Here is a 53,874-nt window from a genome sequence, read left to right on the forward strand (position 1 = left end):
AGATTGCATTAAGGAAGTTGGTTCTAAGCTCCAAAAAATTACAAAAAGTGACGTTGTAATCACTCAAGGCAAGGAAGGGATGAGCGTGTTTGAAAAAAACAATTTTTTCCATATTCCTACAAAAGCAAAAGAGGTCTTTGACGTTAGTGGTGCGGGAGACACAGTTTCTGCATTTATTGCTCTAGGCCTCACATGTAACTTGCCTTTAAGAGATGCTGCTGAGTTAGCTTCGTGCGCCGCATCTGTTGTTATTCGAAAAAGCGGCACTGCAGTTTGTAGCAAACGAGAATTGTTAGAAGAAATAAAAAAAGAGAATCACATTTTAAATTAAATGAAAAAGCTTAAAAATCATAAGAGATTGCCTCCGCTCGGACGGCCAAAGTGGCCAGGTTCCACCCGTTCCCATTTCGAACACGGAAGTTAAACTGGCCGACGTATCGGGGTGTACTGCGTTTTTGCGCGGGAAACCCGATTCGCTGTCCACCTTTTTTTCTTGTTGAGTGTTTGCTTGAGAAGGTGTTGGTTGAGTTGAAAAAAAGAAAGAAAAGAGAGCGGGGTGCTTTTTTGTTGTTCTTGTCTTTTTTTTAGGTGAGGAGGTCTGTTCCTGGTTGGATGTTGATGTCGTCGATGTCGAGAGTTTCTTGGTTGTCGAGGATGGCTTGGTAGTACGTGATGGGGCGTATGTGTGTGATGCTTGTTCTGTGGATGAGGTACTTGCCGTCCTTTGATTTGCGTAGTTGTGTTTCTATGAGGGGCATTTTTCGTAGTTGGTTTTCTTTTTTCTTAGTTAAGGCCATTGTGTTTTCACCTCGGTTGGTTGTAGAACGAGTGGGGGTTGTTTGCTAGATAGGTGTTTTGCCTTTTTTTGCGGAAAGCTTTCGGGTGAGTTTGGAAAGGTGGCGTGGAGGGGGTATGTTGCTCATGTTGGTGTAGTGCTTTGCGGCTTGGTTGATTTCGTATCGGATGGTTTGTGGGGGCCACCCTGCTGCGAGGAGGTGTGATGCTATGGCGTCGAGGGGTGCTCCGCGTGCGAGTTCTCGGGCGATATATGCTTGGAGTGGTGTTGGCTTGGTTTCTTCTTTGTTTTCGTTGTTGTCGTGTAGTGTTGTGAGGAGTTCTTGTCCTGGTTGGGGGATGAGTTCTATGTCGTGTTTGTGGGGGAGGGTGAGGTAAATGATGACGAGGAGGGTGAGGATGAGCAGGGTTATTGCGCCCGTGTAGAGGAGGAATGTTGGTTGTTGGGCGGGCGTGGTGGCTGGTTGGGGTGGTGCGGTGGCGAGTCCTGTGTCTTTGCCGAGGGTGATGAGGACAGTTGTTGCGAGTATGATGATGAAGAGGGAGACGAAGGCGGTGCTGTTTTGGGTTGCTTTTGGCGTGTTTTTTTCTTGGTTGTTCATCGTTGTGTGTTTTATGGTTTTGTGGGTTTTTTTATTTTTGCGTAGAAGAATCCTTCGGTTCCGGTTTTGTCTGGCCAGAGGCGTTTGGTTCGGGCGAGGAGGGGGTTGAGCGTGTGGCCGAAGATCGTTGTGAGGCCGTGGTCGCCTATTGGTGTGTTGATGGGTTCGAGGGTGGCTGTTGGGTATTTGTTGAGGAACCAGTTGATGACGAGTTCGTTTTCTTCTGGTTCAAGGCTGCAGGTGCTGTAGAGCAGGGTGCCTCCGGGTTTGAGGCAGTGCCATGCTGCTTTGAGGAGTTCGCGTTGGGTTTTTGCGAGGTGTTTGAAGGTGTCGATGGTTTTGTTTTCCGGCCAGGTTTTGTCTGCTGGCCAGTTCCCACTGCAGGGAGCGTCGAGGAGGATGGAGTGGTAGGTTTTTCCTAGGTCTGTTGCGAATCGGGCGTCTTTTCTGTAGGTGATGGCGTTGGTGACGCCACAGCGTTCGAGATTGTTGCGGAGGGTGGTGAGGCGTTTGGTTTTGATGTCAAGGCAGGTGAGGACACCCGTGTTTTGCATGATTTGGGCGAGGTGGGTGCTCTTGCTTCCGGGTGCTGCTGCCATGTCGATGACGGAGGTGTTGGGTGCGGGGTTGAGGATTTCTGCTGCGAGTTGGGAGGCGGCTCCTTGGAGGTAGTAGTAGCCTTGGAGGTATTCGGGTGTCGCTCCGAGGGAGAACGGGGCAGAATACCAGTAGCCATGTTTGAGCCAGGGTATGCGTGTTAGGCGTGCACCTTTGCGTTTGAGGCGGGTTGTGAGTTGTTGGGGCGTTGTTTTGAGGGTGTTGATGCGAATGGCTGGTCGGGGTGTTGTTGTTTCTGGGTTGAAGGCGTGGCCGAGTTGTTCGTATCGTTTGAGGAAGAGTGCTTTATGCATTGGGGAGGTCGATGGTGAGTGTGCCTTTGTGCTCGTCTATGACGATGATGCGGGGGTGTTTTTTGGCGTAGTTCTTGGCGGCTTCCCATCCTTTGGTGTTTTTGAGGTTGTTAATAGTGTCAAGGATGGTTTGGAGTTCTTGGTAGTGTTGGTAGATGAGTTCTCCTTTTTTTTGGTTTTGTTCTGCACTTTTTTCTAGGCCGCGGAGGTGTTTTTCTTGTTCGGTGATGATGCGGTTGATTTTTGTTTGTTTGTGGTTGTGTTCTTCGTGTTTTTTGTTGGCTTCGTTTTGGAGGATGGTTGGCATGAGGGTCTTTTCGATTGCTTCGCTGAACGTTGTTGTTGCGGTTTGGTTGGTGTGTGTTGTGAAGGGGATGGGTGTTGGGCCTTGGTCGCTGATGTGTGGTTGTGGTTTTTCTGTGGCGATGGTGCTGAGTTGTTCGTGGATTTTTTTGGCGTCGGCTTCGGTGATGGTTGTTTTGTTCTTGTCTATGTTTGCTCGTTGGCAGAGTTCTTCGGCCCACTTGCCGCCCAGAGAGAGTTTGGTCGCGAGTATTTTGACGATGCTCTCGTTCTTAGTTGTTGTGATGATGTTGGAGAGTTCTTGAAGAGTGAGGGTGAGGGGGTTGGTTGCTTGCGGGGGCGGGGTGTAGGGGCTTCCTCCGCGTATGGTTCTGTCTTTGAAGGTGTGCGTGTGGAGGGGGCTGATGATGGTGCCGTCTGCTCTGGTGTGGATGAGGTTGCCGGGGGGGATGAGTTCGATGTGGAGGTGTTTGGTTTCTCCTGTTCGTTGGAGCGTTATGGTGAGGATGCGTTCGAATCCTTCTTGTTGTATTGCGGTGATGCGTGCTTGGCGGAGGTGTTTGCGCAGGAAGATGCAGTAGCCCGGGGGTGTTTGTGGAAAGGCGGGTTTTTGGTGGGTGAGGAAGAGGGCGTGGGGGAGGTCGAGGTAGAGGTTGTGTCTTCCTTTGTTGGGGACGTGGATGGTGAAGTAGAAAATTGTTGTTCCTTTTTGGTAGATTTTGTCGATTTTTCCTCCGGTGAGTGTCGTGTTGAGTTCTTTGGCGAGAAAGAAGAGGTCCATAGCGGTGAGTGTGAGTGGCGTGCTTGTTGTTGGGTTGTCTGGCTTTGTGTTTTTTTTGTTCATCGTTGGTTTTTTGGTGAGTGTTGGGTTATTGTGAGTTATAAATGCTGTGTTTGGTTCTTGAGTGTTTTAATGGGTTTTTAATGAGGTTCGGGGTTGGTTGTGTGTTTGCAAAAAGAAGGAAATATTTAAAAAACAGAGGTTTTCTTTCTTTGCAAAAAATGTTTTCATTGTCGTTCAGGGGTGGTTTTCTTGTCTCGTAGTGGTCTCGTTGTTTGGGTTGTCGCGGTGGTTGTTGGGTTGTTGGCGGTGGTGTTTTTTCCTGAGGGCGGTTTGTTGAAGCAGGACAACAGTCCTGTCGTTGGGAGCAGCGATGTTGTTGAGGCGCAGGTCGGAACCCGTGTTGCAGGAGGGAGTGGTGTTGGTGGGGAGGTGCTCTCTGCAGAGGTTGTTTCTCTTCATGATTCGCAGGAGGATTGCTGGATGATCATTGATGGTAGCGTGTATGACGTGACAGGCTTTATTTCGGAGCATCCTGGGGGTGCGGGGGAGATCGTGACTCGTTGTGGTGAGGACGCGTCTGATGCCTTTGTGACAAAGGGTGGTAAAGGAAAGGATCATTCTGCCTTTGCGTACGAGCTTCTTGCGAAGTACTTTATAGGGCGTGTCGGGGATGTTGCGAGTGATGGTCAGAGTGAACGTGGCGCTGCGAGTGGGGGCGGCAGTTCTAAAGCAGGAGAAGCGGGAGGGAGTGGTTTGAACGTCGCGGTTCCTGACAGGCAGGATGAGGAAGTGAAAGAGGTTGAGAACGTAAAAGCGCCTTCTGCTGATGTTTCAAGCGGGGGCGTTTCTGGTAGTGTTGCGAGTGATGTTTCGTGTACTGAGGAGGAGGTTTCGTTGCATGCTTCCAAGGACGATTGTTGGATGATCATTGACGGTAAGGTGTATGACATTACGGCGTTTTTTAGGAAGCATCCTGGAGGGGATAAGAACCTTTTGAAGGGGTGTGGCTTGGACGCGTCTCGTTTGTATGATGGAAGTGCTGGTCCGCATAAGCATAGCGCCGCTGCGAGGGCGTTGCTCGATGATTTTTTCTTATGTACTGTTGGCGGGTCGGCGCCAGTTGGGGGTGCTGCTGGCTCGTCTTCTCGCTCCTCTTCCAGCTCGGCTCCTAGTTCGTCATCTCAGGAGTCGCCAAGCGGGGGCGATGATTGCGGGAGTGTTGAGGATTGCGTCGTAGAGGATGCGCTTCGTCGGTTTCCTTCTTGTAATTTCAAGAAAGTGGAGCGCGAGGACTGGGGGTTTAACGTTGTTTTGAAATGTGGTGAAGAGGTGAAGGTGAAATACGATCGTTCAGGACGGTTTTTAGAGGTTGATGATTGAACGGAGAAGGTGATTGTTGTGGGAGTTGTTGCTTGGGTGGGGCGTTTTGGTGTGCTGGTTGAGTCTTGGCTGAATCGTTTTCGTTGGCTTGGCTTGACGCTCGTGAGGGGCGGTGTCTCGTTGGTTTTTTTGTATTTTAGCTTGGTGCAGTTAAAGTCGCCGCAGGTGTACGCGGGTTTCCTGCCTGGTTTTGCCGCGTTTTTGCCGTTGAGGCCTGTCGCGTTGGTGTACTTGAATGGTTTGTTTGAAGTGTTCTTTGGTTTGCTTTTGTTGGTTGGGTGGCGGACGAGGTTGGCTGCGTTCTTGCTCGGGGTTCACTTGTTGGGTATTACGGTAAGTATTGGGTTGACGGATATTGGTGTGCGGGATTTTGGTTTGGCGGTGGCAACGCTTTCTGTGGTCTTGAGCGGTCCTGACAGGTTGTGTTTGGAGTTTGAAGCGCCTAAGCGAGACTAGTGGGAAGGGCGCGTTGCTCGTTCATGTTCTTGTTTATTTTTCGTATTGTTGGTTTTTGAGGTTTGTTGGACAGCCCTTGAGAAGCACCCGCCCTCCCACGAAATATGTTGCCATATAGAAAATAATTTTATTTAAATACTTAGGTAGTTCTTCCCCTTGCTTGGTGTGATGCTGCAGTCCACCGTCGGTTCCCTTCCTTCACAAGGGAGGGTGCTGAGGAAAGTCCGCCCACCGACAAAACGTGACCGTGCGAAAGCGCGGGCGTCGAGAGGCGCGGCAACCGCTCAGAAACGAAACCCCCTGTGCTTAAGGGAATGATGCGTGCGAAGGCATCGGTGACGATGCTGAGCTAACCCGCTGACGTCGGCACAGGAACGGTTGAAACGGCGAGCCCTCACGGGTGCAAGTCCTTCGAGACGCTTAGTTGAATGTGGACAACGGCCATCGCCGCACGGCATCAAGGCGCGCGGTTTGGGCCGTACAAAAGGCGGCTTACCAGCATCACACCACTTCACCTACTTCACGAAGACTTGGCAAGGAAGAGGTCGTACAGAGGAAACAAGCTTGTGCTTCCGAAGAAGAGGAACAAACCGCCATGATCTCGAGAGTTATTTTCAAGGACGATCACCGCGGCCTGGAGTTTGAGGTTGGGACATTCAAGAAAACGTTCTCAATAGGAGAGAAGGTCCCGCCAGAGAGCATTAATTACCACCCCCTCACTAATCACGCTAATCATTCTTCCGGCGCCTATCAAAAAAGCAGTGTTGAGAGAAGCGAAAAGCCACCGTTTTTGGAAGTGTGGGGTAAGGAGCGAGTAATGCGTGCGGGCGATGAAGGCAAGGAGGAGCTCATCTATATTCGAGAGCCGTACTTCTTCGTGGCATTTATCATGGAAGAAGAGAGCGAGCAGGGAGGTGGAAGATTAGAAACAATCGTCGCGACAGAAACCTTACTTTGGAAGGACGTCCCCCAACCCGGTGAAAAAGTCGCCACGATTTCTCTCGCTTCGCCAGCTTCGAAAGAGAGTTCGCTTGGCCGCGTTGAGAGGTATGAAGTAACGCGCCAAGAGCTTCGACCGCACGCGAGGAGTCTGCAGCCTGACATCCTTTGCTACGTCAAGCCCGAGCGCGATGAACCTTAGACGTCGAGATTGCCCCCGCGCAGGACGCGGGAGGTGCACGACCCCTTCGAACGGTGAAAAACACTATTTCTCCTTCCCCCGTGAAGAGAACTTTTTTAAATAACGCTTGCTTTCTTTGAAGGCATGGCGAGAAAGGATAAAATTGCGATGCCCAGTTCCGGGGCTGGCATTACGCGGTATTTTGATGAGATTAAATCACGCTACGAGCTCAAGCCGGAACACGTGATGGTTTTGTGCATCATTGTCGTGCTTATTGTGATCAGTCTGCACGTGCTCTGGCCAATCGGTGCTGGGCCGTGAGCGTGCCAACCCTCCCCCTTTACGTTCGCAATTGCCAGCATTCTCGCCTGGAGCTTTGAGTTGCTATGATGCCTGGAATGGATCCTCGGATGATGCGCCAAGCGATGAAACGCATGGGCATCCAACAAGAAGTGGTTGAAGACGCTGAGGAAGTGCTTATTCGTTGTTCTGATCGCGAGATTGTTATTACGAACCCTCAGGTCTCAAAAGTTGTGATGATGGGGCAGGTCACCTACCAGGTCGTGGGGGAGGTTGTTGAGCGTTCCCTTGATACGACACCAGACATTTCTGATGAGGATATTGCGACGGTTGTTGAACAGACTGGTTGCAGCGAGGAAACAGCGAAGCGGGTTCTTGAAGAAACGAAAGGGGACTTGGCGGAGAGCATCCTAAAGCTCAAAGAAGACAAAAAAGGCTGAGAGGAGGCCGGTCGAGAACGCTTTTTTCCCTTTCACAAGCCGGTTTCCCAAATTCCCAATAGTTTTTTATACACTTCTGTCTTTGCAGCAGGAAAAGAAGAGGTGGGACTTACGGGTCATAATGGTACTATCGCCTTGTTTGTAGCCCTGGCCGTTGTCGCTGGGACTGTCTTCTCGATTGCTGCCGGGAACGGAGCGGGCGGGAGTTATGTGGACAGCGATTTTGACGGCGTGAGCGATGCTGTTGACAAATGTCCCTTCACGTTTGGAACATTTTGTGCAGGGTGCCCTCCCCTCCCGTGCAATCCTACGTGCCAAGAACTGCTGTGTACCGAGAGCGGTCCGGCGTGTGTAAACCTTCCTGAAGGCGTCGAGTGTGGCTTTGAAGATTGCAGCGTGCTTGACAACGGGTGCCGCTCGTATGAGAACGCGGAGCGGTGGTGTTCGAACGGGGTGTGTGGTAAGGGCGTGTGTAATGCGTACGTGAAGGCGCCGGTGGGTACGCCATGCGTCACGAGGAAAGGGTTTGCGGGGGCTTGCGACGAGTTCGGGGTGTGCAGTTCTGAGGAGGACCGCTACCTTCCTATTTTTGATAGGGATAAGGACACGATACTGGATGAGGAGGATAATTGTGTCGTCTTGTTCAATCCGCGCCAGCAAGATTTTGACGAGGATGGCGTTGGGGACGTGTGCGACGAGGATGCCGACGGGGACGGCGTTCTTGACCGTGAGGATCGTTGTTGGGAGACTCGGTCAGGGCAGGTTGTTGATGCGTTCGGGTGTAGTTGTGAGCAGAAGACGTGTTCTGACCGTGGCCCGTGCACGGATGTTGTTTGCGATGCTTCTTCAGCGGCTTGCGTCGCTTCTATTGCTGCTGGGAGAGCGTGCTTCCTTGGTCAAGGTGCTGGTTGGGGGATTTGTGGGCTTGATGGTGTTTGTCACGAGGCAGACGTGGAAATCGAGAGCAATGAATCAAGCAATGGCAGCACAGGTTCTTGTGTGGAAGGAGAGGTTGTTCCTTGTGGCTTGAGTGTTGGGGAGTGCAGGCAGGGAACGAGGGTTTGCTTGGGAGGCAGTTTTAGTGCTTGTCGGGGCGAGAAGAAGCCTGCCTTGGTGGATGTTTGCTTTGATGGGTTGGATAATGATTGTGATGGAGTTGTTGATGAGGGGTGTGGCGAGTCTTTGCAGTGTGCCGCTTCCGAAACATGCGGAAACCTTGTTGATGATGATTGTAACGGCGTTATTGATGACGGGTGTGGGTGTCTTGAGTACGAGTTCTGCGCCGATAATTTCGATAATGATTGCGACGGCTTGGCTGACTGCAAAGACCCTGATTGCGCCAGTGATGCCGATTGCGGGGCGCCTTGTCCTCAAGGGCTTCGGAGATGTGGCGATGCGTGTGTTAACATCCAGGAAGACGGAAGAAACTGCGGGGGTTGCGGGGTCGTGTGTGATCCTGGTTCGTTCTGCCAGGACGGTTTTTGTGTTCAGGAACGCGCGTGTTCGGTCGCGTGTAGGAGGGATAGTGACTGCGGCGCTGGCGAGTACTGCTTGCGGAAAGGTTCGTGCGCCGCCACGTGCGAAGCTCGCGTCCCTATCAATGAAGATTTGCACGAGGAGCTTGCTTCCTTGTTTCGTGAAGTTGTTGCTGCAGCAGAGTTGAAGACGTGGGTGGAAGAGGCAGGAAGCCAGTTCGTCGGCGTGGTGAAGTCTCGCTTTGCGTTTCCCTTGTACAACGTGACTGTCGTGATTGACGGGCCTGAAGAGCTCGTTCCGGGTCCGCAGGCCATTCATGGAGGCGTCCTCACGAGGAGGGAGCGGCCTTTTGAAGTGGTGTTGCCTTTCTTTGAGGGGTATGGTGAAGTTCGTGTCGATCCTTTGCTCTTGGATCCGAGAAGAGTTAACCATGTCGTTTTTTTTGTGAAGGAGAATAAACAGGTTCAAGAGGAAGTCCTTGCAAGCCGTGCTGTCGCGTTGCTGGGCGAGTATCGCTTGTTCTTGGCGCGAGAAGAGGAGCGAAGAGGGACGAGGGGGACGAGGTTGGTGTTTTCCCTCATCCCGCAAAAGGGAAGAAAACTCTTGGACACGTACGCGCTTGTCCGGCTTCCTCCTTGTGTTACGCAGGGCTTGCCCGGCATCGTCTTTGAGGAAGGGAATGTCCAGGCTGTCCGCCAACCCAGCTTGCATAGCATTTCTTTTGGGGACGTGAGTGGAAGAGAATCAGCTTCGTTATACGTTCCGTTCTTGGTGAGCCAGTCTTGTATTGAGCAGGTGCAAGGAGTCGTTGTTGCAAGGCGAGTGGTTCGGCGTCCTTGGCTGTTCTGGGTTCCGCCGCTAGCGTTTGCCGTCTTTCTTGTAGGCTTGGGCGTTTTAGAAACGATTCGGAGGAGGAGGCAGCCGCCGATGCTGAGCGAAGAAGAGTTTAAGCGCTTGGCAAGGAGAAAGGGGAAGCGTGGCGAGGACGTTGAGCGCGCGTGGAGAAAGTATAGGAATGCGTATAGGAATGCGAGATGAAGCGCGCTCGTGACTTGCCGATGATGCTGGCCCGGATGTAATTTGTTCTCGTCGAGTAAGGCTCGCGCCGACCATAAGATATTTATATTCGCTCCTGCATCCTCTTAGTAATGGAGGACTTCCAGGAAGAGCTCGCGTCTGCAAAAAAGCAGCTGCGCTTGGCGGATCACATGCTTGCCGTCACCTTCCCTTTGTTAAAGGAAACAAAGCTCCTCCTCGCTGTTGTTGACAATTTGTTCAGGGCAGTTGACCACGCCGTTTCTGCACTACTCCGGTTTGAGCGCTACTACAAGCGAATCCCTGCCGTCCCGAGTAGTTTTGAGGGTCGGCTGGCGGTGCTCCGGCTGCGCGTTGGCAAGAGAGTGGGCCTGGAAAGCGAACATTTGCGATTCATCCAGTCGCTGAAGAGCTTGGTGGAGGAGCGAAAGAAGAGCCCTGTCGAGTTTGCGAGGAAGGGGAAAGTGGTTATTTGCTCTTCGACGTATGCTTTGAGGACGTTGAGTGTTGGCGAGTTAAAGAAGCACTTGTCGTCCGCGAAGGGTTTCATAAAGGAAGTTGAGAGGGTTGTAGAAGAACATGATGGAGTCCTTAGTTGATGCGAAAGAAGAGCTCAAGCGCGTTGATCATCAAATCTTTGTGAGTTTGAAGCACACGAGGACGTGCGATGTCCTCATGAATATTATTAATAGAATGGTTGATGCGTACGAGTGTATGATTCGTGCTTTGTTGCGGTACGCCATTGAGTGTAAGTTGCTTGATCAAGAGCCTGTCGGGAAGTTGGAGCGCGCCGAGAAAGTGAAGGCGCTCTTTCCTGAAGAAGTGGTTAAGGATAATATTGGCTTGTATTTTTTGCTCAGAAAGATTCGGAAAGATGAAAACCCGAAGCGAGAGCGCGAGTACCGTCGGCACGTGACGATGACGTGTATTGTGGACCAGCACGAGGAAATTATTAATATTGATATTATCACAAATTATTATTATTTGCAGAGAAAGTTGTTTGATTTTGTGGAAAAGCTCGTTCTTGAGAAGTGGAATGAAGGGAAGAAGATTGATGAATAGGTTATGAGTGGTTGAGAGGGTTCTTCTTGCTCCTTGCTGTCTTTTGGTTTTTGTTTTGTGCTTCCCATGCTTAGTCCGGGAGGGTGATTTGGTTCTTGCGGAAAACAATAATGCCGTCGTTGTGTAGGCTTTCAAGAGCGGCTGCTACGCGTTCTGGAGCGATTTGGAGTTGCTTGGCGAGTTCTTTGCTTGTTGTTTCAAATCCTTCCCTGGAGAGTTTAACGGCGCCTTTGCTGAGGAGGTGTCTGATGATCGCTCCGCGTGCTTGGCGGGTGGATCCTTCAAAAGAGGGTTGCTTCGTTGTGGGGGGTATGTTTGTTGTCTTGCTGGTGAGGACGGTTGCGCCATAGTCCATGAGCGCATTATGCCAGTCGCGTGATCGTCCTTTCGGGATGAGTTGCTTGGCAACGGTTGCGAGGTCTTGGGCTGAGATGGTGTGTGGAAGACTGCATTCGTGGATGAGTACGCGCCTGATGTTCGTGTCTATTACCGGTTCTGGCTTGTTGTATGCGAAGGCAAGGATTGCACTGGCAGTGTAGGCGCCTATCCCTGGGAGGCGTTGGAGGTCTTCTTTGTTGTGGGGTATTTTGTTATTGTGTTCTTGAACGATTCGCTTTGCCGTTTGGAGGAGGCGCAGGGCACGCGCGTTGTATCCGAGACCGGACCAGGCTCGAAGAACGTTTGCGGGGCGTTCTCGAGAAAGGCAGGTGATGGTGGGCCATTGCGAGAGCCATGCGAGATAATACGGTTTGACGCGTTCGACTTGTGTTTGTTGGAGCATGAATTCTGATACAAGAATCGCGTAGGGGTCTTTCGTCTTGCGCCAAGGCAGGTCTCGGGCGTTGCGGGCGTACCACGTGAGGATTTTTTTGTGGAGTTGGCGCCTCGTTTTGAGCGGGATGTGAGGCAGGGCTTCCTTTTTTTCCGGTTTTGGTTTTTTTTGCATGGGCCGTTGGAAGAGAGAAAAAACCTGGGCATTTATAAATTCCTTGCGGATTCTTTCGTTGTATGGATGCTTGTGTTGTTACGGACCCTGGCCTGGAACGCCTTGCTTGTCAAGAGGTTGAGCGCCTCGTGGGAGGCGACCCTGTTGTGAAGAAAGGCATGGTTTTTTTCCGTGTTCAGTCCGCTGAGGAGGCGGTCTTGTTTGCATATCGTTCACTCCTCGCGAGGAGGGTGCTCCTTGTCGTTGGAAGAGGAAGTGTGCGCGAAGGCGTTCATAGCGTGGTGAAGAATATTGAGTGGAAGGTGTTGAAAGCGTTGGTGAAGGATGGCGAAACGTTTGCTGTGCGATGCGAGCGCTTTGGGTTGTACCGTTTTGGGACGATGGAGGCGCAGGAGATCGTTGGGGGCGCGGTGAAGAAGGAACTCCGGGGCGTGAACGTTTCGTTGTCAAACCCTGACGTCCTTCTTTTCTTGTGGATTTGTGATGGTGAGGCAGTGCTTGGTGTTGACGTCGTCAAGGTTGATTTGTCCAAGCGGGCGTACCGCGTTTTTTTGGGTAGTGATTGGTTGAAAGGGTCTTTAGCTTCGGGGGTTTTAGAGCTCGCTGAAGTGAAGGAGGGCGAGGTCTTCCTCGACCCCTTTTGCGGTGCTGGAACGTTATGCATTGAAGCAGCGTTGCGCCTGAGTGGAAGGTCGCCGAGGAGGTATCAAAAAGACTTGTTTGTGAAGGGTTGCAGGCGAGCTTCCAAGGAGGTGGTGCAATCCTTGTTGGACGCTGTTGACAAGAAGGAGGAGGATGCCAAAGATCCTTGCATCTTCGGGTTCGATAGCCGGCTCTCCAGTGTTTCTGCTGCGAGAAAGAACGCGAAGATTGCTGGTGTGCAAAAGCGCATTGCCATTTCTAAAGTGGATGTTGAGTGGATTGACTTGAAGTTCGACGAGGGCGGTGTTGATGTTATTGCCACGTGCCCTCCTCGTGCGAGTAGACTGCTGCCGGAAAGTAAAATTGAAGTGTTGTACAATGAGTTGTTTCATCAGGCGCGCTACGCACTCTCATCGAAAGGCAGGGTGTGTGTTGTGACCAGCGCTCCTGATCACTTAAAAAAACATGCTCAGGCGAGAGGTTTTGCTTTGAGAGCGGAAGTTCAGGTGTGGTCAGGGAAGCAGGAGCTTTGGTTGTTGTTGTGGGAAAAGCGGCCGTGAAACGCGGTCAGGCACGGATCTTTCTTTGTTTTTCTTTGTTTATTTCTTCTCGCTCAGGAGCTGGCTCGCCCAGCGGGCCACTCTTTTGAGGGGCGTTCTTGAAAATGCAAAACATATAAATACTTGTTGAGACTATTCTGGTTTATATGCGAGAGGTGGTCGCGCTTGTGCTTGCCTTGCTTCTTCTCTTGCTGGCAGGCGCTTGTGAAAAACAGGTGACGCACAGAGAAATTGCACCGGTCCCTGCCGATGAGCCGTTGGTTGTGAAAAATGATTCTTCATTGGAGCGTTTATTCCAACAAGACGCCTCGGCTAATAGTGTTGCTGCAAAGGAGAGTTTGCTCAAGCGCTTGTACGATGAGCGGTTGCGGGTGCTCAGGGAGCTTAACAGCATTTATTACGGGCCGCTCTTGAATGCCTCTATCTCGCAAGCTGAGAAGAACATGTTGTATAGGCGAATGGATGAGCTTCGCAAGAAAAAAGAGGAGTACACGAGCGAGATTGTTCAGCTTGAGCAGGAGGTGTCGTTGCTGAAGGCTAAGGAAGAGCGTGAGGAGCGACTGCGTTCGTTGAGAGAGGAGGAAGTCGAATTGGAAGAAGCGTTGGCGTCTTCTAGAAAAACGTTGCTTGCGATTGGCAAGGATATTGTTGACTTGCAAAAACAGGTTGCGAAAACGAGCGATCCGCAGGAGGCAGCATACCTGGCCGAGCAGATTGCTCAATTAAGAACTCAGGAGGTTAAGGAGTTGGAGGAGTTGCAGTCTACGCTTCAGTTGTTGGAGAAGACTCGTTCTGATATTGCTCGTTGGGAAAACCAAGAGGAGGGGATCTCATGAATTGCGACTTGTGTGGTGCCGATAAGGCGTTGGTTAGGGCTGTTGTTGAGGGTGTTGAGCTGAGCGTGTGTGACGCTTGCAGTTCGTTGGGGGAGGTTGTTGCCACCGTCGTATCTAAAGAAGTTGGGAAAGAGAGGGGTGGAGAGGCTCCGCAGAGTACGAGGCCTATAAGGAGAAGGGCGACTGCTTCCTATGTGGAACATCCGGATTCGGGTGAGAGCGAGGAGGTCGTTGTATCTGGAGCAGGGTTGCTTGTGAAGCAGGCGAGGGAACGTTTGGGGTTGAAGCAAGAAGAGTTGGCAAGGCGCTTGGCCATAAAGGAGAGTTTGCTTCACAAAATTGAGAACGGTAGTTTTGAGCCGAGCATTGTTCTGGCACGAAAGCTTGAGCGTTTCTTGAAAATTCGGCTTGTGGAGACGTCGAGCGACATCACCGCTTTCAACGCGGCTGCGACGAGTAGCGAGCCCTTGACGTTGGGAGATGTTCTCTCTGTGAAGAAGCGCTAAATACTTTTTTCTCTTTTTAATTGCTTTGACACAGAGAGGGCTAGTGCCGTTTCGTGTCGGGCGAGGCTGGCTCGGGTGTGGGGTCGTCAAACGTGGTTTGGCGCGGGTACGAATCTGCAAGGAGTTTTCCGTACGGGTAAGGGTACGTGTGAAACAAGATAAGTTTGTGCCTCGGGTTCTCGTCAAGCCACGCGACGAGGGGGGCGTAGTCGCTTTGGTGGAAGATTCTTCCTGCTATTGAACTGGCATTGTATTTTTTTGCTGCGAGAACGAGCTTGCTTGTCTGGCCCGGCGCAGTGATGGTTACATACTGTGTTTTGAGGGGAAAGCTTTTTTCTAATGTGGTGAAGTACTTTGTTGGCGTGTCGTAGTAGAAGGTTGTTGCGTTCATGACAATGATTGTTTCATTTTGGTGCAGGGTAAGCGGTCTTGAGCCGAGGAGTGCTCCTGCCGGTGTTGCAGTGATAGGCGGGTTTCCTATGATTTTGGTTTTGTGGCCCAAGAGGAGATACGTGAATCGGTCTACGGTGCAGGCTACGCGAATGCCTGCTTTTTCGAGATAGTTTGCAGCAGCTATTTTTCCTGGGTGGTCGCAGTCGGCGTAAACGAGGCTCGCGTTGTTCCTGAACGCTTCCGAAACGAGCATGTTGATGCCGTGCGTGTCTACAATGACTGCCAGGTCTTGAGTGAGAAACCTGACTGTGGGGTAGGTAAGTTTGTCTTCAGGTATGGGGAAGGAGAACCTGCCTTTCTCATCTGAAGCGTACCACGTGCCGTTTTTGCGGGCGGCGAGAGCTGTGAGGGCGGGGATGAACGTTGCATCAGAGAGGTGGATTATTTCCTTGATTCGTGCGCCTTCGTGCCAGCCGATGTCTGGCCGGAGGTCTGTTGTGTTGTACACAAGCCGTTCTGAAAAGGTGGTGAGGGGCTCTGCCCATCGTGACGTGTTGAATGGATTGTAGACGCGATAGCTCAGCCAGTCGCGGACGGTCCTGTCTGCTTGGCTCATGATTCGGTCGTTTTTCGTGACAAGGATGCTGTCATCGCCGATAAGTATGCTCGTTGCTCCAGCAAGTTGCTGTGCTAGCGCAGTTGTGTCTGGGTTGATCGTTGCAGGTTTGAATGTGAGATTGGGAGGGGTGTTGTTTGCAAGCGCTTTGATTATGTCTGCCCTCCACTGAACGCCTAGTTGTTGCCAGGAAGCTGCTGCTCGAAGCAGGTGGGTGTTTCGCTGGTTGTCGCAGTTGAGCTCTGCGAGGGTTTCTTGGATGAAAGCGTTTTCAAGGGGGGTTTGAGGGGTTCTTTGTTCGTATTGCCTCGCTGCTTTGCAAAGCAAGGTTGGGCTGTTGAGTATTTTTCCTGCCACGTAGTACCGCTCGGCAGGGTCTATGCCTGGTTCATCGGCAAGTCCTTTCAAGTAGGTTGATTTGTTTGTTTGGAGGTTGTAGAGGAATGTGGTGTAGGTATAGGGCCTGGGCGCGGTTGGGCGGGGCGGCGGGTGAGGATTGTTTTTTTCGGTGATTTCCTCAAGAAGTATTGGAACAACGGTGTTTGTAAACGTGTTTGTTGCTGTGAATCTGCTTGCTTGGTTTGTTCTTGCCGCTTGTTGTGTTGGGAGCACACCTTCTTGGAGTGCTTGGGCGTGTATTGCTGTGGCAAGCGCGGAGAGCATTAGCAGGGCGGTGAGGGCTTTTAGTGTCGGGTTGCTTTTTTTTGACATGTGATTTTTCATGGTTGCGTCGTTGTTATTTTGCGTCGTTGTTATTGTTTCGTATCGTGAGGGAGCGTCGCTGGCGGCGTTGTAGTGGTTAGTGTTACTTGGCTTTGATGTATAGTGTGTGTTTGCACTCGTGCAAATTGAGTGTTCGAACCCCCTGATATTCGTTTTGATATCCATTTTCCTCGCTCGGCCAGTGCGGAACCACTTCTTCGCAGTGTGCATGCCAGCGGGATGCGTTGTGTTGGAGGGCGTTCTTATCACATGTGCTTTCTATGAGCCATGTCGCGTTGGCACATTGTTGTTTTGCATGTGGCGTGGAAGCGGGGAGAAACAGAGGTATCATTTTATTATTGGTAAAGCTTGCAGGGTAAGGCGTTGTTGTTATGCCCAAGCCGTTGGGAAGGTTGGCGAACCATTCCTTGGCAAAAACGCCTTGCGTGTTTGGTTGTGAGGCATAGAGCGTGGCGTTCAAAAAAAGTAATATCCAGCAAAGTTGGAGCGTGGCGAGGAGCATCCACGCTACATCCGTTGGTTTTTTTGTTCGCTCAAGAAAGAGTGCCACGAGTTTCCACCCTTCGAGGTGAAAGAAAATGAAAAAGGGAAGGAGAAGGGCTGTGTTTTCTATGTGTTGGCAGGTGAACAGGAGTGTTGCGGCGCCCGCCGCGGTCATGGTAAGGGCTAAGGTTGAGGCGCTGGTTCTCTTCTTTGGTGCGATCGCGATGCCGATAAGAAGGAACGCTGCGAGGGGGATTTGGAGGAAGAGGGTTGAAGTGAAGAAGGCGAGGTTGGAGAAGGGGTCTGTTTGGCATGTTGTTCCTGAGCTTGTTTGAAAGGTGGTTGTGAAGAGGGTTTGGAGAGGGTTTTGCGCGTAATTGATGGTTGTGATGAGAGGCGGGGCGATGGCAAGGGTGCTGAGGGTTATGAGGATGAGAAGATGTTTCGCAGCGTCGCGTTTTTCTTTTTTGGTCGTGTGCATCGCAACGAGAGGATATCCTTGCCAGAGGGCTGCTGCAAGGAAGAAGGGGGCTGTTTTGAGTGTTGTTGCGAGGGAGAGCGCTATGGCGAGGGCAAGGAGGAGTTTTTGCTTGTTGCTCGCTGCGTAGAGGGCGAGGATGAGAAAGCTGGTTGCTACTGCTTCAGGCAGTCCGAAATTCGTATGAGCGAGGGTTGCTGGAGCAGTTGCTAAGATGAGCGCGCCTATGTTGGCTGCTGTGCTTCGATGGAATTTGCGCAAGAAAAGGTAGAAGAGCAGAGTTGATGTGCCGACGGCGGTTGCAGTAAGCAGGTTGGTGGCGGTGACCGGGTCGACGTGAAGTTTCCAGAGAAGGCCGATGGCGAGGGGGAGGAGGAGTGGCTGGGTCCATACGCCAAATCCTGCTGTGCCGTTGCTGAGGATGTATTTGCCGTAGGCGATGGTGAGTGCTTCGCTCCATTGGGGGAGCTGCATTGTGCTTGCTATGGCGACTCGAAGGGTTACTACGCCAAGAAAAAGGAAAACAAGAAGGGTGTTTCTTGAAAGCGTGTGCCAGCAAAAGGCGGTTTCAGTTCGGGCTTGGCGGGTGCTGGTTTTGGTTTGAGCGAGTTTGATTGGTTTGGGTGAGTTGCGGTTTTGCATTGTTGTTAGGATTTGTTTTGTTCTGCTCGAGTGCGTTTTTTTGTTTGAGTTTTTGGGCGAGAATAGATTCTATTTCTGTTGTGGTGAGGAAGTGCGGGTAGACTTCGCCGTCGATGATGACCGTGGGGGCCGTGGTAACGTGGTAGATTTGCTTGATGGCCCTGGTTACCGGGTTTTCCATGTTTATGTCGTAAGGGTAGGTTCTCACGAAGGGGTATTTTCTTCTGATGTAGGTGAGGATGACTCCTTGTTGTTCGCAGGAGGGGCAGTCTCCCTTGTTGCTGTAAAAGTAGATTATGAGGGTGAGGTTATTGTTGCATTGTCTTTGTGAGCGTTGCATTAAGAGCCAGTGGCGGGCTTGGAGGAGGGAGTAGTAGTTTTTGAGGCTGACAACTTCTTTGTTGTCTTTTCCGAGTTGGTTTTCCATAAAGGTCAGTTTTTGGGAAACGTCGTAGAGTTCGTCCGTGAGCTCCCCGGTTTCTATGGCTTGGCAGGGATCTTCTGCAAAGATTGCGTATTGGATTTCTATGCCGAGGACGTCGAGGCGCAAGTCTCGTTCAAGCTCTTCTACGTGGGATAGTTTTTGTTCGGCGAAGGTATTACCGATGAAAATGCCAATAACAAATATGGCGATGGTAAGAAGGAGGGAGACGAGGTATTTGCTCTTATTAATACGCCTTCGTTGCATACTGCTTGAACGGGTTTGTTAAAAGTTTAAAAAATATTGGGTGTGAGCTGGGTGTGAGATCAGGCCTCGTGCCTGGTTGTTTTTTCGTCGTTCCCGTTCGTTCCCGTTGTTTTCTCCCCCCCCCCAACCCCCTTTGCCGTGTGTTGAATTGAAATCAACAGGGAAAAATTTATAAATGATGAGCGCATTCCTTGGTTGTTGATTTAAAGTCAACGAAATGACTTGAGTTGTTTCGTGACAGGTTTCAGCAAGAAGGGTTTTCGGCAAGCTCACAAAAAAGCACGGAGGGAGAGAGCAATGAAGTTTAAGCCATTAGGAGAACGAGTTTTACTCAAACCCGAAAAAGAAGAAGAAAAAACCAAGGGCGGCATCTACATTCCTGACACAGCAAAGGAGAAGAAGAAGCAGGGAGAAGTCCTTGCTGTCGGCACGTACACAAAGGGGCCGAACGCAGGAAAGCCCCTGCCGCTCTCCAAAGGCGATAAGGTGCTCTATGGCGGGTACAGCGCTGATGAAATTGAAGTTGACGGAGAAGAGTTCGTCTTCGTTGACTTCAAGGATGTTTTAGCAAAAATAGAATAAGGAGGGGTAGCAATCCTCCCCGCTGCAAGTTCGCATTGGGAACGAAAAGAGGGAAAAAAAACAGAAAAAAGAATTGGATGGGGTGAAGAGAAAATGGCCAGTAAACAAATCATGTTTGACGAGAGTGCCAGGCAGGCGCTGCTTCGAGGTATTGACAAGGTTGCCAACACGGTGAAAGTTACGCTCGGCCCAAAAGGGCGCAACGTCGTTCTTGACAAGACAACCGCGCCAGTCATCACGAATGACGGCGTCACCATTGCCAAGGAAATCGAGTTGAAGGACAAGTTCGAGAACATAGGAGCGAAGCTCGTCAAAGAAGTTGCGACACAAACGCAAGACAACGCGGGAGATGGGACTACGACTGCGACGCTGCTCGCGCAAGCCATGGTTCGAGCAGGCCTCAAAAACATCACCGCAGGTGCAAACCCTATCGAGATTAAGCGAGGAATTGACGCCGCGGTAGAGCATGTTGTTGCGTACTTGAAAAAGAAGAGCGTCCCGGTCAAAGACAAGGAGAAAATCACGCAGGTCGCGACGATTTCCGCAAATAACGACGAGAAGATGGGCAAGCTCATCGCTGATGCTATGGAGAAAGTAGGCAATAATGGCGTCATTACGGTCGAGGAGGCAAAGTCGATGGAGACGTCTCTTGAGGTCGTTGAGGGAATGCAGTTCGACAGAGGCTTCGTCTCGCCGTACATGGCCACCGATCAGGAGAAGATGGAGTGTTTCTTGGAGAACCCCTATATTCTTATCACCGACAAGAAGATTAGCAGTATGAAAGACTTGGTGCCCGTCTTGGAAACCGTTGCGCAGGCGGGAAAGCCGTTGCTCATCATTGCTGATGACGTCGAAGGCGAAGCGCTCGCGACGTTGGTCATTAACATTTTGCGGGGGGCACTGAAAGTTTGTGCGGTGAAGGCTCCCGGGTTTGGCGATGACCAGAAGGCGATGTTGGAAGACATTGCCATCTTAACCGGTGGAAAGGTCGTTTCTGAAGACACGGGCATGAAGCTTGAGCACGTGACGCTCGACACGCTCGGCTCGGCAGGGAAGGTTCGGGTTGACAAGGAAAAAACCGTTATTATTGAAGGAAAAGGAGACCAAAAGGCCATCCAGCTCCGTATCAAGCAGCTTGAGAACCAGATTGCAACAGAAGAGAGCAAGTATACAAAAGAAGAGCTTCAAAAGCGTCTGGGAAAGCTCTCTGGAGGCGTGGCGGTGATCAACGTTGGCGCGGCGACTGAGACTGAGATGAAGGAGAAGAAGCTGCGCATTGACGACGCGCTTCAGGCTACCAAGGCAGCCGTTGAGGAAGGCGTCGTGACTGGCGGAGGGTTGATGCTCTACCACGCGATAAAAGAGTTGGACGCGCTCAAGCTCGACAATGATCAGCGCGTCGGGAAGGATATTGTGAAACGCGCTCTTGAAGAGCCGATCCGTCAGATTGCAAGAAACGCAGGGCGAGACGGGGCCGAAGTGCTCGCCAGGCTCGCGACGGAGAAAGATGAGCACGTCGGGTACAACGCAAAAAAGGACACGTTTGAAAACTTGTTCAAAGCGGGCGTTATTGACCCGGCAAAGGTGGTGCGTTCCGCTTTGCAAAATGCTGCAAGCATTGCAGGCATGGTCTTAACGACCGAGTCGGTCGTGACGGAGTTTGACGAGGAGAAGGACGAGAAGACGCCTGCAATCATCATATAAGCATTCAGGAATGAACACGTGTGGTACGAACTCGTGTGGTTCGTGTCGTGACCGCCTTGCTACACCCTAACTTTTTTTGTTTTTTTCTTCTCTTTGATTCTTTAGAACGATGTCCTTTATGCGCCGGGAGGCCCGGGGGGGCGTTGCGTGGAGGGCTGCGCGTTCTTGCTTTGATCGCTAATGCGTTCGCCGTCTTCAAAGACTTGCTCGCGAACAACTTTCCAGTTTTGGAAGGTTAGCTTGACCGTGAACGTGCTCATTTCCTGCTTTGTTTCCGTGTTCGTTTCTGTGTTGTTCGTATCATCTTGCGAGCCGGGTGCTGGTGCTTTGTAGTTGAGTGTGACATCGTAGCACCCGTTGCATTCCCTTGGTTCAACGCTGGTAACAACAAGTCCTTCCCCTCCTGCACGGTATTGCTCTGAGGCTTTAACGTGGGCTTTTGCTAGGGCCTTGGCGCGTGCGTCAGCTTCGGGATAGACGCGTTCTTGCACCGTGTTTTGTGCACAGCTGGAAAGCACGAACAATGCAACGATGGCAATGAGGAAGATAGTCTGCATGTTTTTTGCTTTTTGCATGGTGTTTTGCACCTCTCGCGTAGTTGTTCTTGCGGGAAGGGATGTGCGTGAAGTATTTAAAACCTCTGAGGGACGAGCCTTGGGTGTGACGAGAGCGCATGGACAAGAGCGCATGCGCCAACAGCACTACAGCACACCGCCCTGGCAGGAGAAAAAAAGCAAAAGAGAAGGAAGAGGAGCGCTTGAGAAGAAGGTTATAAAAAAAAGAGAAAATAAAAAAGAGAAAAAAAGCCCTGTGCGTGCTGGTATGGCCTGCACAAGCCAGTTTGTTTCTTTACTGCTTCGACTTGTGTTTGTGAAGCAAGGTTAGGCCCACCAGGATTAAAAATACAGGCCACCAAGGCAGCGCCGTAAACACCCAGGCGAACGCTCGTGGCACCCATGTTGCCAGAGCGTAGAGGACTCCTACGATAATCCAGACGTATGCTATCCACGAACAATCTTTCTGTTTCATTCACTCACCCCCTTTTTTTAAGAGGCGCTTCTTTCGCGCGCCGTAGTTGTTATAACTCTTGGTTATGACGTTAAACGCCACTTATTGGCTTTACAAAACACTGCCATTTAAAAATATTGTGGAAAGAACGGGCTGGGAAGAGCAGGTTTGGAAGAATTTGCGGGGGCGGCACTTATTGTTTCGTGACGGTGAGGCCGAGTTCGTCGAGTTGTGCTTTGCTCACCTTGGAGGGTGCCTGAAGCATCATGTCTTCTGCATCTTTGTTCTTAGGAAAGGCGATGACTTCGCGGATGCTCTCTTCCCCTACGAGGAGCATGGCGAAGCGGTCAAGACCGAACGCGATGCCGCCGAGTGGGGGGTTGCCGTATTGCATTGCATCGAGGAGGAAGCCGAATTTTTCTTTTGCTTCATCTTCGTTGATGCCGAGGAGCTTGAAAACACGCATTTGGGTGTTGTAATCAAAGATTCTGAGACTTCCTCCTGCTATTTCGTTGCCGTTCAGGACGAGGTCATACGCGCGTGCTAGGATTTTTGCAGGGTCTTTCTCCTCAAGGTTCTGGGGGAGGGTGAACGGGTGGTGCATGGCTTTGTAGCGTCCTTCTTCTTCGCTGTACTCGAACATGGGAAAGTTAATAATCCAGCTGAAGTGGAAGTCTTCACCAGGGGCGCGCAGATCTGGGCGGTCCGTGCCGTGTTGTTTCATAACGTCTGCGTAGTTGAGACGTTCAAAAGGGATGGCGATGTCGACGCCGAGGACGTGTTTGAAGACGTGTTGTATCATGCGTTCGATGACGTCGAAGAGGTCGTCTTCTTCAATGAAGCTCATTTCCATGTCAATTTGGGTGAATTCTGGCTGGCGGTCTGCTCTGAGGTCTTCGTCCCGAAAGCACCGGACGATTTGGAAATATTTGTCGTACCCTGCGATCATGAGCAGTTGCTTGAAGAGTTGGGGGCTTTGTGGAAGGGCGTAGAATGTTCCTTTGTGTATTCTACTGGGTACGAGGTAGTCCCTGGCGCCTTCGGGTGTGCTTTTGGCAAGGAACGGCGTTTCTATTTCGAGGAATCCTTCCTTGTCGAGGAAGGTTCTGACGGCTGTTGTGAGCTTATGCCTGAGGGCGAGGTTGCGTTGGAGACGGGGTTTTCTGAGGTCGAGGTAGCGATACGTGAGGCGGGTTTCTTCTGTTGAAGTTATGTTTTCGTCAAGTTCCATGGGGAGTGCTTTTGCTTGGCTGAGGACGGTTAGTTTTGTCGCGGCAACTTCCACTGCTCCCGTGGCGAGTTTGGGGTTCGGGCTTGGCTTCTCCTTGACCGTGCCTTCAACGGTTATGACGCTCTCCCTCTTGAGATTTTTGAGATCTGGCAGGAAGGTTTCGTCAAAGAATACTTGGGTGGTTCCGTAGCGGTCGCGGAGGTTGAGAAAGGCGAATTTTTTCATGATTTTGAGGGTGTCAACCCAGCCGGAGAGGATTACTTGCTTGCCTGCATCCCCTTTGCGCAGCTCGCCGCACGTATGTGTTCGGTACGCCATCGTTCTGTTGGGTGGCGAAAGAAAAAGAGTTATTTAAATCTTGTGTGCGTTGAGATGCTTGGGCGGGTTGGCCGTTGTAGCGTGTGCTGAGCGGGGTTGGGACTGAGAGACGGAAGGATGAAGGGCGCTTCTGCGCCTGCCGGGACTTTCGCCTCTGGGAGCTTTGCACTGGGTTTTCGGGACGAGGTCCGCTTTGGCGTTCCGCCGTCCTTTCGCTTCGTACAAAATCCCTTCGATTCGAACCCGGGTAGCGAGCTTGGGAAGCTCGAATCATAGCCACTAGATCACAGGCGCGAACCCCTCTCCTTCCTGGCCTCTCTTTGTCATCGTCGTGTTTGCTCTGTGCGGGGGCTGCTCTGGTTGAGTGGCGTTGTATTTATGAATTTTTTGCAAAGGCAATGCCTTCTTGAGTGATGGTGAATGATCCTGTCTTGGGGGGGAGGGCTCTGCTCTTGCGCAGGTGAAAGAGCGTTTTTTCTTTGGTTTTTTCTAGTTCTATGAGACATTTGCAGCTGTACTTGACGATTTCTCCTCCGACGATTTTGGTGGTTTCTTTGTTATTGAAGTCGGGGTAGACTTGGGTTGTGATTATCACCGGTATTTGGTCTCTTCTTGCTATTTCTACAAGGTAGCTGAGCTGGAGGCCGAGGGCCCTGCTGGGGAGGTAGGGGTCTTTTGCCTTGCTGAGTTCGAGGCGGTAGAGGGCGCCTATGGAGTCTACGACGATGAGGGCGGTGTTCTTGCTTGCCATGAGTCGTATGGCATCGATGGCTTTTCGCTGGTCTGCGAAGGTTGTTGGCTTGAAGAAGGTGATGCGGTTGAGGGAGTCTTCAAAGTCTGGGTTGACTTGTTTGAATCGTTCAAGGCTGAAGCCGCCCTCTGTGTCAAGCCAGAGTATGGTTCCTGTTTTTTGTGCTGCGGCGCAGATGAGGAGGAGGTTTGTCTTGCCGCTCCCGGCGGGACCGTAGATGGCGGTGACAATGTCTTTTTCGTAGCCTCCCCCAAGGAAGTCATCAAGGTCCTTATTTCCAGAGGTGATGCGCATTATTGCTTTTGGAAGAAGGCGATGTTTCTTTAAATGAGTTATGGGGTTGCTTCCGGAACAGTGTGAAAAAGCGTGTTCAGGCCTTGTTTGAGTGTTTTCTTGTCTGCGATGGTGTTGTGATGATACGGACTGATTGCCCAATATTGATTGTGGCGGGGGTTGACAAAGAAGATTTTGAGCGAGGCGTGAGTGGTGAAGTCGTTCCAGTGTTTTATGAGGAATTGAAGGTTTTCTTTGGTGTTGCGTGTTACGATGGTTTGGTTTTGGGCAGTATCGAGTTCTTTTATTACTTCTTGGTTGAGCCGCTCTCTGATGAGATAGGTGGTGGTGCGGTCTGTGAAGGTGAAGGTTATTTTGTTTTTTTCTTCCCTGATGTCGCGCAGGGTTCTGAAGATGAGGTCGCGAGCTTGAACATAGGTTACTGTCCATTCTTGCAGGTTCATGGTTCGTCCTCGTGTAAGTGTGCTGCATAGAGAGTGGGCACTAGTGTGGCGGTAAAGAACAGCGCTGCAACGATGATGAGGGGGGGCTGCGAGAAGAGCATGAACGTGCGTAGTTTGTGGAGAAGCAGTGCGAGCATTGCGCTGCTTGCAAGGGTGATTGCTGTGATGGTGATTGTTGTTTTGGCGTTGTTGTCTTTGAAGTGGAGGATGGTGCCGGTGATGAAGAGGCCTGCCATGAAGCCCAGTATTGCTGTGAAGAAGAGGGAGGGCGGGGGAGGGAGGAGGAAGTGAACGATGAGGACGAGGATGATTGCGTTTACGTGTGCCGCTGCTGCAATGAGGAGTTGAGCATAGGGGAATGTTTTTTCTATACCCTTGAGTACAGCGTGTTTTTTTCGTTCGGCTTTTTGGATGATTCGTTTGGCATGGCGAATTTCGTGGGGGCGCCATCCTTTCCTGGCCAGTTTGTGCTCATCGATGTGCATGGAGCAATACTCCCTCTCACGTTTGTTTAAATAGGTTGTGTTGGTGGGCGAATTCTGTGAGTGTCGAGAGCAGGTCTTGGTATACAAGGATTCCTGATTGGTTTTTGAGTGTGATGATGGGGGATTCTCCGTAGACCTGCATTGCTTTTTCGTACGTGGCGACGAAACGGAGATGGCTGAGGGTGAAGAGGTGTCGGAGAGGGGTTTGGAGGGTCATGAGTATGGCGTGGACAGCGTGAAGTCCGATGTCGTAGGAAGCAGTGTGGGAGACTTCTTTCCACCTGGCGAGGCGGTTGATGAATGCTTTTTGGTTTGCTTGGACGTCTCCTGCCTTGATTCCAGCGTTGAGTTCGTATGTTCGTTGTCGGAGAAGAGCGTTTAGTTCGTCGCGTACTTGCTTTGCTTTTTCTTCTGCGAGGAGGTAGAGGTATGAGAAATCTGCGTGGGTGAATGCGATTTTTCCCGATTCTTCTCTGTCGATGAACCTCGCAAGCCCTTCTGCAAAGATGTTGATGAAGAAGTGGGTGATAAGCATTCTAAGCTGGTCGATGCCGTGTTCTCTCCACTTGGCGGGATCGTTTGGGATATGTTCTTGCACATGCCGGGTCAGGCGGGGAAGTATGTTTTTGAGGCTACCTAGTATTCCGTGAAAGTAATGGGCGAGGTGGGTGCACTCGTGGATTACTTTTTGTTTCGTGAGAAGGGTGACGTCGTGGAGGTACGCGTTCGTGTTGTCAGGGTTTGAGAAGAATTTTTGTTTGAATTGTTTTTTTGTTAGTTCTTCTCGTGGAACGTTTATGGTGTGTGTTCTGAGGATGTTGGCGATGGCGCGTTCTTCGATATCTCGTGCTGCAATGTGAATGGCGAGGAGTCCTTGTTCGACTTCTTTTTGATAGACGCAGGCAACGCCCTTTGATTGGAAGTGGCTGCGAAGGTAGTCTTCCAAGATGAACGTGAGCGCGGGGAGGGTTGTTGCGATCTTGGAGGTTGCTGCTGCGCTTCTCGCCGCGTTGGTTATGGCTTGGATGGTTATGGCTTGTGCTGAGCTTTTGTTGATAAAAGTGATGGTGCGTCCGTCTCGGAGCGTGTGGTGTGTTTTTGAGCTGAAAAACCCCATTGATTAGTTTGACGGGTCGGGTGCATTTAAACTTTTTGAAAAGAAGATGGTGAAGAAAGGGATTGTTGGTTGTTTTCGCGTTGGAGTTACTTGTCGGTTGTCGGTAGCTCGCCGTTGTCTTCTTTGACGATTTTTGCTGCGGTGATGAGTTTGTCTCCTTCCCGAAGGTTCATGACTCGTACGCCTTGTGTGTTTCTGCCTATCCTTGAGATGTCCTTGGCCCGTGTTCTGATGATCGTTCCTTGCCGGGAGATGAGCATGACTTCATCTTCAGCAGTGACGCTGAGGATTGCTGTTGCTTTGCCGTTGCGATTGTTGCAGATGATGTTTCGAACGCCTTTGCCGCCTCGGTTGGTGAGTCGGTATGCTGAGATGGGCGTACGCTTGCCGTAGCCGTTTTCCGTGACGGTGAGTATATCATTGTGGTCATAGGCAATGATCATTCCGATTATACTTTCGCCTTTTGCAAGGGTTGCTCCTCGAACGCCCATGCTTGATCTGCCTGCCGGCCTGACGTCTTTTTCGTGGAACTTGACCGCTCTCCCGTTGGCTGTGGCGAGGATGACTTGCTTGGTGCCGTCGGTGAGGAGGACGTTGACGAGTTCATCTCCCGGCTTGAGTGTTATTGCAACGATGCCTCCCGAGCGGGGTCTGGAGTATGCTTCGAGCTTTGTTTTTTTGACCGTCCCCTTCTTGGTTGCCATGAGGAGGTAGTGTCCTTGCTTGAATTCCTTGATAGGTATAACTGAGGTGACACGCTCGCCGGGGGAAAGCTTTACGAGGTTGATAAGTGCTCTTCCTTTGGAATAGCGGGAACCTTCAGGGAGGTTGTAGACTTTGAGCCAGTGAACGCGTCCTTTGTCAGTGAAGATGAGGAGGTGCGCGTGGGTGTTGGCTACGAAGAGGTGTTCGACAAAGTCTTCTTCTTTCGTGTTAGTGGCGCGGATGCCAACGCCTCCTCTTCGTTGTATTTTGTATATGTCGATGGGTGTGCGCTTGGCATAGCCTGCGTGGGTGATGGTGACAACCACGTCTTCTTCTGCGACGAGGTCTTCGATGTCAAGATCTCCTTCTTCCTCTGTTATGGTTGTTCGGCGGTCATCTCCGTATTTTTCTGCTATGGTGGTGAGTTCTTTTTTGATGACGTCTTTGATTTTTTCTTCAGATGACAGGAGGTCTTTGAGTTTGGCAATGAGTTCTTTGAGTTGTTTGAGTTCTTCCCGTACTTTTTGTTGTTCCAGGTTTGTGAGCCGCTGGAGGCGCATTTCGAGTATTGCGTTTGCTTGTTCTTTGGTGAGGCGGTACGTGCTGATGAGGTCGGCGCTTGCTTTGGTTGCGTCTTTTGCTGCTTTGATGATTTTTATGACGTTGTCGATGTGTTGGAGTGCGATGACGAGACCTTCGAGGAGGTGGGCTCGTTGTTCTGCTTTGTTGAGGTCGTAGCGGGTGCGTCGTTTGACAACGAGGATGCGGTGGTCTATGAATTTTTCAAGGATTTCCTTTATTGTGCACACTCGTGGTTGTCCTTTGTCGATGACGAGGAGGTTGATGCCGAAGGTTGTTTGGAGACGGGTATTTTTGAAGAGCTTGTTTTTGATAACGTCTGCGTTAGCGCCTTTCTTGAGTTCTATGACGACGCGCATTCCTGTTCGGTCGCTCTCGTCTCGCAGGTCGCTGATGCCGTCGACGATTTTGTCGTTGACGAGGCGTGCTATTTGTTCGATGAGCTCTGCCTTGTTGACTTGGTAGGGGATTTCTTTGATGATGATGTTTTCCTTTTCTCCGCGGGTTTCTGTTGTGAGGACTGCTTTAACCCTGATTTTTCCTCTTCCTGTTGCGTAGGCGTGGGCGATACCTGCTCTTCCGGCTATAACGCCGCCGGTGGGGAAGTCCGGGCCGGGCAGGATTTCCATGATTGCTTTGGGGTCAAGGTCTGGGTTGTCGATGAGTTTGCAGGTTGCATGGCAGACTTCTTTGAGGTTGTGCGGGGGTATGTTGGTTGCCATTCCGACGGCGATGCCGCTTGAGCCATTGACGAGGAGGTTGGGGAATGCTGCGGGGAGGATGACGGGTTCTTTGAGGGAGCCGTCAAAGTTGTCGGTCATGTCGACTGTGTCTTTTTCTATGTCGCGGAGGAGTTCTTCAGCAATTTTTGCAAGGCGCGCTTCGGTGTAGCGCATTGCAGCAGGGTTGTCACCGTCGATGCTGCCGAAGTTTCCTTGGCCGTCGATGAGGGGGTGGCGCATGCTGAAGTCTTGGGCCATGCGAACGAGGGCTTCGTAGACGGCGCTGTCGCCGTGGGGGTGGTATTTGCCGAGGACTTCTCCAACGATGCGTGCGCATTTTTTGTAGGAAGAAGTGGGTTTGATGCCCATGTCATGCATGGCGTAGAGAATTCTTCGATGAACGGGTTTCAGCCCGTCGCGCACATCAGGGAGGGCTCTGCCGACAATGACGGACATGGCGTATCCGAGGTAGGAGGTTTTCATTTCCTCCTCGATGACGCGAGGCACGATGCGTTCGGAAGAAGCTTGTGACGTGGTCGCGGTGTTTTGTGGCTCAGGTTCTGCTTCTTTTTTTGTCATGGAAGGTCTCCGCTTCGTCACGTGCGTATTTTTGGTTGCGTGCGTGATTGAAACAGCGTTTTATTTAAATAGGTTGTGTTTTTGAATTTGCTAAAATTTATTGGTTTTAGACCCTTAAACACTCAAAACTAAGAATAAATTACTTGATAGTGGTTAAAAAGGAAAAATTTATAAAAAGGGGAGGGTTGCAAAGTTACGATGCAGCTATAAAAAAAATAAAAAAACATGGTTGCAGAGGGGAAGAAGACAACGTTATTGAAGCACAAACACACGATGAACACAGAAGTGAAGAAAGAAAAAAAAAGCGTGTGGAAGCGAGCGTTGTATGCTGCAACAACAATCGCCCTTGCCAGTTCGCTCTACGCTTGTAGCACGGTTGGCGCGTTCTACGTTGGAAGAGTTTCTGGGGCGCTGCGCGCAAAGGAACGTGTTGTTTCGGTGCTCAGCGAGGAAGAGCAAAAAATAAGAAGTAATCGTGTCTTGCGTGAAGACGCGCGTGATCTGTTGGCAGATGGCATCGAAATGAGCGGAGAAGTCGTTAAGAAGTTAAGTCTTGGTGATTTACTATCCGAAAATCGAGAGGTTGAAAAGCGCTCGATTCGCAAACAAGAAAGGGAACGCAAGCCAGGCGTATGGAGGGACGGCGAGGAACAAGACGCGTATTTAGGCACCCGTCCTGGCCTTGAAGAGGATGTTCAAGCTGAGACAGCGTATTGGCAGAGGCAGTAGAGGAGGAGTTTTGCAACAATGAAGTACGAACTCTTGTCAAACCAAGGATCTGGTAAAGACGACAGCGCTGACGAGTATGTTCCTTTTGAGAAGGAGTCTGCGCACGCCTTTTGGAGAGGAATGGTAGTTGCGGCTGCGCTCTACACCGTCGCCACGGGGTTTTATGCGTGCAAGGAGTTCTCGTCGGGAAAGATGCACTGGGGAAGCAGGAATAGTGCAAGCCAAAATAGTGCAAGTCCTGTAGGGCAAACAAGAGGAGGGGATGCTTGCTCGACAACACGGCATTTTCAAGGCAGAATTTCCTTGGAATCTCTCACGAATGAAAAGTGTGAAAGCCCGCGCGACGATTTGGCAAAGGAGATGGTGGTGCTCGACCCCGCTCACGCTTCAAGAGATCAGTGATTTTTTTAAGAGCGAGTCAAGGATAACCGCAGTCAAGGCCGGCTCTGTGCCCGCTATGCGCCGTGCTCGTGTCTGCCTGCCAGTTGCCAAGACTTTTGCACAGTTCACTTGACGGCACGAATGCGTGAGGCGTCGGGCGAGGGGCGGATGTTAAAGGTTCTGCCGCAGTAAACACAGCGTTTGCGCTTCTTCGTAATGTCCCCCTTTCTTGGCTGACAGCGTTGGCTTTTTCCGCAGCGAGGGCAGATAACAACGAGCATGGTGCAGGGAACGAGCCATAATGCTTTTAAATCTTCCTTCTTCCCGTCCAGTGTTCCCATCCGGTGCATGTGCTGGTCGCGGAAGAGGCGTTTGTTCGTTGGGGCTGTAGTGTAGCTTGGTATCACTGGCGGTTCGGGGCCGCCCAACCGGGGTTCGAATCCTCGCAGCCCCATGTGTTTTTTTCGCTAGCGTATGATGCTGAACGGGTGCGAGAGGGATCGCGTGTTGGATGTTTGGATGTTGTTTGATGGATGGCGCGTGGGGAGGTAGTAATGCGAAAGGAGCGTATTGTTTCGTGGTCGTTGCGGGTGTTGTGTGCAGTCATTTTGCTGCAAACGCTATTTTTTAAATTCGGCGGTGCAGAAGAGTCGCGAAGGATTTTTTCTGCGCTGGGAGTTGAACCGTGGGGGAGGATTGTAGTGGGGTTGTTCGAATTGGTTGCTGCCGTGCTTCTTTTCTTGCCTTCGATGACTTGGCTCGGTGCGCTGTTTTCAGCGGTTCTTATGGCCGGTGCAATCTTCGCGCACGTGACGGTACTGGGTGTAGCGTTGCAAAACGTTGTGAAGGGAGGGGACGGCGGCCTTCTCTTCTCGCTCGCGGTGGTTGTTTTTTTCGCCAGCCTCGCCTTATTTGTTCTTGAGTGGAAGGAGGGGAGGCCGAAGGTTTTCGTCGAAGAACACTTGCTAAAAAGATAATTTTTTATTGGGACCTGGCCTTCGGTGGTTGCCGGTGATGTCTCTCTATTGCAAGCGGATCGTCAACATTAACGTGAACATTGTTCTTGCTAGCGCGCTCGCGGCTGTTTTGACTGCGCCGATCATTGAGGTGCTCGAGGAGCACTTGAGAAGCATTGCGCTGGTTGTGCTCTCCTCTTTGGTCATTGATGCGATTTTTGATTTCAGCATTTTTTCGCTGTTGCATTGGTTCGCAAACAAATCCTTGCAGGGAACACGATTTTTGAGGGACGTGCTTACGCTGCAAAAACAAAGGGTGTTTTTGACTCCGCTTTTCTATGGCGTGGCCACGGGAACTCAGACAGCGTTGTTGGTATTGGGCAGGGGTGCTGGATTTTCAGTGGTTGTCGCGTATTTTCTTGCCATTCTCGTTACAAGGTGCGTTCACACGCTCTACGGCTTGAAATGCGGCCTTTTTGTAGGAGAATAGAGAAATTGTAAGGCGAATAAAGGCGAATAGGTGGGAGAATAGGCGAAAATACTGCTGGGTGCCGCCCAGCCGGCTGTATTTCGACGAGAAAAGAGCAAGGTTTATAAAGGTGGAATGCTTTAACTCCCCGATGCGCAACCAGTCTGCATCACGCGAAGAGGAAGCTATGTTTTCTTACTCGCTTTCCTTGAGCGACTTAGAAGAGGAAAATAAGATTCTAAAAGAGACAGTAAACCAGCTCCGATCAGAGCTTAACCGCCTTAAGTCTCCGGCGCTTTTGATTGCAGAGTTCGTCAAGTATGTGAACGAGCACGCCATCATCAAAGTTTCCAACGGCAATCAGTTCTATGTTGAAATTGCTTCCAATGTGAAAAACCTCTCGCCTGGAGATTCTGTGCTTGTTGAACAGAAGAACTTGACCATTGTTGACAAGATTCGTTCTCCTAAGAAGTTTAATGTTGAGAGCTTCGTCATTGTTGAAAAGCCAAAACTGAGTTGGAAGGATATTGGCGGGCTTGCTGCGCAAAGCGAAGAGCTCAAAGAAGTTATTGAGCTTCCCTTGCTCAAGCCAGAATTGTTTCGCAAGGTAGGCATTGTCCCGCCAAAAGGCGTGCTCCTGCACGGCCCGCCCGGGACGGGGAAGACGTTGCTTGCTAAAGCTGTTGCTGCTTCTACGAAGTCTACGTTTATTGAAGTGGTTGGTTCGGAGCTGGTGCAGAAGTTCATTGGTGAAGGCGCGAAGCTGGTGAAGGAGATTTTTCAGCTGGCGCGTGAGAAGGCGCCGAGCATCGTATTCATTGATGAGATTGACGCGTTGGCTGCGAAGCGCGTTGATGTGGGTACGTCAGGGGAGCGCGAGGTGCAACGGACGTTCATGCAACTCTTGGCAGAGATTGATGGCTTCAAGAACTTGGGGAATGTGAAGGTCATTGGGTGTACAAACCGGCTTGACATCCTCGACCCTGCTATCACCCGTCCTGGAAGGCTTGATCGGCTCATCGAGGTTGGCACGCCGGACTTGGAGGGTGTGAAAGAGATTTTCAAGATTCACGCTAAAAACATGCGTTTCAAGAAAAACATTGATTTCAAGAAGGTGTTTTCTAGGTTGAAAGGGCATTCGGGCGCCGAAATTAAAGCAGTGGTGACAGAAGCTGGTTACTTCGCAATCAGGAACAGGCGCACGGTTATTGCTGAAAGTGACTTGCTGAAAGCCATCCAAAAAGTGAAGCGAGAAGAGAGTGCTGAAAGCAGCGATTATCGACGCATGTTTGGATGAGGACAAAAAAATTGTTCAGGGCAGGTTCTGTGCGTTGTTGCTGCACGATCTTAATGCAAGCTCGGTGTTCTAGCTGCGTGCGTGGAATGCTTAGCGCTTAGACTATTTGTATGTCGTAGCAGACGCGAAAGGTTCCTGGTGCGTGTTGGCCGCAGAGTTCGGCAGAAAGAAGGCTTGCATCAAATCCTTCTTTTTTGATTGCTTGTTTGAGCTCTTCACCTCGAGAGTGAAGCATTTCTTCTTTGACGAATTGGTAGAGGTGAATGATGCCTCCTTGAACGATTTTGGGAAGTGCGACGTCGAGGTACGTTTCTGCCGCTTTAGGCAGGGGCATGACTATTCTGTCAAAGCACCCTTCAAGAAGGGGGGCTTTGTCTCTGACATCGCCTTGGATGAGGTGGACGTGTTGGAGTTTGTTGAGCGAGACGTTTTCGAGTCCGAATTGGTGGCCTTGGGGGTTGAGTTCGATGCCGATGACTTCGCTAGGTTTTGCGAGCTTGGCTATGACGCAAGGATAAGGAGCGCATCCGGAAAACATGACAAGAACTCGTTCGCCGGGCTCTACTTGTTCTGCGATGCGTTTGCGTTCAGTCGCGAGGCGGGGTGAGAAGTAGACGGTTTCGACGTTGAGTTTGAGGAGGACGCCGTTTTCCTTGTGGATTGTTTCTTTTCGTTTTTCTCCTGCGAGGTGTTTGAGGGTTTGCGTTCGGTATGGGCCTTCGTGTTTTCCTTTTTGATAGACTGCTTTGATGTTGGGAAAGAGTGTTAACAGTGTTTGCGCGATGAGGGTTGCTTTTTTTTGGAGCTTGGCATCAACTTCAATGATCGCGATGTCGCCGATGAGGTCATAGGCGGTTTTGAGGCTTGCTTGTTCCTCCGGTGATAGTTTTTTGGCTAGTGCTTCTTTGAGGTTGGTTTGTGGTTGTTTTTTCAGCCCGTCGCGCTCGATAAGCGGGTAGTCGAGGTCATCCACTGCTGCGCCTTCTTTGATGGGGAAGTAGACGTAGGATTCGTCGCTCTGTGCCTTCGTCGCGTAGTCTAAAGCGCCGTGGCTGACGAGCATGCTCTTCGTCACTTCAGCATCTGTTTTGGGGACGCGTAAAAATTTCATGGTTTGTTTGTTAGTACTTTTTGATTGACGGAAGCGGTCTTGATTAAAAAAGGTTGGTGTGAATGGCGCTCTTGAATAAGTGGTTGTTTGTTTTTCAGTTGTTGATTTCTGTTGTCGATACTGTTTTGTTGCTTGTCACAAGGGCGTGCTTGCTAGAGTATGATGAGGACGCTTCCCAAAATCATTAGCGTTGATGCGAGGAGTTTTCTTGGGATGTTGTCTTCTTTGAAGAGTTTTCCTCCGATGAGAACGACAAAGAACGCGCTGGTCCTCCGAACGGGTATGAACAGGCTTATTTTCGTTGACGGCTGGCTTATCGCGGCCAGGGAGATGGTGACACTGACGATGTTGATGGCCGCGATGGTGAGGAACCACTTCCAATCTTTTTCAATGTCGGGGAGGATGTCTTTGATGCCGAAGCGGAAGTATTCCAGTATGAGAAAGTTGATGGTGATGAAGAGCCAGAGGAGGAAGAGGTAGAGGAGAATGGATGTTCCTACAAACGTGTTGAAGAAGAATTTTTCGACTGCTTGGGCTAGGCTGAGGACGATCATGGCGAAGACGATGTAGTGGACGTGTTTGCTGGTGAGGAAGAGTTGAATCGGTTTGAGTGGTGATTGGTGGGGGGTGGTTTGGAGGAGGTATGCGCCGGCGAGCATGGTGAAGACGCCAATGAGTTGAAGGGGGGTTGTTGTTTCGTGCAAGAAGAAAAAGCTGATGACGAGAAGGAAGAGGGGGCTGAAGTTTTGGAGTGGAGTGGTGAAGCTGACTTGTAGGTGCCGTTGGGCTTTCGTGCGGTAGAGGATGCCTGCGGCAGTCATTACTGCGATGAAGTAGAGAAGAAGGACTGATTGCCACGTGAGGGTTTGCCAAGGGAGGAAGGGGACGAGGGGAAGGAGAAGGGCTGTATTGAAGAGTGCTCTGACGGAGCTGAACTCGAGGGCGTGCTCGTGGCCGAGGACGTGCTTGGTGAGGATGGTTGCTGCTGCGATGAGCACTGCCGAGGTAAGCGCGAGAAGATACCAAGGAAGGCTCGCGATTGTTGTTAGGAGATTGGCGAGTACTGTCATGGTGTCGTCGTCCTTTCAATACTGGTTCATTATAAATGCTTTGGTTGCGTGCAGGGTTTGGCGGAGGGGCTGCGGGGGTGTGGCGGGCGAGGCGCGGTGGTGGTTGGCGTTAAAAGTAGTCTGCGAGGCCTTTTTGGTTGAGAATGCGGGAGTTTTCTAGTTTTTTGATCGTGTGTTCGACGCGTTCCGGTGAGAAGTCGTGTTCTTGCACGAGAAGATTTCGAATGCGGACCGGGTTCGGCTTTTCTCTCTTGATGGTGTACTGGGTTGTGATGGCGGGTTGTTTGAAGAGCTTGAATATTTCTTTCCAGGGGATGTTTGTTTGTTCTTCCCATTTGGCTTCTTTGAAGGCGGCTTCAAAGTTGGTGCCGTGTTTGCGGAGGAGGGCGAGTGCTTTTTTGGGGCCGATGCCTTTTGCGCCTCCCGGGCAGTAGTCTGTTCCGACGAGGATGCCAAGGGCGATGAGTTGATCTTGGGTGATTTGTAAGTGGTTCAGCGTCTGAGTTAATGTCACGAGTTCAGGGTGGGTGGTTTGATAGATGTGTTTGCCGACTTGTTTTCGTTTTCCTGCGATGTTAAGGTTTTTGATGAGGCGGGGCGCTCCAAAGAGGAGTGCGTCTGCATCTTGGGAAACGACTGCGTAGGCGTCTCCGTTCTTGACGAGGTAGGCCGCTTGAGCTTCTCCTTCGCTTGGTGCATCAATGGATGGAACGCCCATGCTTGAGAGGAGTTTTTTGGCTTCTGAGATAAGGTCTGGCGTGAGTTTCGTCGTTCTGCCTGCATACTTGGCCATGGCTTCAACGTCTTCGCTTGCTTTCGCTTCTTCAAAGGCGGCGGCGGCTGCTTCCTTGAGCGCTCTTCTTCTTCTGATTTCCTCTTGTTTGAGCTCTGGCGGTTTTCCGTCAAAAACGAAGACGGGGAGTATGTTTTTTTCGATGAGTGTCGCGGTGCGGTTGAAAAGGCCGATGAGATGGCTGGTGATATTGCCCTTGCTGTCGCGCAGAGGTGTCCCGTCGCGCATGCGTATGGTCGTGAGGAATTGGTAGATGATGTTGTGGGCGTCGATAGCGAGTTGCTTGCCTGCTAGTTCTTCGAGGGTTATTGGTGTAGGGGTGAGGAGAGGTGTGATGTTTGTTCCCATTGTGCGTTTGATTTGTTATTTTTCTCTTGTTTTTCCTGTGTTTATGTTTTGGTGCTTGATTGCGTGTTGGTGTTTCAGGGCGGGGTTGTTTTAGGGGAGGTGTTTGACGGTGATTCCTTTGAGTTCATGACTTATTTTTTCCAAGGCTTTCTTCGTGACATCTCCAGTGGTGAGGTAGATGACAGGTAGCTTGCGGAGCTGGCCTTGGAGAAGTGCTGCTGAGAGGTCTCCTTCGTTGCTGCGTTTTTTATTTTTTGCTTTACAAAAAAATTCTTGTCTTCCTATCGTCGTTGGTATGGTGATGACGAGTTCAATGTCTGTGTTTTTTCTGATGATTTTTTGTTCTTTTATTTTGATTTTTTTCTCTTCGAAAAACTTCTTGATTTTTTTGTAGAATTTGTCGTTATAGTTGAATGTGTCCTTAGGCGTTATTGTTTGTTGTTCTTGCGTGGCTTGTTTTTCTGGGGCCCTGCGCGGTCTTTGTAGAGAAGGCGTGGGTGGTGGGGCTTTGGGGTGTAGCGTTTCTTGACGGGTTTGTTTGTTGTCTGGTGTGTTGGGGCTTGTTTTATGCTCGCTTGCGGGTGTTATCGCTGGAGGCGCTCGTTGATGTTCTGAATAGCGTGCAGGTTGGTTTTTCTGTTCGTGGAGCGTTGTGCTTCTGTGTTTTTGCTCGGGGCGCGGCGGGGCAGGGGCTGGCGTGTTTTTCTGATGTTTTTGTGCAAGGAGTGCTTGGATTTGGGCGTCGCTGGCGAGGTAGTATTTCCAGTAGAGTTCTTCTCCTTGGGAGGTCTTGACTATGAGGGGTTTTGCATAGTCCTTGATGGTTCTGAGCGACACTCGTTCGAGGGGTGTTTGTTCTTTGTCTTTGAGGAGCTTTGCTCGTTTGAGTTTTTCAAGTGTCTTCCTGTCCTTTTCGTTGAGGTAGGTTGCTAGGCTCTCCAGTCTTGGTTCTTGGCCGGGGAGGTAGTAGAAGGGGCTTGAGCCTATCTTGATGTTGGTTACTTTAACGGCTCCTGAAGCTGCTAGTTCTGAGAGGATGGCTCCGATGAAGGTCGTGTCTCCGCCGAGTTCTTTTTTTATGCGTGCGGGGTAGAGGGGGCCTTTTTGGCGCAGGAGGGTTGTGATGTTTTCTTTGGTGAGGAGCATGGGCTGTCTTGTTTATTGTTTTTTGAGGGTTGGGTTGAGGCTGAGGCGGGGAGGGGGTGTTATGGGCGCATCCAGCGCACTTCCCAGTAGCTTACATCTCCTTCGTCGTCGACGACGCCGAGCATGAGGCGTTTTTTGGTGCTGTGGGCTACGCGGTTTTTGGCGGCGAATTCGTGCCAGGTGAGGGTTTCTCCTTCGTGGACGGGGAAGACGACCCATCTGGCGTGGTCCTCGCCTGGCTTGACGCCGCGGTCGTAGATGCGAAAATCAGCGCCGAATTTGAGGGCGGTCTTGATGATGTAGCCTCTATTGCGAATGTCTTTGTAGACCATGTAGCGTACCCAAAAGTCGGGTTCTTCTTTGATGGCGCGTTTGAGGTAGCGTTCGGTGGTGAATGGTTGGTTTCTGCCATCGAGAATGATGAGTTTTCCTTTCTCGAGGAGGTAGAGTGCTTCAAGGAGGCTGAGTTGCACTTTTCCGTCTTCGAGGAGGGAGCCGAACCTGTTTTGGTGGTAGAGGTCTCTTGCGGCGTCTGAGTTCTCAGTGATGACTCTGTGAACGGCCCAGTGTGCCTTGGCAGGTTCTTTTTTCTTCGTGGTTTGTTTGCTTGTTTCTTTGTTTTCTTTTTTCTCGGAGGACTTGCTTGTTTTCTTCTTGGTTGTTGCTTTCTTTTTTGCTGCTGGCATGGGTTGATTGTGCTCTGATGATGTTTATATATCTATCTTGTGAGGGGGGTTGTCGTCCCCAACAACAATTTTTTTCCATATGGACGATAATTGGCTGTTTGGATTGGCGGTGCACTGATCTTGAGCGGCGCCGATTCGCCCAGCTCAAACAACGCAAACAAAGATAGTTTAAAAAACAGACAGTGTTTTTCTTGCTGTATGGAGTTGCACATTTTAGGAACCTCAGGCATGGTGCCCACGAAAGAGCGAAACGTCCAAGGTCTTGCCCTCGTTTACAAGGGAGAAGTGCTTTTGTTTGATTGCGGAGAGGGAACCCAGCGGCAGATGAACATTGCCGGGCTGAACAGAACGAAGGTGCGCAAGATCTTGATATCTCATTGGCATGGCGATCACGTAGCGGGGCTTATTGGTTTGCTGCAAACTATTGGTAATAGCGACAACCCACAGCCCGTTTCGTTGTGGGGGCCTCCGGGGACGAAGAAGCACATGGATCACTTGGTTCGATCGGTGATTTGGGATGTTAAAGTCGACCTTGCCGTGCATGAAATCAGGCCGCGCTGCGTGTCTGTCTTCTTTGAAAATGAAGACTATGCTCTTTCTTCTGCCCGTCTAGACCACAGCGCGCCATGTCTTGGCTTTCGTTTTGAAGAAAAAGCAAAGCGGCGTATGTTGCCTGAGAAGCTGAAAAAGGCGGGCGTGAGGGGTCGCTTGATTGGCGAATTGCAAAGGGGAAAATCGGTGAAGATTGGCGGCAAGGATGTTCATCCTGATGATGTTTCGCTTGTAAAAAAAGGCCGTTCCTTTGCCCTTGTTGCCGATACGCGTTTGTGCCAGTCTGCTGTTGACCTTGCAGGAGGAGCGGACGTGTTAGTGTGCGAGTCTAGTTTTGATTCGTCAATGCAGGACAAAGCTGATGAGCGCAAGCACTTAACGGTGAGAGACGCGTGTCAGATTGCGCAGATGAGCGGGGTGAAACGGTTGGTGCTCACGCATTTCAGTCAGCGGTATAAGTCGCTCAAGGCGTTGGAGGAGGAAGCAAAAACGTTGTTTCCGAACGTGGCGATGGCCCACGATTTTATGGTTGTTCGATTTTAAGGGCTTGTGTAGGGGTGGTTGTTGCGTCCGATCTTAGTTGGTTTTCTGAGCGAGTTTTATGTCAGTTGCTCGCACGGTTTTCCTGCCAGCGTGTTTGGCTAGCTTAATTGCTTCCTCTCCGAGGACTTGCGAGTATTCTTCCAGAATGTCACGGAGTGCTGATTTCGCATCTTCTGAGACCCTGTAGGCTCCTGCGTTTTTGAGGAGTCGTTCCATCGCTGCGAGAGGAAGCAGGTGTCGTTTCGTCATGGTTTTTTTCACCTCTGCGTTTTAGCTCTTCTCATCTTTCTCGCTTAAATAAATATCGGTTAATAACGATCAAGGTAACGTTAACCCCCAGGTCGCGTCTCAAGAAAAGTCTCACGACGCGGGGCGAGTATTGCAGTCAAGAAAGAACCGTTCTTCCCCTCTTTCTTCCCCTCCATTAATGCGGAGTGGATGATTGTTAACGAGAGGCAACAGGCGGTGCGGACGTGGCTCGACGTGACAAGGAAGGACTGGGGGGAACTAGAAGGAAGAGTTTTAAACAAGAAGGCGTTTTTCACGTCTCATGTCGCAAAAGTCCAGAGGCATTGCCGCTGAGCGGGCGCTCATTCACGCCTTTAACAGTGCAGGGTGGGTTGCGTTTCGCGCCGCGGGTTCTGGATCGATACGGTATCCTTGTCCTGACATTATTGCAGGGAACAATATGCGTAAGCTCGCCATTGAAGTGAAGCGGACCACTGCGAAGGCACAGTATTTTTCAAAACAAGAAATTAAGGATTTGCAGTTTTTTAGTGAGCGGTTCGGAGCAGAAGCATGGGTGGCGATTAAGTTTTTTCGCAAGGAGTGGGTTTTCTTAGTTCCTGCCGATCTAGAAGAGCGAGAGAAGTCGTTTGTTGCCTCTCAGCGCATTGCTTCTTTGAGAGGTTTGTCTTTTCGTGAACTGCTGGGTCAGGAGCAAGGGACGTGAGGTTCAGCTACGCAGAACGACAGCGTCGAGAAAAAAAGAAGCAGTTTGTTGAGAAAAAAAAGAACTTAAAAAAAAAGAAAAAGAATTTCTTGTGTCTTTCTCGCCCGTTTTATCTTGTGGCGTACCTGCCGCTTGCGAGGGCTTGCTGCCACCAGGCAAGAGCTTGCTGCTGGACTGCAGGGTCGTTCATATCAACAGGTCCCTGGCCAGGTACTGCGACACCACCAATAGTGCTCCCGTCGCCGCGAGGTTGTCGTGACGCTGGTTCTTGCTGGACGACGCCGACTTGGCCTCGCTGGTACATATCCCATAGCTGCTGCGCGTTCGGGCCGTACTGCGTCCCTGGCGGGAGGTCGCTAGATGGGGGCATCGTAGGCGGCAGCGAAGGGTTCGATACTGGGTTAGGCCCTACCGGTTGTGACCTCGGCTGGTTCCACGGCGTCGTGGACCTCTGGTTGAGTCCTGGCAGGTTAGTGGATGGCGTGTTGCCGAACGTGTTGCTTCCGTATGCTGCTGCTGAAACCACGCCTCCTTGTTGAAGCGCCGGGAGGCCTCCCGCAAGTGCTCCGACGGTTCGGTAGCTGAGGCTGCCCTTGGCATCTTCAATGATGTTGATGCACGCCTGGCACGCTTCCGGACTGTACGCTCCTTGGCATGGGCTGATGTCGCGCAGTGTCCTGACGCAGCCAGCAAGCGCATTTGCCTCGAGGCCGTACGCGCTCGCGACGCAGCTGCGCATGTCCGGATCCATTCCGCCAACGCAGAGGGTGTTGTACCTGCGCGGCCTGTTAAGCTTGCCAGGGTAGCAGAACTTTTGCCCTGTTTCTAGTGTGACACAGTCATCAGCGCATTGGGTGACGCCGTATTGCGCTAGGACGCTGCAGTCCCCTTCAATGATGCCTTGGTCGTTAACGGTGAAGCCAAGGCTGAAGAGTTGTTGAAGCAGGTTTCCTATGAATTGCCCGCCGGTTGTTTGACCGACTGCTCCTGCTCCGCCGCTCTGCCACCAGTTCTGTGCTGAGGCGACTGACGCTAACACAAGCACTGCCACGACGGCAACGCTTCCCATATACATTATTTTGTTTTTTTCCATTTTTCTTTTCACTCCTCCTTTGTCCTTTGTTGTGTTTGTTTTCTGTTATTGCTGTGTGTTTGCTCAAGCGTGCGTTGTGTTTCCCTTGCTGTTCTTACTTTACTGGTTGAAAGCTCGGGTTGGACAAGAGCTGCGAGCCGATAGCCGCCGCACAGTCCGCGCATCCCTGTGGTGTTGCAACGTTGTAGGACGCACACACGTTCGGGTCTACAACCGTGTTAACGCAAAAGTTTGCGTTGGAAGGGATGGGCAGCCCGAGCTGGCTGGTGACGCAGTTCTTTGTTTCCTGAGGAAGATTGAGCCAGCAGATTTTGTTGTACACTCTCGGCTGGTTGAACCCGCCAAAGCGGACCGTTTTTCCGCCTGGGAGTACCGCTGTTTGAGAAGAGGGGTCGCACGTGACGGGTCCGCCTGCAAGCTCTGTTATTTTGGGGTTGTCACAGTCCCCGACAAGGTTGCCATTTTCGTCAATGGTGAATCCTAGCTGTGCGAGGAGCGGCAAGATATTTGCCGGGCCTGGCGCTTGCACTGTTTGGAAGTCGAAGGCTTTTCCTGATGTGTTGGCTTGAATTGCTAAGACTAAAACAACGATGGCCACGACGGCCACAATTCCCACGATGTAGAGGGGGGTTTGTTCTTTTATGTTCATGCTGTCACCTCCTGTCAGCATAGGCTATTGGCAAAGGCGTGTTTTGCATAGCAGTATGCTTGCATGGTTTTGGTCGCTTCCTGGAATTTTGTTTTTATAAGTCTTTTGTTTTTTCTCCTTCGTTTTCCGCAGAAAACAAGCAGAGATGAAATCACTTCTGAGTGGTTATTGTTGGCGTGTTGGTTGTTGGTGTGTTCTTCGTGCGTTCCCTTTCTTGTTCTCTTGCCGTGTTTCTTGCTCGTTTTGGGTGTTGCTGGGAGCCAGGGTCATAACGTCATAGTGTGCACTGGCGTTTTGTTGGTGCGGCCTTGTTGTTCTTGATGATGAGCAATGTCTGCTGGATTGAAGACGAAACAGTGCTGTTCATCAAAATAGCCGCAGCGAATGAGATTGAGAGGGATGTTTGTTCGCCTGCTGAGCATGCGTGCGTAAAAGAGGGTTTGCGTTGTTGCGTAGCGTTCTTTCTCTGCTCGTGGCTTGTAGTCCCATACCCAGATGATGCCGTTTTCTATTGAGAGTACGTCGATGTGACCTGAAAGCGGGCCTGATTCCTCGCCAGTTTTTTGAAGGCGGGCGAGAAAGGAATCCTCGTGAGGATCCAGCCAAACAGGGACTTCAATGCCAACGGTGCTTGCATCGTGTTGAAGAAGAAACATTTGAACGTTGCTGTGTGCAGTGTTGTACTCGTTCCTTGCAAGGCCTTCCTTTGCAAGCGTGCAGATGGGGTGGTGCGGTAGCGGTGTTGGGGAGATGCCTAGCGGGAACTTGAATTTGCTGCTTCTAGGGCCTGTGAGGAATTTTTCGTCGGGGCAGTGGCGGAACATGCCTTCGAGGTACTCGTAGAGGGGTTGAAAAAGAGGAGGTGCGCAGAGGGCTCTTGCCTTTTCTACGTGGATGCGATAGTGGTACCACCACCCGTGCCGCAAACTGAGATGCTTAATCACTGAGATGCGTAATCTGTTAATCTGTAGTGGTTGCGGAATTGCCGTTGGTTGTCAATGTGCTTTTTCTCTTCTGGGGGGTGCCGCCGCGTCTTGGGGGCGAGTTGCACGAGCTGCGAGGAACGCCGAGGAACGCCGCCCGCCTATTTTCTTCTTTTGGATTTTTTTCTGGCGGCTCTTCTCCTCACGAGTGCTTCTTCAAGCTTTCTTTCTTCAGCTTCTATTTCTTTTTCTTCGCGAAGAATTTTCTTTTCGTCGTTTGCGATGGAGAGTGTCATGAGTTCAATGTGTCTGTCTATGCGAGCGATACGGCGCTCCATGCGCACGAGGACGCGTAGACTGTACACGATTGCTGCAAGCGTGCCTATTATTACTGCTAAGATGACATTCTCTATCGCCATAGTTGCTACCATAAACGTCCCACCTCTACCGTTATTTTGTTGTGTCGCGAACTTGCGCTATGCTGACACGCTTACCTTCACACTGGTTATTTAAATAGGTTTCGATGTTGCCTCTGACCGTGTTCGGTACACTCGCAAGGCTGGGATGAAAGGCAGGAGAGTGGCTGACAAAAGGAGCAATGGAGAACCAAATCAGAAACATTTATATAGCTCTTGAGGAGTTGTAAACGGTGGTGATGGTACTATGTTGAAGATGAAGCGAATTACAGAGTGCTTTGACATGAAAGTGTTCACTGATACGGGAGACTACTTTGGCGACGTTGAGGAGTCCATCCTTGCTGAAACCAAGGTGTTTGGGTGGCGTGTAAAAGCGACGCGGAATTCATACTTGAATAAAGTGCTTGGTAGTGCGAAAGGAGTCATTGTCCCTCACCAGTTAGTTAAGGCAATTGGAGACATCATGATTATCTCGAAGTCTGCCGTGCCGAATTATGAGGGCGCCGAGTAAGCTCCCGTGGCCACATTCGTTTATTTACGCACTGCAGCGTGTGGAGCCGCTTTGGTGGTAGGCACGCGGGTTGTTTGCAAGCAGGGTTGACGTCTTCAAAGGGGAAGGGATTTAAAGAGTCTTTTCTTTGTTTCTCGTATGGCTAACGCTTGGCAGAGAGCATGGTGGCTTGTCTGGGCTGTGTTTTGCATTTCGCTGGCTCTTCGGCTCTGGATTGCGCTGCAAGCAGACGGTTTTTCCTTTGACGCATACGAGACCTTAACGAAGGCGGCGAGTATTCGAGATCATGGTCTTCCTCCTTTGTACGACGAGCTCGGGTGGGGAGGAAGGAGTGTTGTGGGGTCTCCGCTTTTTGCTTTTATAATCGCGCTGGGAGGGTTGTTTCTTCCCTTAGGGATCGCTGCAAAAATCACTGCCCACACGTTTGTTGCCTTGTGCATTCCCTTGTCTTTTTTTGCTGCTCGAACGCTGACGAGAAACTTGCGAGCGTCCGTTTTGGCCGCGGTGTTCGCAGCATTCCTCCCTTCGCTCTTCTTTGACGTTGCCAACTCCCTCTCCGCGCTCTGTTTACTCTTGCCACTTGTTTTGCTTTGGTTAGCGCTCCTTCCGAACACGAAGTCCAAACCGTTGCCTTCTTTGCTCGTAGGCCTGGTTGCTATGCTCACGCATCCTTTGAGCTTCCTCGTCTTGCTCGGGATCTTGCTCGGGTTGTTCTTGAAAACGCTCGAGCACAAAAAAGTGGAGCGTTGGGAGTGGGAGGTTTTGACGCTTTGGGGGTTTGGTGGCTTGTGGTTTCACTTGCTCGTGTACAAGAATGCGCTGCTTTTGCACGGATTTGCTGCGCTTTGGAAAAACATACCGGGGAGGTTCCTTTGGCAAGAATTCTCTTCCTTCTCCCTTCCTCTCGCCGTACACGCAGTTGGTATCATTCCCCTTTTTTATGGCGTGTTTGCCGTTTTCCACATACTGCACACCCGTCGCGAATCAAAACTCTTTCCTGCGGTAGGGATTTTTCTCGTTGTGCTGGTCGCCTTATTTTTGCAAATGGTTAGTGCACGGGAGGGTTTGGCGTTGCTGGGTGTGACGGTTGTTCTCTTGAGTAGCCAAGGAATGAAGTGGTTTTCTGTTTATGTGAGGAAGGTGCAGATTCGTCAGGTAGGAAGCTGGGAAGCGTTCTCGACAATCGGCATTCTCGTTGCGTTTCTTCTCTCTTCCGGTGTTCCGAGCGTTGTTGCTGCTGCGACTGCAAAGGATGTTCCTTCACGTGCTTTACTAGAAGCTGTCGAGTGGATTGGTGCTTCAGCGCCGCAGGACGCGGTGATACTTGCTCTGCCCGAGGAGGGTTTTTTGATTAAGTATCTCGCCCGCAGGGGTGTTGCTGTTGACCAATCCTTCATGCTCGTGAAAAATCCTGAAAAACGGCTTGGAGAAGTTGAAGATGTGTTTTCTGCCGTTTCGCTCGTTGAAGCGTTGGATTCGTTGGAAAAGCTTGGTGCTACGTACGTTGTGGTTTCTGATGTTGCAAAGCGCAGGTTCGGTATTGAAGGCTTGCGTTACGCAGATGATCACTGTCTTCCCCTCGTCTTTGATAACGGGGTTAAGGTATACCACGTACGATGTAGGGTGGTGGCGTCATGAACGTTCCTCGCTTTGTTTGGGGGCTTGCTGGCGTGGCGGTCGTTGCGTTAGTTTTTGGTGCGAGAGTGTTAATCGGGGCGCCAGTGATTCCTTATCAAGAATCGTACGCTCACCTTCTTGCTAGTTCAGAGGTGCGCAGTGCAATACCGATGTTAAACGGTTTTTGGGGCGTTCAGCCGTCCATGATTGATGTTCTGCTTGCGTGTTTTCCTTCGGTCGTGTGGCTCGTTGGCTTTCAGCTGTTATTGGCATTCGTTGCGGGGTGGAGCGCGGGGATTGTTGGTGAGCGAGTGTTGGGCAGAAGTGGTTGGTTGGTTGGCTTGCTCGCGGTGTGTTCGCCGACCTTCCTTTTTCTTTTTAGCACGATCAACCCGTGGAGCGCGGTGGTTGTGGTCTTCCTCTTTGGCTTGGTACTCCTTCCTCGTTTTCCTCGTGCGGGGTTGTTGTTGTGGAGTTCGGCGTTCTTGTTTGATATGTGGAGCGGGTTGCTTCTCGTGGGATTGGGTTGTATGATTGGTTCTTTGCGTGCACAGCTCCCGCGCTTGTTTGGGAGGCGGGACGGTAATGAGCGCGGCTTGGTGGTTTTCTTCCTTGTAAGCTGCGTTGTAAGTTTTGCGTTGCGCCTCGTCTTCGTGCCTCCTTCATGGCGTGCGCATCTTCTTTCGCTGAAATACGGTGCTGGTGCTTTTTTTCCATTTGTCGAGTTCGGGGTTCAAGAGGGTGTTTCGTTTATCTTGGTCGTGTTGGGTTTGATTGGCTTTGTTCGTTCTTGGCGAAAGTCTTGGCGATGGGTTGTTCTTCAGGTTGGCGTGGTTGTTTTGTTCGGTTCGGTCGTGATCTTTGAAGGCGCGAGAATTTTTGCTTGGGTTGTTTTGACGTGTTACGCCGCTCTTGCATTGTCATGGATGGGAAGGCGGAAGTGGGAATTGCAAGAGGTGCAGCGAGTTTCGCTTTTTATTATTGGTTGTTCGCTGCTCTTGGTTTTTGCTTCTGCTTTGAAGGGTTTTATTTTAGCTAAGCCTGATAAAGAACTGCTCGAGGGGGTTTCTTTTCTTAGTTCCGGGTGGAGTGACGGGATTCTTGCCCACCCTGCTGACGCCCCTTTCGTTGCATTCTCTACTGGGAAGAAGGTGTTTTTGCTTCATACTCTGCCGTTGGACGATGATTTGCAAGAGAGGGTTCGTGCCTTGCGGGCGATATGGCTGGGGCGGGATTTGAACACGACGCTATCTTTGCTCAATCGTTACGACATCAGGTTCATTATAGTGACGCCGGAAATGAGAGATGGCGCTGTTTGGGAGCGAGACGAGGAGGGTTTGCTCTTCTTCCTTGAGCATAGCGAAAGGTTTATTAACGTAAATCCGGACCTGCGTGTTGAGATTTGGCGAGTTATTCAAAAATGAATTTTGGCGATGCGCTCTCGTACACTTCGTCTTTTTTTGGGTTGTACACGTTGATTTTTGTTTTTCTGACGAGTTTGGAGGACGAAGCGGTTCGCAGAGAAAAAGTGTGGAAGAAGCTTCCGAGAGTTTGTATTGCTGTTCCTTGCTTTAATGAGGAGAAGCGGGTGGGCAGAACGCTTGAGTCCTTGCTTGCTTTAGATTACCCGAAGGACAAGTTGGAGATCATCGCGGTTGATGACGGGAGCACCGATGGGACGTTGAAGGTGTTGAAACAATTTGAAAAAAGAGGCGTTCGGGTGGTGCACAAAGAGAACGGGGGGAAGCACACTGCTCTCAACGTTGCTTTGAGAATGACTTCTGCAGAGTTCTTTGGCGGGTTGGACGCGGATTCTGTAGTTGATCCTAAGGCGTTGAGAAGAATTTTGCGCAGGTTTTATGCTGATTATGTTATGGCAGTCACGCCGGCCATGAAGATTGAGTCGCCGAATTCTATTTTGCGAAAGGTTCAAAGTGTTGAGTTTATTGTTGGCATTTTGCTTCGTGAAATATTCACCAAGCTTGGCAGTCAGCATGTAACGCCCGGGCCTTTCACGATTTATCGAAGGGACTTTTTTGAGAAGTTCGGTCCGTTCAAGAAGGCGCATCTCACCGAGGACATTGAGATTGCTTTGCGCATTCAAAAAAATAATTTTTTTATTGAGAACGCGGTCGATGCGTACGTGTTCACGCACGGCCCTGCCAAGTTCGCACCGCTTTTCAGGCAGCGATTGCGGTGGTTTTATGGTTATTTGAGTAACGTCCTAGATTATTTTGACTTATTAAATCCGAAGAAGTTCGGAAACTTGGGTTTTTTTGTCCTTCCTCAATCGTTTCTTTTTATTGGCTTAATTATCTTAGCTATCGCGTATACAGGCTTTCGTTTTGTGAAGAACAGCTACACGCAGCTCTTGAATGCGATCGCGGTTCATTTTGACGTGTTGAGGTTGATTCGTTTTAATTTTGAGTGGTTTTTTGTGAATACGAAGCCGACTATGATTCTTTCCTTGTTTACTTTGGCCGGTTCGTTTTGTATTTTCTTGTTTGCAAGGTTGCTCTCGAGGGATCGAAGACGAATAGGCTTTGATTATGCATTGTTTCTTTTGTTGTATTGGTTTTTGTTTGGGTTGTGGTGGGCTGTTGCCGTCTGGCGCAAAGTGTTTCGAATGCCAATCATGTGGAGTGAAAAGCAGGATTGAAGGAACGGTTCTCGTTTCGGGGAGCTGGGGCTTGCCGGGTTTTGCTGCCTTCTTCGTTGTTTCATGTTGTGGCACGGTGGTTTCAGAAAAAGAGTTATCTCGTTTCATCTTTCATAAAGGGTACGAAGCGTGTTTGTTTCGGAGGTGAATAGTATGAACAGTTATGTGAACAATGGCAGAACCGCTAGAAACGCTAAGGCGGGTAAGGGAGGCGCTACGTTCTTTGCCTTGGCCTTGGTGGGTTTGGTTGTATTGGGTGGCGTTGCACTAGCGCATCCTTGGGGGTTCGCTCGTGGTGGCGCTGACAGCAACGAGTGGGGCGCGGGTGCCAGAAGTGATGTGCCTGAGTGGCAAGAGCGCCTGCACAATGTGTTATCGTCTGGAACCTTTGATGAGTTGGAAGCCCTGCGAAGTGAAGCAGGGGTTCCGCTCATGCCAAGAATTGAAGACGCTGAGGATTTTGCTCTCTTTCAGGAGCGCTTGAAGGAGCGAGAGGCTTGGCAGAGCCAGATGGATGCGCTCGCGTCTTATGATGACCTTGTCGAGTTAAGGGCGTCTAGCGGGAGGACAGTCTTGCCTTGGGTTTCCTCGGAGGAAGACTTTGCTGAGTGGAAAGAACATCATGAGGCAATGGAGGGTCTGATGGAAAGCCATGGTGTTCTCGGCGGTTTCGGGAGGCGAGGCGGTTTCGGCGTTGGCAAAGGGCTCGGAAGAGGCTTCGGAATGGGTGCGGGGTGTCCTTGGCACTAAGCGCTGAACGATACTTTTCTTTTTGTTTTTTTTATTATTAGCGGTGGTTTTCAGGAAAGATTTTAAAAAAGCGGCTTGCTTTTCGTAGTTGTTGATATGAATTGGTTGTTCAAACGTGGCTTAAAGCGTTTATAAGATCGCTTATCATTGATGGAAAGGTGATTGTGTATGCAAATGATGATGTATCGTCCATTTTTCCCGTTCGGCATTGTGTTTCAGCTAGGGATCTTACTTGCGTTCCTTGCCATCCTCTGGTGGCTGTTGAAAGGAGGTGGCGGTCGAGAGGAGAGTGCTAGAGCGGTGTTGGATAGGCGATTGGCTGCTGGCGAGATTTCAAAAAAAGAGTATAAGGAGTTGCGCAAGCTGATTGAAGACGGCGAAGGCGGCAAGTAAGGGTTGTTTAAGGATGGAGATTGAGCCCAAGCGGTTGATTGTCGGGATGACGTTGGTGTTCTTACTTGGCATATCCTTCGCTATAGTGAACGGGTTTTACGTCCAATCGTCTGGGGAAGCGTTGCCTCTCGTTGTATACGGGCTTGCGTTTTTGTCCTTGCTGGTCGGGGCGTCAGTCATGCTGTTATTTCAATGGAAGATTAACAAGGCGCAGGTGTTTCGTCTTGTTAAGCTCTTGCCTCCGGAAGAGCGAGTGATTGTGAAGATTCTCCTTGAGCATAATAACCGTCTTGAGCAGAATTATGTTGTGGCTTTGTCAGGTCTTTCAAAGGTGAAGGTTTCGAGAATTCTTGCTCGCTTAAGCGAGCGGGGCGTTGTTGAGAAGAAACCGTTGGGCAATACCAACTTGGTTGTTCTCAAAGTGTGAGCGGGGCTTGATTTTTGCTTCTATTCCTCAGTGAACTCCTCAACAGGGTAGTTGAACGCGCCTTTTTGGATGAGCCCTCGCTGTTCCATGTACAGCTTGCACAGCAGCCAAAAGACGAGGCCCAGACTTTTTTTGCCTTTGTTATTGCAGGGAACGACGAGGTCGACGTTGTTGACTTGATTATTCGTGTCGCACAGGGCAATAACAGGGACGCCGGTCTTAAGGGCGTCCTTGACGGCGTTTCTGTCCGGCCACGTGTCCGCGACGAGAATGATTTTGACTTCACGGAATATTTTGAGGTTGGGGTTCGTGAGGAGGCCGGGGGGGTAGCGGCCTGCAAAGTAGTGGCAGCCGGTGAGTTCGCCGAACCGCTTGACTGGCTTCCAGCCGTTTTCTCTTCTGCAAACGACCATGATGTCTTCGGGTGCGTAGTGGGAGAGGAGGTTTGCTGCGAGGCGGATGCGCTTGTCAATTTCGGTGATGTTGAGGACTGAGAGGCCGTCAGGACGGGTTTTATAGATGAAGTTGTTCATGTGTTTTGTTTTGAACTTCGTGCCTATTTGTATGCCGCTCTTGAGGTATTCTTCGTTGGGGATGAGGAGTTCTTGGTCGGTCATTGTCTTGTTGCCTCCTGTTTTTCTTCGTTTTTCACGTTTTTCAAAGTGGTTTTCAAACGTGGCGTGTTCGGAAGCTTCTTTGGGAAGAAGGTCTTCCGCCGTTATTATTACCTCCGGCGCCGCGCACGCTTATGCGTGAACGGCTTGGTCCTCCAGCCTTCTTCGGAGTCCAAGCGAGGTTCTGGCGTGAATGGAAACGAGAGGTATTTATAAGCGTTGTTGTTGCAGCTGCTCGTCCTCGCCGTTCTCTTGCGTTGTGTGTTTTCGTGCTCGGGTTTTGGTGAGGGGGAACGTCGCGAGGGGGAGGTATTCCGGACCTCGTGGCGTGAGCGTGCTTTGGAAGAGGTGGAACGCATCTACGTCGAAGGTGAGCGGCTTGACGCGTCCTCCATGCCATTCGTGAAGGCCCTTGTGGCGCTTGATAACAACGGCGCGAGCTAAGGTAAGGTGGGGGTGGAAGGGCCTGTCTTCTTTGAGGTTCACTGCTTGTGCCACCTCATTTTGAAGCTTGGAGAGCTGGGCGGACGGAACGATGCCCAGCCAGAAAACGGCCGGCTTGCCTCCTCGCTTGAAAAATCCTCGATGAGACGTGGTGAGGGTAAAGGGTTCTTGATGTATTCGTTGCAGGGAAGAAATGAGCGTTGGTAGCTCGTCCTTGTTCTTCTCGCCGAGGAAGGCGAGCGTGAGATGTGCTTTTTTGACTTGAGGGTAGCGGAGAACAGCCCCTTCTACCGAGGCCAGCTTTGCTTGTTCATTGTGTAGGAGTTGTTGAACAGTTTTTGGTAGGGTGATGGCTACGAAGAGGCGCATGGAACGGTTTCTTCCGGGTGGCTGAGCAGTTGTTTGTTGGCTTGCTTGCCAAGGCCCTCACGTGAGGACTCGTTGTGGCCGCCCTTCCTGTGTGGTAAGGTTGGACTGGTTGATGTTGCCAGCTAGTAGGGGAGTGGCCTTCCTTTCTCTCAGAGGAGTTCGAAGAGAGTGTGGAGTGTTGCTTCACTCCTTTTTTTCTTCCGCGTCTTCGGGTGCGGGCACTTCTTCGTCTTCTGCCTCGTCTTGTTTTTCTTGTTCAGACTGCTCGGGTTCGTCTGCGTCTTCAACGTCTTCGTTGGTGGCAGGTTTTTCGTCTTCAGCGTCTTCTTCCCCGAAGTTTTCACTATCTAAGTGTTCCTGCGGGTCGAAGTCTTCTTCCGGCTCTTCTTGTGCGGGTTGTTGCTGTTCCTGCTTGGTTTCGCGTTGTTCAGCAGGCCCGAGTACTTCTGTGAAGGCTAAGCTCTTGAGAACGCGCGTGACTTTGACTTTGACCGAGTCGCCTTGTTTGGCCCCCGGCACGATGAGGACAAAGCCTTCCTTTTTGGCTATGCCGTCGCCTTTCTCGCCGACTGCTTCTATCGTTACATCTAACTCGTCGCCCTCCCTGACGGGAGCTGCTGGTCTATCGAATCGTTGGTTTCGCATCATAGCTTTCTATTCTCCTATCTTCTTTGTAGTGCGTCTTCCTCTTCTTTGTGAGAAAAAGAGGATTTTACGCTTTGCAAGCCGCAAGAAAGCAGACTATTTAAAACTTGTTGAAAAAAACATGGAAAAAAAATATTTGCGGCTTTTCTTGCTAAGTCGCTCCCTTGCAAACAAGCGAGGGCCTTGTACGAGTTTTAAACGTCTTCTATGCCTTTATCTGTTATTTTGAAGACGCATTCGGTGTCTGCAAGGTTGGGTGCGTCAATGAGTTTGGCCACGCGCGTGCCTTTCTTGCCTCTTCGCAAGTAGATGCGGAACGTGCTGTTGTGGGCGACGATGTTGCCACCGATGGCTTCTGTCGGGTCGCCGAAGAACTGGTCTGGTTTGTGCATGACTTGATTCGTGACGTAGACGCATAAGTTGTGTTTGTCTGCGATTTTGCTGAGCGTGTGCATGTGCTTGTTGAGTTTTTGTTGGCGTTCAGCCAATGTTCCTCTTCCCACGAATTCGGCTCTGAAATGTGCCGTGAGGGAGTCGACAATGACGACGCGGACGTTGTTTCCTTGCGCGATGACGTCTTCTATTTTTTCTGCGAGAAGCATTTGATGGTCTGAATTGAATGCCCTTGCTACTTTGATGTGTTGAAGAACGTCGTCAGGATCGAGGCCGTGGCCTTGGGCGATTTGCACCGCGCGTTCCGGCCTGAACGTGTTTTCCGTGTCTATGTAGACCGCTACGCTTCCGGGTGCTTGTTTTTGGACGAGGACTGCGAGCACGTGTCCGATTTGTGTTTTGCTTGAGCCGTAGGCGCCGAAGCACTCCGTAATGGCTCCTGTTTCAAAGCCGCCGGCGAGCATGTCGTCGAATGCTTTAGAGCCGACGCTGATTTTCAGGACGGATTCGCGTTTTCTGAGCAGGTCGATGCCTGACTGAAACCCCATATCAAGGGAGTCTCGTGCTGAGTTAATCATTTTGCGAGCTGCTGCTTCAGTTACGCCTGCTGCGCTGACGAGTTCTCCGGGCGTCGCGACGGCGATGGACATGACATCTGAGAACCCTGCGCTGACGAGTTTTTCAGCTGTCGCCGCTCCGACACCGGGGAGGTCTTCGATAAGGAGTTCTTTTTTTGTTTCCATGACTATTGCTTCTTGTTTTGTTGGCACAGGTTTCACCTCGGGAGTTGTTCTTTGTTTAAAAATATTGGTTTAAAAAAAATAAAACAAAAGAGAATGCCTGCGTGGCTGCAAGCGTGGCTGCTACGCCTGGCAGATTATGCCACGCCTTCCTCTTTTTGGAGGGCGAGGTACTCATATGCTTTTTGGAGGACGAGCGCTGCTCGGGGCAGGTCGTTGACGCGCAGAGAGTTTGTGGTTTTCCACATGTCGTTCTTGTCTTTGTAGCTACGTTCGAAGGTCACGGTTGAGTACTCTGTCACGTTCCCGTTTGTATCGTTGGTTTCGTTGCGCCACACAGTGGCTGTTAATGCGCCCGATCGAAATTTCTTGACGGGCTGGTTTTTTTGGTGGTGTTTGGTTTCATTCATGTTGTTCTCCCTCCTTCTTCCTTTCGGTTCTTCTTTCAGCCCACGATCGGCGAGCGCGTTGGGTGTTCGGCTTGCCTCTCCATCACGACGTGCGGGTTAGGCGCGCCTTTCGCGTCGTCTTCGTGGGTGAAGGAGTGTGTTGGCAGGTGCGGATGGTGGTGTGCATCCGCGATGCTGCCTTTTTGGAAATTCTTTTTCGGGGGTGTTCGCCACGGCGTCGCGAAACAGTGGTGCGTTCAGCGCCGCTCGCGGCTATCGAAAGAAGGAGTGGTCGGGAGGCTATTTATACGCCACGGGAGCGTGCCCAGTGTGTCCAGTGCGGCCTTTGCTGTTTCTCCGCAGTGCCTTCTACACTCCGTGGAGACCTTGTTTGGAGAAGGTGTGCTTGAGCGCGAAGGAAACCCAAAAGGGAGAGGTTATTTTTGGCCCTTCAGTGAGCGTGTCTGCCGCGTGTCAGCCCTCTGTGCCGGTGCGTTGCTCCCGCATTGCTTGCTCAAGGAGTAGCTTTTCAATTCCTTGGCGAACGCTGGGGGGCATCTTGTCACCGTTTTTTTCGAGTGCTCGGAGGGCGAGGAGTTGTTCAAGGCCAACAGGGATGCAGACGGCGTTGGGATTGAGGGACGCGCCGGCTCCTGCAGCGGCGCCGCCCTGGAGCGCAACTGCGTGTATGTCTTCAGCTCCCCCGTAAATAATAACGTTGGTCGCCTCGCTTCGATCGCAGAAGATGTAGCATTGATCCTGGTAGAAGAGGAGGGAAGGGTTGCTTTCTTTTGGGCCGTCTTTTGCTGCGTCGTAGGGTCTGATGTAGTGTCGCTCCATTTGTTGCCAGGGGTTGCCGCTCGGGTTTGGTTGCTGTTGTGTCTTGGCGCCTTTGAGGTAGGTACTAGCGTTTCTTCGTGCTTTTCCTATTTATATTTTTCTCCTCGTTGTACTTGTTCGGCCTTAAACTGACGCTTTTCTGGAGTGGGGTGTGGACGGGTTGATCAGTCAGTAGAAGAGGGGTGGTTTTCAAGAGGTGTGGTGGCGTTTCCACTTGATGCTGCAGCCTTGGCTGGGAAGGAAGGGTTTGGTTACCTTGCCTTTTGCGAGGAGT

At 50.9% G+C, this 53,874-nt stretch carries 62 protein-coding genes, 1 tRNA gene, 1 rRNA gene and 1 other RNA gene (1 of these 65 only partly in view); 31 read left to right on the forward strand and 34 right to left on the reverse strand.

Annotation, left to right across the window (positions count from 1 at the left end):
- Both D6783_04630 and rrf read left to right on the forward strand, forming a co-directional pair.
- Positions 1–331, forward strand: a 331-nt coding sequence (locus tag D6783_04630) for a D-glycero-beta-D-manno-heptose-7-phosphate kinase (protein ID RME52382.1), incomplete at its 5' end; no start/stop codon positions are given.
- Between the two features lie 37 nt (positions 332–368).
- Positions 369–485 (forward strand): 5S ribosomal RNA (gene rrf, locus D6783_04635).
- A gap of 99 nt (positions 486–584) precedes the next feature.
- Here the strand turns inward: rrf and D6783_04640 are convergent.
- From D6783_04640 to D6783_04660, 5 genes are all read right to left on the reverse strand, one after another.
- Positions 585–797: a hypothetical protein gene (locus D6783_04640; GenBank protein ID RME52383.1), complete on the reverse strand. Its 213-nt coding sequence runs from the start codon at positions 795–797 to the stop codon at positions 585–587.
- Between the two features lie 45 nt (positions 798–842).
- A complete protein-coding gene (locus tag D6783_04645; protein RME52384.1) occupies positions 843–1,397 on the reverse strand; it encodes a hypothetical protein in 555 nt (184 codons plus the stop codon).
- A gap of 11 nt (positions 1,398–1,408) precedes the next feature.
- On the reverse strand, positions 1,409–2,308 hold the full coding sequence (locus tag D6783_04650; GenBank protein RME52385.1) for an RsmB/NOP family class I SAM-dependent RNA methyltransferase: 900 nt from the start codon (positions 2,306–2,308) through the stop codon (positions 1,409–1,411).
- Positions 2,301–3,455 (reverse strand): hypothetical protein, encoded by a 1,155-nt coding sequence (locus tag D6783_04655; protein RME52386.1) that lies wholly within the window; start codon positions 3,453–3,455, stop codon positions 2,301–2,303. The genes D6783_04650 and D6783_04655 overlap by 8 nt, the downstream gene beginning before the upstream one ends.
- Before the next feature lie 174 nt (positions 3,456–3,629).
- Positions 3,630–3,854, reverse strand: coding sequence for a hypothetical protein (locus D6783_04660; GenBank protein ID RME52387.1), 225 nt, complete (start codon positions 3,852–3,854; stop codon positions 3,630–3,632).
- A 21-nt stretch (positions 3,855–3,875) separates the two neighbouring features.
- Between D6783_04660 and D6783_04665 the strand changes: the two genes are divergently transcribed.
- From D6783_04665 to D6783_04700, 8 genes are all read left to right on the forward strand, one after another.
- Positions 3,876–4,775, forward strand: a complete 900-nt coding sequence (locus D6783_04665; protein RME52388.1) for a hypothetical protein — start codon at positions 3,876–3,878, stop codon at positions 4,773–4,775.
- A 9-nt stretch (positions 4,776–4,784) separates the two neighbouring features.
- Positions 4,785–5,231 carry a DoxX family protein gene (locus D6783_04670; GenBank protein RME52389.1) on the forward strand — a complete coding sequence of 149 codons (447 nt, stop codon included), beginning with the start codon at positions 4,785–4,787 and terminating at the stop codon, positions 5,229–5,231.
- A 165-nt stretch (positions 5,232–5,396) separates the two neighbouring features.
- An RNA gene (gene rnpB / locus D6783_04675) (RNase P RNA component) lies at positions 5,397–5,736 on the forward strand.
- A 759-nt stretch (positions 5,737–6,495) separates the two neighbouring features.
- A complete protein-coding gene (locus D6783_04680; GenBank protein ID RME52390.1) occupies positions 6,496–6,672 on the forward strand; it encodes a preprotein translocase subunit Sec61beta in 177 nt (58 codons plus the stop codon).
- Positions 6,673–6,737: 65 nt separating this feature from the next.
- On the forward strand, positions 6,738–7,091 hold the full coding sequence (locus D6783_04685; protein ID RME52391.1) for a nascent polypeptide-associated complex protein: 354 nt from the start codon (positions 6,738–6,740) through the stop codon (positions 7,089–7,091).
- Between the two features lie 51 nt (positions 7,092–7,142).
- The gene (locus D6783_04690) at positions 7,143–9,605 is read left to right on the forward strand and encodes a hypothetical protein (protein ID RME52392.1); all 2,463 of its coding nucleotides are present in this window, start codon (positions 7,143–7,145) and stop codon (positions 9,603–9,605) included.
- A gap of 110 nt (positions 9,606–9,715) precedes the next feature.
- Complete coding sequence (locus tag D6783_04695) at positions 9,716–10,201, forward strand: hypothetical protein (protein ID RME52393.1); 486 nt, start codon at positions 9,716–9,718, stop codon at positions 10,199–10,201.
- Complete coding sequence (locus D6783_04700) at positions 10,185–10,664, forward strand: hypothetical protein (protein RME52394.1); 480 nt, start codon at positions 10,185–10,187, stop codon at positions 10,662–10,664. The genes D6783_04695 and D6783_04700 overlap by 17 nt, the downstream gene beginning before the upstream one ends.
- Positions 10,665–10,734: 70 nt before the next feature.
- On the opposite strand, the gene D6783_04705 is transcribed toward D6783_04700, so the two are convergent.
- The gene (locus D6783_04705; GenBank protein ID RME52395.1) at positions 10,735–11,610 is read right to left on the reverse strand and encodes a Fe-S cluster assembly protein HesB; all 876 of its coding nucleotides are present in this window, start codon (positions 11,608–11,610) and stop codon (positions 10,735–10,737) included.
- 62 nt (positions 11,611–11,672) lie between these two features.
- Between D6783_04705 and D6783_04710 the strand changes: the two genes are divergently transcribed.
- From D6783_04710 to D6783_04720, 3 genes are all read left to right on the forward strand, one after another.
- The gene (locus D6783_04710; protein RME52396.1) at positions 11,673–12,812 is read left to right on the forward strand and encodes a hypothetical protein; all 1,140 of its coding nucleotides are present in this window, start codon (positions 11,673–11,675) and stop codon (positions 12,810–12,812) included.
- A 146-nt stretch (positions 12,813–12,958) separates the two neighbouring features.
- Positions 12,959–13,648, forward strand: a complete 690-nt coding sequence (locus D6783_04715) for a hypothetical protein (GenBank protein RME52397.1) — start codon at positions 12,959–12,961, stop codon at positions 13,646–13,648.
- A complete protein-coding gene (locus D6783_04720) occupies positions 13,645–14,154 on the forward strand; it encodes a TIGR00270 family protein (protein ID RME52398.1) in 510 nt (169 codons plus the stop codon). Before D6783_04715 ends, D6783_04720 begins: the two co-directional genes overlap by 4 nt.
- A 40-nt stretch (positions 14,155–14,194) precedes the next feature.
- Here the strand turns inward: D6783_04720 and D6783_04725 are convergent, their stop codons facing one another.
- The 3 genes from D6783_04725 to D6783_04735 all read right to left on the reverse strand — a co-directional run bounded on the left by D6783_04725 (position 14,195) and on the right by D6783_04735 (position 18,177).
- Positions 14,195–15,826: a hypothetical protein gene (locus tag D6783_04725; protein RME52399.1), complete on the reverse strand. Its 1,632-nt coding sequence runs from the start codon at positions 15,824–15,826 to the stop codon at positions 14,195–14,197.
- Between the two features lie 142 nt (positions 15,827–15,968).
- Positions 15,969–17,489, reverse strand: a complete 1,521-nt coding sequence (locus tag D6783_04730; protein ID RME52400.1) for a hypothetical protein — start codon at positions 17,487–17,489, stop codon at positions 15,969–15,971.
- The gene (locus D6783_04735; GenBank protein RME52401.1) at positions 17,416–18,177 is read right to left on the reverse strand and encodes a hypothetical protein; all 762 of its coding nucleotides are present in this window, start codon (positions 18,175–18,177) and stop codon (positions 17,416–17,418) included. Before D6783_04735 ends, D6783_04730 begins: the two co-directional genes overlap by 74 nt.
- 297 nt (positions 18,178–18,474) lie before the next feature.
- On the opposite strand from D6783_04735, the gene D6783_04740 reads away from it, so the two are divergent.
- Both D6783_04740 and groL read left to right on the forward strand, forming a co-directional pair.
- The gene (locus D6783_04740) at positions 18,475–18,759 is read left to right on the forward strand and encodes a co-chaperone GroES (GenBank protein RME52457.1); all 285 of its coding nucleotides are present in this window, start codon (positions 18,475–18,477) and stop codon (positions 18,757–18,759) included.
- A 93-nt stretch (positions 18,760–18,852) separates the two neighbouring features.
- The gene (groL, locus tag D6783_04745) at positions 18,853–20,463 is read left to right on the forward strand and encodes a chaperonin GroEL (GenBank protein ID RME52402.1); all 1,611 of its coding nucleotides are present in this window, start codon (positions 18,853–18,855) and stop codon (positions 20,461–20,463) included.
- 116 nt (positions 20,464–20,579) lie between these two features.
- On the opposite strand, the gene D6783_04750 is transcribed toward groL, so the two are convergent.
- On the reverse strand, positions 20,580–21,038 hold the full coding sequence (locus D6783_04750) for a hypothetical protein (protein ID RME52403.1): 459 nt from the start codon (positions 21,036–21,038) through the stop codon (positions 20,580–20,582).
- Here D6783_04750 and D6783_04755 point away from each other — a divergent pair.
- Entirely contained in the window at positions 21,037–21,348 is a 312-nt protein-coding gene (locus tag D6783_04755) for a hypothetical protein (protein ID RME52404.1), read from the forward strand. The two genes, D6783_04750 and D6783_04755, sit on opposite strands and share 2 nt — an antisense overlap.
- A 316-nt stretch (positions 21,349–21,664) precedes the next feature.
- Here the strand turns inward: D6783_04755 and aspS are convergent, their stop codons facing one another.
- The 5 genes from aspS to gyrA form a co-directional block, all read right to left on the reverse strand.
- Positions 21,665–23,020 carry an aspartate--tRNA ligase gene (aspS, locus tag D6783_04760; GenBank protein ID RME52405.1) on the reverse strand — a complete coding sequence of 452 codons (1,356 nt, stop codon included), beginning with the start codon at positions 23,018–23,020 and terminating at the stop codon, positions 21,665–21,667.
- A gap of 376 nt (positions 23,021–23,396) precedes the next feature.
- Positions 23,397–24,536 (reverse strand): hypothetical protein, encoded by a 1,140-nt coding sequence (locus D6783_04765; protein RME52406.1) that lies wholly within the window; start codon positions 24,534–24,536, stop codon positions 23,397–23,399.
- Positions 24,505–24,993, reverse strand: a complete 489-nt coding sequence (locus D6783_04770) for a hypothetical protein (protein RME52407.1) — start codon at positions 24,991–24,993, stop codon at positions 24,505–24,507. The genes D6783_04765 and D6783_04770 overlap by 32 nt, the downstream gene beginning before the upstream one ends.
- A gap of 16 nt (positions 24,994–25,009) precedes the next feature.
- Complete coding sequence (locus tag D6783_04775; protein RME52408.1) at positions 25,010–26,110, reverse strand: hypothetical protein; 1,101 nt, start codon at positions 26,108–26,110, stop codon at positions 25,010–25,012.
- An 86-nt stretch (positions 26,111–26,196) separates the two neighbouring features.
- Positions 26,197–28,695: a DNA gyrase subunit A gene (gene gyrA / locus D6783_04780; GenBank protein RME52409.1), complete on the reverse strand. Its 2,499-nt coding sequence runs from the start codon at positions 28,693–28,695 to the stop codon at positions 26,197–26,199.
- A gap of 225 nt (positions 28,696–28,920) precedes the next feature.
- Between gyrA and D6783_04785 the strand changes: the two genes are divergently transcribed.
- A complete protein-coding gene (locus D6783_04785) occupies positions 28,921–29,424 on the forward strand; it encodes a hypothetical protein (protein RME52410.1) in 504 nt (167 codons plus the stop codon).
- 18 nt (positions 29,425–29,442) lie between these two features.
- Positions 29,443–29,826 carry a hypothetical protein gene (locus tag D6783_04790; protein RME52411.1) on the forward strand — a complete coding sequence of 128 codons (384 nt, stop codon included), beginning with the start codon at positions 29,443–29,445 and terminating at the stop codon, positions 29,824–29,826.
- Positions 29,827–29,930: 104 nt separating this feature from the next.
- Here the strand turns inward: D6783_04790 and D6783_04795 are convergent, their stop codons facing one another.
- Entirely contained in the window at positions 29,931–30,146 is a 216-nt protein-coding gene (locus tag D6783_04795; GenBank protein RME52412.1) for a hypothetical protein, read from the reverse strand.
- Positions 30,147–30,186: 40 nt separating this feature from the next.
- Between D6783_04795 and D6783_04800 the strand changes: the two genes are divergently transcribed.
- From D6783_04800 to D6783_04815, 4 genes are all read left to right on the forward strand, one after another.
- Positions 30,187–30,259: transfer RNA gene (locus D6783_04800), tRNA-Pro, on the forward strand.
- Between the two features lie 100 nt (positions 30,260–30,359).
- Positions 30,360–30,782, forward strand: a complete 423-nt coding sequence (locus D6783_04805; protein ID RME52458.1) for a DoxX family membrane protein — start codon at positions 30,360–30,362, stop codon at positions 30,780–30,782.
- Between the two features lie 37 nt (positions 30,783–30,819).
- Entirely contained in the window at positions 30,820–31,251 is a 432-nt protein-coding gene (locus D6783_04810; GenBank protein ID RME52413.1) for a hypothetical protein, read from the forward strand.
- 130 nt (positions 31,252–31,381) lie between these two features.
- On the forward strand, positions 31,382–32,527 hold the full coding sequence (locus D6783_04815; GenBank protein ID RME52414.1) for an AAA family ATPase: 1,146 nt from the start codon (positions 31,382–31,384) through the stop codon (positions 32,525–32,527).
- Between the two features lie 97 nt (positions 32,528–32,624).
- On the opposite strand, the gene D6783_04820 is transcribed toward D6783_04815, so the two are convergent.
- The 5 genes from D6783_04820 to endA form a co-directional block, all read right to left on the reverse strand.
- Complete coding sequence (locus D6783_04820) at positions 32,625–33,638, reverse strand: class I SAM-dependent methyltransferase family protein (GenBank protein RME52415.1); 1,014 nt, start codon at positions 33,636–33,638, stop codon at positions 32,625–32,627.
- A 152-nt stretch (positions 33,639–33,790) separates the two neighbouring features.
- A complete protein-coding gene (locus D6783_04825; protein RME52416.1) occupies positions 33,791–34,708 on the reverse strand; it encodes an EamA family transporter in 918 nt (305 codons plus the stop codon).
- A gap of 109 nt (positions 34,709–34,817) precedes the next feature.
- The gene (locus D6783_04830; protein RME52417.1) at positions 34,818–35,849 is read right to left on the reverse strand and encodes a flap endonuclease-1; all 1,032 of its coding nucleotides are present in this window, start codon (positions 35,847–35,849) and stop codon (positions 34,818–34,820) included.
- Positions 35,850–35,939: 90 nt separating this feature from the next.
- The gene (locus tag D6783_04835) at positions 35,940–36,995 is read right to left on the reverse strand and encodes a hypothetical protein (GenBank protein ID RME52418.1); all 1,056 of its coding nucleotides are present in this window, start codon (positions 36,993–36,995) and stop codon (positions 35,940–35,942) included.
- Between the two features lie 59 nt (positions 36,996–37,054).
- Entirely contained in the window at positions 37,055–37,681 is a 627-nt protein-coding gene (gene endA, locus D6783_04840) for a tRNA-intron lyase (GenBank protein ID RME52419.1), read from the reverse strand.
- A 198-nt stretch (positions 37,682–37,879) separates the two neighbouring features.
- On the opposite strand from endA, the gene rnz reads away from it, so the two are divergent.
- A complete protein-coding gene (rnz, locus tag D6783_04845; protein RME52420.1) occupies positions 37,880–38,776 on the forward strand; it encodes a ribonuclease Z in 897 nt (298 codons plus the stop codon).
- Between the two features lie 33 nt (positions 38,777–38,809).
- Here rnz and D6783_04850 read toward each other — a convergent pair whose 3' ends face one another.
- On the reverse strand, positions 38,810–39,025 hold the full coding sequence (locus D6783_04850) for a histone family protein (protein RME52459.1): 216 nt from the start codon (positions 39,023–39,025) through the stop codon (positions 38,810–38,812).
- A 301-nt stretch (positions 39,026–39,326) separates the two neighbouring features.
- Here D6783_04850 and D6783_04855 point away from each other — a divergent pair, with 301 nt between their 5' ends.
- The gene (locus D6783_04855) at positions 39,327–39,728 is read left to right on the forward strand and encodes a Holliday junction resolvase (protein ID RME52421.1); all 402 of its coding nucleotides are present in this window, start codon (positions 39,327–39,329) and stop codon (positions 39,726–39,728) included.
- A 109-nt stretch (positions 39,729–39,837) separates the two neighbouring features.
- Here D6783_04855 and D6783_04860 read toward each other — a convergent pair whose 3' ends face one another.
- The 4 genes from D6783_04860 to D6783_04875 form a co-directional block, all read right to left on the reverse strand.
- Positions 39,838–40,821: a hypothetical protein gene (locus D6783_04860; protein RME52422.1), complete on the reverse strand. Its 984-nt coding sequence runs from the start codon at positions 40,819–40,821 to the stop codon at positions 39,838–39,840.
- Between the two features lie 94 nt (positions 40,822–40,915).
- Positions 40,916–41,491, reverse strand: coding sequence for a hypothetical protein (locus tag D6783_04865; protein RME52423.1), 576 nt, complete (start codon positions 41,489–41,491; stop codon positions 40,916–40,918).
- 245 nt (positions 41,492–41,736) lie between these two features.
- The gene (locus D6783_04870; GenBank protein ID RME52424.1) at positions 41,737–42,414 is read right to left on the reverse strand and encodes a hypothetical protein; all 678 of its coding nucleotides are present in this window, start codon (positions 42,412–42,414) and stop codon (positions 41,737–41,739) included.
- A gap of 140 nt (positions 42,415–42,554) precedes the next feature.
- On the reverse strand, positions 42,555–42,812 hold the full coding sequence (locus D6783_04875; protein ID RME52425.1) for a hypothetical protein: 258 nt from the start codon (positions 42,810–42,812) through the stop codon (positions 42,555–42,557).
- A 244-nt stretch (positions 42,813–43,056) separates the two neighbouring features.
- On the opposite strand from D6783_04875, the gene D6783_04880 reads away from it, so the two are divergent.
- Positions 43,057–43,320, forward strand: a complete 264-nt coding sequence (locus D6783_04880; GenBank protein ID RME52426.1) for a photosystem reaction center subunit H — start codon at positions 43,057–43,059, stop codon at positions 43,318–43,320.
- Between the two features lie 284 nt (positions 43,321–43,604).
- Here D6783_04880 and D6783_04885 read toward each other — a convergent pair whose 3' ends face one another.
- Positions 43,605–43,985, reverse strand: a complete 381-nt coding sequence (locus tag D6783_04885) for a hypothetical protein (GenBank protein ID RME52427.1) — start codon at positions 43,983–43,985, stop codon at positions 43,605–43,607.
- Here D6783_04885 and D6783_04890 point away from each other — a divergent pair.
- The 6 genes from D6783_04890 (at position 43,978) to D6783_04915 (ending at position 49,166) form a co-directional block, all read left to right on the forward strand.
- Positions 43,978–44,958 (forward strand): hypothetical protein, encoded by a 981-nt coding sequence (locus D6783_04890; GenBank protein ID RME52428.1) that lies wholly within the window; start codon positions 43,978–43,980, stop codon positions 44,956–44,958. The two genes, D6783_04885 and D6783_04890, sit on opposite strands and share 8 nt — an antisense overlap.
- On the forward strand, positions 44,955–46,361 hold the full coding sequence (locus D6783_04895) for a hypothetical protein (protein ID RME52429.1): 1,407 nt from the start codon (positions 44,955–44,957) through the stop codon (positions 46,359–46,361). Before D6783_04890 ends, D6783_04895 begins: the two co-directional genes overlap by 4 nt.
- On the forward strand, positions 46,358–47,596 hold the full coding sequence (locus D6783_04900) for a glycosyltransferase family 2 protein (GenBank protein ID RME52430.1): 1,239 nt from the start codon (positions 46,358–46,360) through the stop codon (positions 47,594–47,596). Before D6783_04895 ends, D6783_04900 begins: the two co-directional genes overlap by 4 nt.
- 153 nt (positions 47,597–47,749) lie before the next feature.
- Entirely contained in the window at positions 47,750–48,346 is a 597-nt protein-coding gene (locus D6783_04905; GenBank protein ID RME52431.1) for a hypothetical protein, read from the forward strand.
- Between the two features lie 168 nt (positions 48,347–48,514).
- Positions 48,515–48,739: a hypothetical protein gene (locus D6783_04910; GenBank protein RME52432.1), complete on the forward strand. Its 225-nt coding sequence runs from the start codon at positions 48,515–48,517 to the stop codon at positions 48,737–48,739.
- A 13-nt stretch (positions 48,740–48,752) separates the two neighbouring features.
- Complete coding sequence (locus D6783_04915; GenBank protein ID RME52433.1) at positions 48,753–49,166, forward strand: hypothetical protein; 414 nt, start codon at positions 48,753–48,755, stop codon at positions 49,164–49,166.
- A gap of 20 nt (positions 49,167–49,186) precedes the next feature.
- Here D6783_04915 and D6783_04920 read toward each other — a convergent pair whose 3' ends face one another.
- The 7 genes from D6783_04920 to D6783_04950 all read right to left on the reverse strand — a co-directional run.
- Positions 49,187–49,783, reverse strand: coding sequence for a 30S ribosomal protein S2 (locus tag D6783_04920; protein RME52434.1), 597 nt, complete (start codon positions 49,781–49,783; stop codon positions 49,187–49,189).
- Between the two features lie 207 nt (positions 49,784–49,990).
- Positions 49,991–50,593, reverse strand: coding sequence for an RNA 2',3'-cyclic phosphodiesterase (gene thpR, locus D6783_04925; protein RME52435.1), 603 nt, complete (start codon positions 50,591–50,593; stop codon positions 49,991–49,993).
- A gap of 183 nt (positions 50,594–50,776) precedes the next feature.
- Positions 50,777–51,238, reverse strand: coding sequence for a TRAM domain-containing protein (locus D6783_04930; GenBank protein RME52460.1), 462 nt, complete (start codon positions 51,236–51,238; stop codon positions 50,777–50,779).
- A 194-nt stretch (positions 51,239–51,432) separates the two neighbouring features.
- Complete coding sequence (gene radA / locus D6783_04935) at positions 51,433–52,374, reverse strand: DNA repair and recombination protein RadA (GenBank protein RME52461.1); 942 nt, start codon at positions 52,372–52,374, stop codon at positions 51,433–51,435.
- 134 nt (positions 52,375–52,508) lie between these two features.
- A complete protein-coding gene (locus D6783_04940; GenBank protein ID RME52436.1) occupies positions 52,509–52,781 on the reverse strand; it encodes a hypothetical protein in 273 nt (90 codons plus the stop codon).
- 453 nt (positions 52,782–53,234) lie between these two features.
- Positions 53,235–53,600: a hypothetical protein gene (locus D6783_04945; protein ID RME52437.1), complete on the reverse strand. Its 366-nt coding sequence runs from the start codon at positions 53,598–53,600 to the stop codon at positions 53,235–53,237.
- A 189-nt stretch (positions 53,601–53,789) separates the two neighbouring features.
- Positions 53,790–53,874: the 3' end of a thioredoxin family protein gene (locus D6783_04950; GenBank protein RME52438.1), read on the reverse strand. The gene runs 479 nt beyond the window's last position; only the last 85 of its 564 coding nucleotides appear in the window; its start codon lies off the right edge, out of view — the gene reads right to left on this strand; the stop codon is at positions 53,790–53,792.

The sequence above is a fragment of the Candidatus Woesearchaeota archaeon genome (assembly GCA_003694805.1).
Taxonomy (GTDB): Archaea; Nanobdellota; Nanobdellia; order Woesearchaeales; family J110; genus J110.

Bases quoted from the DNA above. Each gene is read 5' to 3' on its own strand.
- D6783_04850 (RME52459.1), bottom strand. From the start codon at position 39,025: ATGACGAAACGACACCTGCTTCCTCTCGCAGCGATGGAACGACTCCTC.
- D6783_04875 (RME52425.1), bottom strand. From the start codon at position 42,812: ATGGCGATAGAGAATGTCATCTTAGCAGTAATAATAGGCACGCTTGCA.
- D6783_04770 (RME52407.1), bottom strand. From the start codon at position 24,993: ATGCACATCGATGAGCACAAACTGGCCAGGAAAGGATGGCGCCCCCAC.
- D6783_04895 (RME52429.1), top strand. From the start codon at position 44,955: ATGAACGTTCCTCGCTTTGTTTGGGGGCTTGCTGGCGTGGCGGTCGTT.
- D6783_04695 (RME52393.1), top strand. From the start codon at position 9,716: ATGGAGGACTTCCAGGAAGAGCTCGCGTCTGCAAAAAAGCAGCTGCGC.
- groL (RME52402.1), top strand. From the start codon at position 18,853: ATGGCCAGTAAACAAATCATGTTTGACGAGAGTGCCAGGCAGGCGCTG.
- D6783_04700 (RME52394.1), top strand. From the start codon at position 10,185: ATGGAGTCCTTAGTTGATGCGAAAGAAGAGCTCAAGCGCGTTGATCAT.
- D6783_04910 (RME52432.1), top strand. From the start codon at position 48,515: ATGCAAATGATGATGTATCGTCCATTTTTCCCGTTCGGCATTGTGTTT.
- D6783_04825 (RME52416.1), bottom strand. From the start codon at position 34,708: ATGACAGTACTCGCCAATCTCCTAACAACAATCGCGAGCCTTCCTTGG.
- D6783_04725 (RME52399.1), bottom strand. From the start codon at position 15,826: ATGCTCTCCGCGCTTGCCACAGCAATACACGCCCAAGCACTCCAAGAA.
- D6783_04705 (RME52395.1), bottom strand. From the start codon at position 11,610: ATGCAAAAAAAACCAAAACCGGAAAAAAAGGAAGCCCTGCCTCACATC.
- D6783_04810 (RME52413.1), top strand. From the start codon at position 30,820: ATGTCTCTCTATTGCAAGCGGATCGTCAACATTAACGTGAACATTGTT.
- D6783_04660 (RME52387.1), bottom strand. From the start codon at position 3,854: ATGAAGAGAAACAACCTCTGCAGAGAGCACCTCCCCACCAACACCACT.
- thpR (RME52435.1), bottom strand. From the start codon at position 50,593: ATGCGCCTCTTCGTAGCCATCACCCTACCAAAAACTGTTCAACAACTC.
- D6783_04650 (RME52385.1), bottom strand. From the start codon at position 2,308: ATGCATAAAGCACTCTTCCTCAAACGATACGAACAACTCGGCCACGCC.
- D6783_04730 (RME52400.1), bottom strand. From the start codon at position 17,489: ATGCAAAACCGCAACTCACCCAAACCAATCAAACTCGCTCAAACCAAA.
- rnz (RME52420.1), top strand. From the start codon at position 37,880: ATGGAGTTGCACATTTTAGGAACCTCAGGCATGGTGCCCACGAAAGAG.
- D6783_04820 (RME52415.1), bottom strand. From the start codon at position 33,638: ATGAAATTTTTACGCGTCCCCAAAACAGATGCTGAAGTGACGAAGAGC.
- D6783_04835 (RME52418.1), bottom strand. From the start codon at position 36,995: ATGCTCCTCACCAAAGAAAACATCACAACCCTCCTGCGCCAAAAAGGC.
- D6783_04940 (RME52436.1), bottom strand. From the start codon at position 52,781: ATGAATGAAACCAAACACCACCAAAAAAACCAGCCCGTCAAGAAATTT.
- D6783_04915 (RME52433.1), top strand. From the start codon at position 48,753: ATGGAGATTGAGCCCAAGCGGTTGATTGTCGGGATGACGTTGGTGTTC.
- radA (RME52461.1), bottom strand. From the start codon at position 52,374: ATGGAAACAAAAAAAGAACTCCTTATCGAAGACCTCCCCGGTGTCGGA.
- D6783_04740 (RME52457.1), top strand. From the start codon at position 18,475: ATGAAGTTTAAGCCATTAGGAGAACGAGTTTTACTCAAACCCGAAAAA.
- D6783_04890 (RME52428.1), top strand. From the start codon at position 43,978: ATGCTCACGCATCCTTTGAGCTTCCTCGTCTTGCTCGGGATCTTGCTC.
- D6783_04830 (RME52417.1), bottom strand. From the start codon at position 35,849: ATGGGAACAAACATCACACCTCTCCTCACCCCTACACCAATAACCCTC.
- D6783_04860 (RME52422.1), bottom strand. From the start codon at position 40,821: ATGGAAAAAAACAAAATAATGTATATGGGAAGCGTTGCCGTCGTGGCA.
- D6783_04715 (RME52397.1), top strand. From the start codon at position 12,959: ATGCGAGAGGTGGTCGCGCTTGTGCTTGCCTTGCTTCTTCTCTTGCTG.
- D6783_04775 (RME52408.1), bottom strand. From the start codon at position 26,110: ATGGGGTTTTTCAGCTCAAAAACACACCACACGCTCCGAGACGGACGC.
- D6783_04765 (RME52406.1), bottom strand. From the start codon at position 24,536: ATGCAGCACACTTACACGAGGACGAACCATGAACCTGCAAGAATGGAC.
- D6783_04790 (RME52411.1), top strand. From the start codon at position 29,443: ATGAAGTACGAACTCTTGTCAAACCAAGGATCTGGTAAAGACGACAGC.
- D6783_04735 (RME52401.1), bottom strand. From the start codon at position 18,177: ATGCAACGAAGGCGTATTAATAAGAGCAAATACCTCGTCTCCCTCCTT.
- D6783_04785 (RME52410.1), top strand. From the start codon at position 28,921: ATGGTTGCAGAGGGGAAGAAGACAACGTTATTGAAGCACAAACACACG.
- D6783_04945 (RME52437.1), bottom strand. From the start codon at position 53,600: ATGGAGCGACACTACATCAGACCCTACGACGCAGCAAAAGACGGCCCA.
- D6783_04685 (RME52391.1), top strand. From the start codon at position 6,738: ATGATGCCTGGAATGGATCCTCGGATGATGCGCCAAGCGATGAAACGC.
- D6783_04900 (RME52430.1), top strand. From the start codon at position 46,358: ATGAATTTTGGCGATGCGCTCTCGTACACTTCGTCTTTTTTTGGGTTG.
- D6783_04710 (RME52396.1), top strand. From the start codon at position 11,673: ATGGATGCTTGTGTTGTTACGGACCCTGGCCTGGAACGCCTTGCTTGT.
- D6783_04755 (RME52404.1), top strand. From the start codon at position 21,037: ATGGTGTTTTGCACCTCTCGCGTAGTTGTTCTTGCGGGAAGGGATGTG.
- D6783_04905 (RME52431.1), top strand. From the start codon at position 47,750: ATGAACAGTTATGTGAACAATGGCAGAACCGCTAGAAACGCTAAGGCG.
- D6783_04805 (RME52458.1), top strand. From the start codon at position 30,360: ATGCGAAAGGAGCGTATTGTTTCGTGGTCGTTGCGGGTGTTGTGTGCA.
- D6783_04640 (RME52383.1), bottom strand. From the start codon at position 797: ATGGCCTTAACTAAGAAAAAAGAAAACCAACTACGAAAAATGCCCCTC.
- D6783_04680 (RME52390.1), top strand. From the start codon at position 6,496: ATGGCGAGAAAGGATAAAATTGCGATGCCCAGTTCCGGGGCTGGCATT.
- D6783_04795 (RME52412.1), bottom strand. From the start codon at position 30,146: ATGGGAACACTGGACGGGAAGAAGGAAGATTTAAAAGCATTATGGCTC.
- D6783_04865 (RME52423.1), bottom strand. From the start codon at position 41,491: ATGCTGACAGGAGGTGACAGCATGAACATAAAAGAACAAACCCCCCTC.
- D6783_04815 (RME52414.1), top strand. From the start codon at position 31,382: ATGCGCAACCAGTCTGCATCACGCGAAGAGGAAGCTATGTTTTCTTAC.
- D6783_04920 (RME52434.1), bottom strand. From the start codon at position 49,783: ATGACCGACCAAGAACTCCTCATCCCCAACGAAGAATACCTCAAGAGC.
- endA (RME52419.1), bottom strand. From the start codon at position 37,681: ATGCCAGCAGCAAAAAAGAAAGCAACAACCAAGAAGAAAACAAGCAAG.
- D6783_04665 (RME52388.1), top strand. From the start codon at position 3,876: ATGATCATTGATGGTAGCGTGTATGACGTGACAGGCTTTATTTCGGAG.
- D6783_04855 (RME52421.1), top strand. From the start codon at position 39,327: ATGTCGCAAAAGTCCAGAGGCATTGCCGCTGAGCGGGCGCTCATTCAC.
- aspS (RME52405.1), bottom strand. From the start codon at position 23,020: ATGGCGTACCGAACACATACGTGCGGCGAGCTGCGCAAAGGGGATGCA.
- D6783_04930 (RME52460.1), bottom strand. From the start codon at position 51,238: ATGCGAAACCAACGATTCGATAGACCAGCAGCTCCCGTCAGGGAGGGC.
- D6783_04880 (RME52426.1), top strand. From the start codon at position 43,057: ATGTTGAAGATGAAGCGAATTACAGAGTGCTTTGACATGAAAGTGTTC.
- D6783_04750 (RME52403.1), bottom strand. From the start codon at position 21,038: ATGCAAAAAGCAAAAAACATGCAGACTATCTTCCTCATTGCCATCGTT.
- gyrA (RME52409.1), bottom strand. From the start codon at position 28,695: ATGACAAAAAAAGAAGCAGAACCTGAGCCACAAAACACCGCGACCACG.
- D6783_04720 (RME52398.1), top strand. From the start codon at position 13,645: ATGAATTGCGACTTGTGTGGTGCCGATAAGGCGTTGGTTAGGGCTGTT.
- D6783_04645 (RME52384.1), bottom strand. From the start codon at position 1,397: ATGAACAACCAAGAAAAAAACACGCCAAAAGCAACCCAAAACAGCACC.
- D6783_04655 (RME52386.1), bottom strand. From the start codon at position 3,455: ATGAACAAAAAAAACACAAAGCCAGACAACCCAACAACAAGCACGCCA.